Origin of the sequence: Micromonospora sp. NPDC048839 (assembly GCF_040649915.1) — a bacterium.
Lineage (GTDB): Bacteria > Actinomycetota > Actinomycetes > Mycobacteriales > Micromonosporaceae > Micromonospora.
This window is the reverse complement of sequence record NZ_JBEZGL010000014.1, coordinates 115,343-173,013: the sequence shown is the minus strand read 5'-3', so window position 1 is coordinate 173,013 and position 57,671 is coordinate 115,343. Positions and strand designations below refer to the sequence as shown.

Annotated in this window: 53 protein-coding genes (2 of these 53 running past the window's edge); 33 read left to right on the top strand and 20 right to left on the bottom strand. The window is 68.3% G+C overall.

Going from position 1 to position 57,671, the window contains the following annotated elements; translation table 11 throughout:
• Both AB0C25_RS25025 and AB0C25_RS25020 read left to right on the top strand, forming a co-directional pair.
• Positions 1 to 260, top strand: partial view of a hypothetical protein gene (locus tag AB0C25_RS25025; RefSeq protein WP_357376659.1) — the 3' portion only. Its footprint begins 217 nt before the window's first position; 260 of the gene's 477 nt are visible here — the last part of the coding sequence; the start codon falls outside the window, past its left edge; it ends in the stop codon at positions 258 to 260.
• Positions 261 to 551: 291 nt separating this feature from the next.
• Positions 552 to 713, top strand: coding sequence for a hypothetical protein (locus AB0C25_RS25020; RefSeq protein WP_158630759.1), 162 nt, complete (start codon positions 552 to 554; stop codon positions 711 to 713).
• Between the two features lie 119 nt (positions 714 to 832).
• Here the strand turns inward: AB0C25_RS25020 and AB0C25_RS25015 are convergent, their stop codons facing one another.
• Positions 833 to 1,270 (bottom strand): hypothetical protein, encoded by a 438-nt coding sequence (locus AB0C25_RS25015; RefSeq protein ID WP_357376658.1) that lies wholly within the window; start codon positions 1,268 to 1,270, stop codon positions 833 to 835.
• A gap of 311 nt (positions 1,271 to 1,581) precedes the next feature.
• Here AB0C25_RS25015 and mobF point away from each other — a divergent pair, with 311 nt between their 5' ends.
• Positions 1,582 to 6,090 carry a MobF family relaxase gene (mobF, locus tag AB0C25_RS25010; protein ID WP_357376657.1) on the top strand — a complete coding sequence of 1,503 codons (4,509 nt, stop codon included), beginning with the start codon at positions 1,582 to 1,584 and terminating at the stop codon, positions 6,088 to 6,090.
• Between the two features lie 100 nt (positions 6,091 to 6,190).
• On the opposite strand, the gene ligA is transcribed toward mobF, so the two are convergent.
• From ligA to AB0C25_RS24970, 8 genes are all read right to left on the bottom strand, one after another.
• The gene (ligA, locus tag AB0C25_RS25005) at positions 6,191 to 8,296 is read right to left on the bottom strand and encodes an NAD-dependent DNA ligase LigA (protein WP_357376656.1); all 2,106 of its coding nucleotides are present in this window, start codon (positions 8,294 to 8,296) and stop codon (positions 6,191 to 6,193) included.
• A 240-nt stretch (positions 8,297 to 8,536) separates the two neighbouring features.
• Positions 8,537 to 9,577, bottom strand: coding sequence for a hypothetical protein (locus AB0C25_RS25000; protein WP_357376655.1), 1,041 nt, complete (start codon positions 9,575 to 9,577; stop codon positions 8,537 to 8,539).
• Positions 9,578 to 9,677: 100 nt separating this feature from the next.
• Entirely contained in the window at positions 9,678 to 10,298 is a 621-nt protein-coding gene (locus AB0C25_RS24995; protein ID WP_357376654.1) for a hypothetical protein, read from the bottom strand.
• A 261-nt stretch (positions 10,299 to 10,559) separates the two neighbouring features.
• Positions 10,560 to 11,222, bottom strand: coding sequence for a GNAT family N-acetyltransferase (locus AB0C25_RS24990; protein ID WP_357376653.1), 663 nt, complete (start codon positions 11,220 to 11,222; stop codon positions 10,560 to 10,562).
• Positions 11,223 to 11,273: 51 nt separating this feature from the next.
• A complete protein-coding gene (locus tag AB0C25_RS24985; protein WP_357376652.1) occupies positions 11,274 to 11,960 on the bottom strand; it encodes a GPP34 family phosphoprotein in 687 nt (228 codons plus the stop codon).
• 15 nt (positions 11,961 to 11,975) lie between these two features.
• Entirely contained in the window at positions 11,976 to 12,989 is a 1,014-nt protein-coding gene (locus tag AB0C25_RS24980; RefSeq protein WP_357376651.1) for an acetamidase/formamidase family protein, read from the bottom strand.
• Positions 12,986 to 14,392, bottom strand: a complete 1,407-nt coding sequence (locus tag AB0C25_RS24975) for an APC family permease (RefSeq protein ID WP_357376650.1) — start codon at positions 14,390 to 14,392, stop codon at positions 12,986 to 12,988. Before AB0C25_RS24975 ends, AB0C25_RS24980 begins: the two co-directional genes overlap by 4 nt.
• 206 nt (positions 14,393 to 14,598) lie before the next feature.
• Positions 14,599 to 14,946, bottom strand: a complete 348-nt coding sequence (locus AB0C25_RS24970; RefSeq protein ID WP_244236352.1) for a helix-turn-helix domain-containing protein — start codon at positions 14,944 to 14,946, stop codon at positions 14,599 to 14,601.
• Between the two features lie 227 nt (positions 14,947 to 15,173).
• On the opposite strand from AB0C25_RS24970, the gene AB0C25_RS24965 reads away from it, so the two are divergent.
• Genes AB0C25_RS24965 through AB0C25_RS24955 form a run of 3 tightly spaced genes read left to right on the top strand, consistent with a single transcriptional unit; the run spans position 15,174 to position 17,064 of the window.
• Positions 15,174 to 15,944 carry a DUF5919 domain-containing protein gene (locus AB0C25_RS24965; protein ID WP_357376649.1) on the top strand — a complete coding sequence of 257 codons (771 nt, stop codon included), beginning with the start codon at positions 15,174 to 15,176 and terminating at the stop codon, positions 15,942 to 15,944.
• A gap of 3 nt (positions 15,945 to 15,947) precedes the next feature.
• Positions 15,948 to 16,418, top strand: coding sequence for an NUDIX domain-containing protein (locus AB0C25_RS24960; protein WP_357376648.1), 471 nt, complete (start codon positions 15,948 to 15,950; stop codon positions 16,416 to 16,418).
• Positions 16,419 to 16,440: 22 nt separating this feature from the next.
• A complete protein-coding gene (locus AB0C25_RS24955) occupies positions 16,441 to 17,064 on the top strand; it encodes an HD domain-containing protein (RefSeq protein ID WP_124777970.1) in 624 nt (207 codons plus the stop codon).
• Between the two features lie 104 nt (positions 17,065 to 17,168).
• Here AB0C25_RS24955 and AB0C25_RS24950 read toward each other — a convergent pair whose 3' ends face one another.
• Together AB0C25_RS24950 and AB0C25_RS24945 are read right to left on the bottom strand one after the other, a co-directional pair.
• Entirely contained in the window at positions 17,169 to 18,053 is an 885-nt protein-coding gene (locus tag AB0C25_RS24950; protein WP_124777980.1) for a phosphotransferase, read from the bottom strand.
• A 7-nt stretch (positions 18,054 to 18,060) separates the two neighbouring features.
• Complete coding sequence (locus tag AB0C25_RS24945; RefSeq protein ID WP_357376647.1) at positions 18,061 to 19,431, bottom strand: hypothetical protein; 1,371 nt, start codon at positions 19,429 to 19,431, stop codon at positions 18,061 to 18,063.
• A gap of 683 nt (positions 19,432 to 20,114) precedes the next feature.
• Between AB0C25_RS24945 and AB0C25_RS24940 the strand changes: the two genes are divergently transcribed.
• The 17 genes from AB0C25_RS24940 to AB0C25_RS24860 all read left to right on the top strand — a co-directional run bounded on the left by AB0C25_RS24940 (position 20,115) and on the right by AB0C25_RS24860 (position 34,477).
• Entirely contained in the window at positions 20,115 to 20,549 is a 435-nt protein-coding gene (locus AB0C25_RS24940; RefSeq protein ID WP_357376646.1) for an NUDIX domain-containing protein, read from the top strand.
• 37 nt (positions 20,550 to 20,586) lie between these two features.
• Entirely contained in the window at positions 20,587 to 22,491 is a 1,905-nt protein-coding gene (locus tag AB0C25_RS24935; protein ID WP_357376645.1) for a radical SAM protein, read from the top strand.
• Positions 22,467 to 23,090 carry a hypothetical protein gene (locus AB0C25_RS24930; protein ID WP_357376644.1) on the top strand — a complete coding sequence of 208 codons (624 nt, stop codon included), beginning with the start codon at positions 22,467 to 22,469 and terminating at the stop codon, positions 23,088 to 23,090. Before AB0C25_RS24935 ends, AB0C25_RS24930 begins: the two co-directional genes overlap by 25 nt.
• The gene (locus tag AB0C25_RS24925; RefSeq protein ID WP_357376643.1) at positions 23,087 to 23,815 is read left to right on the top strand and encodes a hypothetical protein; all 729 of its coding nucleotides are present in this window, start codon (positions 23,087 to 23,089) and stop codon (positions 23,813 to 23,815) included. The genes AB0C25_RS24930 and AB0C25_RS24925 overlap by 4 nt, the downstream gene beginning before the upstream one ends.
• 9 nt (positions 23,816 to 23,824) lie before the next feature.
• Positions 23,825 to 24,460, top strand: coding sequence for a hypothetical protein (locus AB0C25_RS24920; RefSeq protein WP_357376642.1), 636 nt, complete (start codon positions 23,825 to 23,827; stop codon positions 24,458 to 24,460).
• A gap of 11 nt (positions 24,461 to 24,471) precedes the next feature.
• Positions 24,472 to 25,362, top strand: a complete 891-nt coding sequence (locus AB0C25_RS24915; protein WP_357376641.1) for a protein kinase — start codon at positions 24,472 to 24,474, stop codon at positions 25,360 to 25,362.
• Between the two features lie 110 nt (positions 25,363 to 25,472).
• A complete protein-coding gene (locus AB0C25_RS24910; protein ID WP_167493917.1) occupies positions 25,473 to 25,637 on the top strand; it encodes a hypothetical protein in 165 nt (54 codons plus the stop codon).
• A 101-nt stretch (positions 25,638 to 25,738) separates the two neighbouring features.
• A complete protein-coding gene (locus AB0C25_RS24905) occupies positions 25,739 to 26,662 on the top strand; it encodes an HEXXH motif-containing putative peptide modification protein (protein WP_357376640.1) in 924 nt (307 codons plus the stop codon).
• Positions 26,659 to 28,014: a serine hydrolase domain-containing protein gene (locus tag AB0C25_RS24900; protein ID WP_357376639.1), complete on the top strand. Its 1,356-nt coding sequence runs from the start codon at positions 26,659 to 26,661 to the stop codon at positions 28,012 to 28,014. Before AB0C25_RS24905 ends, AB0C25_RS24900 begins: the two co-directional genes overlap by 4 nt.
• A 191-nt stretch (positions 28,015 to 28,205) precedes the next feature.
• Complete coding sequence (locus AB0C25_RS24895; protein WP_357376638.1) at positions 28,206 to 29,108, top strand: phosphotransferase; 903 nt, start codon at positions 28,206 to 28,208, stop codon at positions 29,106 to 29,108.
• A 523-nt stretch (positions 29,109 to 29,631) separates the two neighbouring features.
• Entirely contained in the window at positions 29,632 to 30,828 is a 1,197-nt protein-coding gene (locus AB0C25_RS24890) for an NUDIX domain-containing protein (RefSeq protein ID WP_357376637.1), read from the top strand.
• A complete protein-coding gene (locus tag AB0C25_RS24885; RefSeq protein WP_357376636.1) occupies positions 30,825 to 31,511 on the top strand; it encodes a hypothetical protein in 687 nt (228 codons plus the stop codon). Before AB0C25_RS24890 ends, AB0C25_RS24885 begins: the two co-directional genes overlap by 4 nt.
• Positions 31,508 to 32,173, top strand: a complete 666-nt coding sequence (locus AB0C25_RS24880; RefSeq protein ID WP_357376635.1) for a nucleotidyltransferase domain-containing protein — start codon at positions 31,508 to 31,510, stop codon at positions 32,171 to 32,173. The genes AB0C25_RS24885 and AB0C25_RS24880 overlap by 4 nt, the downstream gene beginning before the upstream one ends.
• A gap of 182 nt (positions 32,174 to 32,355) precedes the next feature.
• Positions 32,356 to 32,883, top strand: coding sequence for a DUF6244 family protein (locus AB0C25_RS24875; RefSeq protein WP_357376634.1), 528 nt, complete (start codon positions 32,356 to 32,358; stop codon positions 32,881 to 32,883).
• Positions 32,884 to 33,056: 173 nt separating this feature from the next.
• Positions 33,057 to 33,479, top strand: a complete 423-nt coding sequence (locus tag AB0C25_RS24870) for a hypothetical protein (RefSeq protein WP_357376686.1) — start codon at positions 33,057 to 33,059, stop codon at positions 33,477 to 33,479.
• A 13-nt stretch (positions 33,480 to 33,492) separates the two neighbouring features.
• On the top strand, positions 33,493 to 33,942 hold the full coding sequence (locus AB0C25_RS24865) for a SitI3 family protein (protein WP_357376633.1): 450 nt from the start codon (positions 33,493 to 33,495) through the stop codon (positions 33,940 to 33,942).
• A gap of 70 nt (positions 33,943 to 34,012) precedes the next feature.
• Positions 34,013 to 34,477 (top strand): DUF296 domain-containing protein, encoded by a 465-nt coding sequence (locus AB0C25_RS24860; protein WP_357376632.1) that lies wholly within the window; start codon positions 34,013 to 34,015, stop codon positions 34,475 to 34,477.
• A 105-nt stretch (positions 34,478 to 34,582) separates the two neighbouring features.
• On the opposite strand, the gene AB0C25_RS24855 is transcribed toward AB0C25_RS24860, so the two are convergent.
• A complete protein-coding gene (locus AB0C25_RS24855) occupies positions 34,583 to 35,392 on the bottom strand; it encodes a helix-turn-helix transcriptional regulator (protein ID WP_357376631.1) in 810 nt (269 codons plus the stop codon).
• A 277-nt stretch (positions 35,393 to 35,669) separates the two neighbouring features.
• On the opposite strand from AB0C25_RS24855, the gene AB0C25_RS24850 reads away from it, so the two are divergent.
• The 10 genes from AB0C25_RS24850 (at position 35,670) to AB0C25_RS24805 (ending at position 45,324) form a co-directional block, all read left to right on the top strand.
• Positions 35,670 to 36,149, top strand: coding sequence for an NUDIX hydrolase (locus AB0C25_RS24850; RefSeq protein ID WP_357376630.1), 480 nt, complete (start codon positions 35,670 to 35,672; stop codon positions 36,147 to 36,149).
• Between the two features lie 150 nt (positions 36,150 to 36,299).
• Positions 36,300 to 38,288, top strand: a complete 1,989-nt coding sequence (locus AB0C25_RS24845; protein ID WP_357376629.1) for an ABC transporter ATP-binding protein — start codon at positions 36,300 to 36,302, stop codon at positions 38,286 to 38,288.
• Positions 38,289 to 38,299: 11 nt separating this feature from the next.
• Positions 38,300 to 38,884 carry an AAA family ATPase gene (locus AB0C25_RS24840; protein WP_357376628.1) on the top strand — a complete coding sequence of 195 codons (585 nt, stop codon included), beginning with the start codon at positions 38,300 to 38,302 and terminating at the stop codon, positions 38,882 to 38,884.
• A 107-nt stretch (positions 38,885 to 38,991) separates the two neighbouring features.
• Positions 38,992 to 39,783 (top strand): phosphotransferase, encoded by a 792-nt coding sequence (locus tag AB0C25_RS24835; RefSeq protein WP_357376627.1) that lies wholly within the window; start codon positions 38,992 to 38,994, stop codon positions 39,781 to 39,783.
• A gap of 38 nt (positions 39,784 to 39,821) precedes the next feature.
• Positions 39,822 to 41,174 carry an MFS transporter gene (locus tag AB0C25_RS24830; RefSeq protein ID WP_357376626.1) on the top strand — a complete coding sequence of 451 codons (1,353 nt, stop codon included), beginning with the start codon at positions 39,822 to 39,824 and terminating at the stop codon, positions 41,172 to 41,174.
• Entirely contained in the window at positions 41,171 to 41,578 is a 408-nt protein-coding gene (locus tag AB0C25_RS24825) for a hypothetical protein (RefSeq protein ID WP_357376625.1), read from the top strand. The genes AB0C25_RS24830 and AB0C25_RS24825 overlap by 4 nt, the downstream gene beginning before the upstream one ends.
• Before the next feature lie 87 nt (positions 41,579 to 41,665).
• Positions 41,666 to 42,235, top strand: coding sequence for a nucleotidyltransferase family protein (locus AB0C25_RS24820; RefSeq protein WP_357376624.1), 570 nt, complete (start codon positions 41,666 to 41,668; stop codon positions 42,233 to 42,235).
• Positions 42,236 to 42,269: 34 nt separating this feature from the next.
• Positions 42,270 to 43,139, top strand: coding sequence for a carbon-nitrogen hydrolase family protein (locus AB0C25_RS24815; RefSeq protein WP_357376623.1), 870 nt, complete (start codon positions 42,270 to 42,272; stop codon positions 43,137 to 43,139).
• 95 nt (positions 43,140 to 43,234) lie between these two features.
• Positions 43,235 to 44,872 (top strand): GNAT family N-acetyltransferase, encoded by a 1,638-nt coding sequence (locus tag AB0C25_RS24810; RefSeq protein WP_357376622.1) that lies wholly within the window; start codon positions 43,235 to 43,237, stop codon positions 44,870 to 44,872.
• 53 nt (positions 44,873 to 44,925) lie between these two features.
• Entirely contained in the window at positions 44,926 to 45,324 is a 399-nt protein-coding gene (locus AB0C25_RS24805) for a hypothetical protein (RefSeq protein ID WP_357376621.1), read from the top strand.
• Positions 45,325 to 45,384: 60 nt separating this feature from the next.
• On the opposite strand, the gene AB0C25_RS24800 is transcribed toward AB0C25_RS24805, so the two are convergent.
• From AB0C25_RS24800 to AB0C25_RS24765, 8 genes are all read right to left on the bottom strand, one after another.
• Positions 45,385 to 46,155, bottom strand: a complete 771-nt coding sequence (locus AB0C25_RS24800) for a carbon-nitrogen hydrolase family protein (protein WP_357376620.1) — start codon at positions 46,153 to 46,155, stop codon at positions 45,385 to 45,387.
• A gap of 185 nt (positions 46,156 to 46,340) precedes the next feature.
• The gene (locus AB0C25_RS24795; RefSeq protein WP_357376619.1) at positions 46,341 to 47,162 is read right to left on the bottom strand and encodes a sugar phosphate nucleotidyltransferase; all 822 of its coding nucleotides are present in this window, start codon (positions 47,160 to 47,162) and stop codon (positions 46,341 to 46,343) included.
• A gap of 240 nt (positions 47,163 to 47,402) precedes the next feature.
• Positions 47,403 to 50,207 (bottom strand): RNaseH domain-containing protein, encoded by a 2,805-nt coding sequence (locus AB0C25_RS24790; RefSeq protein ID WP_357376618.1) that lies wholly within the window; start codon positions 50,205 to 50,207, stop codon positions 47,403 to 47,405.
• Positions 50,204 to 53,548: a hypothetical protein gene (locus AB0C25_RS24785; protein ID WP_357376617.1), complete on the bottom strand. Its 3,345-nt coding sequence runs from the start codon at positions 53,546 to 53,548 to the stop codon at positions 50,204 to 50,206. Before AB0C25_RS24785 ends, AB0C25_RS24790 begins: the two co-directional genes overlap by 4 nt.
• The gene (locus tag AB0C25_RS24780; RefSeq protein WP_357376616.1) at positions 53,545 to 54,783 is read right to left on the bottom strand and encodes a hypothetical protein; all 1,239 of its coding nucleotides are present in this window, start codon (positions 54,781 to 54,783) and stop codon (positions 53,545 to 53,547) included. The genes AB0C25_RS24785 and AB0C25_RS24780 overlap by 4 nt, the downstream gene beginning before the upstream one ends.
• A 69-nt stretch (positions 54,784 to 54,852) precedes the next feature.
• Positions 54,853 to 56,130: a hypothetical protein gene (locus AB0C25_RS24775; protein WP_357376615.1), complete on the bottom strand. Its 1,278-nt coding sequence runs from the start codon at positions 56,128 to 56,130 to the stop codon at positions 54,853 to 54,855.
• A gap of 281 nt (positions 56,131 to 56,411) precedes the next feature.
• Positions 56,412 to 56,684: a hypothetical protein gene (locus tag AB0C25_RS24770; RefSeq protein ID WP_328654491.1), complete on the bottom strand. Its 273-nt coding sequence runs from the start codon at positions 56,682 to 56,684 to the stop codon at positions 56,412 to 56,414.
• 14 nt (positions 56,685 to 56,698) lie between these two features.
• Positions 56,699 to 57,671 carry the 3' portion of a DnaB-like helicase N-terminal domain-containing protein gene (locus AB0C25_RS24765; RefSeq protein WP_357376614.1) on the bottom strand. 5 nt of this gene lie beyond the right edge of the window, so only the last 973 of its 978 coding nucleotides appear in the window; the start codon falls outside the window, past its right edge; it ends in the stop codon at positions 56,699 to 56,701.

Genomic DNA, 57,671 nt, shown 5'->3' with positions numbered 1-57,671 from the left:
ACCAGCAGTGGCTCACCGCCACCCGAACCTGCACCCACCTGACGGCAGACAACGTCATCGCCATCAAGGAGCTCTACTACGGCTGGTACCAACTCCTCGACGCCCTCAACGCCCGCATACAGGGCCAGCCCGGTCTCGACGATGTCGAAAAGCGCACCGCCGACCTCGCCTACACGCTGGTGACCTACCTCCGCGCCTACCCCACCGCACCGGTCAGGCACCTGCGCCTACGGCTCATCGGACGACGCGCCCGCCCGTAGGAGACGCCGCGCATCGCCGCTCCGCCCTGATCCCGCTTGGGTCTCACCGGTGTCCGTGGTGCGCGCTGGCCAGTCCCCAGTGGTGACCGACCCGGCCGCGTCCGGCAAGCGCCGACCCCAACATCTTGGCCGGCTCGCTGCGCTCCCCGGACCGCTGCGCTCCCAAGATCTCGCGGCCTTCCCGCTTGCCCGCCGCCGGCCGCGGCCGGTCCCTCACCGGCCTGTCAGCGCGGCACCCCGGCCCCACCCGGGCAGCAGCGCACCAACCCGAACCGTCAGGAGGACTCACCCATGAGCACCACCGCCACTCCCACTGCCCCGCAGCACCGCTCCCCCACCACGGCGTCCGTCCGCCGCCGGCTCGTGCTGGTCGGGCAGAAGGACGCCTACGACCCGTACAGCGCCGCCGACGCCGCCGAGTACCGAACCGTCCTGCGCTACGGCGACCGCTGACACGCAACGCGCGGTGGGGCCGGACTGTCGAGTCCGGCCCCACCGCGCCATCACCGTGGCGACATCGCCCGCCCCTGCCGACCGCACCCGCCGCGCCGTGGTGGAGACCGCGCCCGACCTCATGCCGTCGACAATGCCGGCTCCTCCTGCGTGCGCATCTCCATGTGCTCATCGACGAGGGCCGACTGGTCGCCCACGGGAGTCGGTTGGTCGCTGGCGCGGGCGAGGGCGGCGCGCACTCCAGCGACAGGAAGCTCGATCATGGCCGCGATCTCCGTGACCGGCTCACCAAGTTTCCGAAGCCGGGCGACGGCCGCATCGGCTTCCCGGTCCAGCCCTCCTGCCCTGCTCTGCCCGGCGGCGAGGATCCGCTGAGCCCGAAGGGTCGCCTCCTCCCGCACCTGACCCGCGCGTGTCACCCGGTCGAAGTAGACCCGCACCGCCTCCGTCACGTTCGCCTCGTACGCCGCGAGCCGGGCCACCCGCGCCGCCCGAACCTCCGACGCCTTCCGCGCCGCCATCCGATTCACACCCGCACCAGAATTTCGCTTAGCCATGCCGAAACCCTAGCCACATAAACCCATTACCAACAAGACCGAGTCGCAATTTCAAGCCACGTCAATCGAACCACAAACAACCGAAAAGAAAAGCCGGCTAAACCCCCACACAACACCGCCTCCACCAGCGCAAACGTGGATCCGCAGCTTCAAAAGAGAACGCCGACACACCTCTTGCAGATGCTCTTGCCATGGATCGCCTGCGGCGGGTACCGTCCCCTCTCCCCCTGAAATTAACGGTGTAAACAATCGCGCCAACGAAGGCGGGTGGGGGCGAATTCGACGCAAGGGAAGGGGGTGGTCGCCCAGTGATGACGTTGCACAAGCTGTCGGTCGGCGACGGCTACACCTACCTCACCCGGCACGTCGTCGGCGGCGACCGCGACCGGCTTCCCAGGCAGGACGCGACCGACTACTACACCGCCCCCGGCAACCCTCCCGGCCGGTGGGGCGGCCGAGGTCTGGCCCCGCTCGGTCTAGCCGGGCAGGTGTCCGAGGAGCAGATGCGGCACCTGTTTGGCCAGGGGATGCACCCCGATACCGATGCCATCATCGCCCGACATCTCGCTACCCGGGTTCGGCCCGGCATGGACGACGAGGAGGTCGAGCGGCTCACGCAGGAGGCGATCCGTCAGGCCACCCTCGGGCGCCGTTTCCCCGTCTACGCAACTCTGCAGGACTTCGACACCCGTGTCGAGCAACGGCTCGACGTGGTGCGCGCCGAGACGGGCAGGGAGCCGACACAGGCCGAGACGGGCAAGGTACGCGCCGAGGAGGCCCGCCGGGCCCGCGGTGCCGTCGCCGGCTACGACCTCGTCTTCACCCCCGTTAAGAGCCTCGTCCTGCTGTGGGCCCTCGACGAACGCGAGCGGGTCCGCGACACGGTGAAGGCGATCCACGAGCAGGCCCGCGACTCCGCGCTGCAGCTGTTGGAGAAGCATGCGGCGTTCACCCGCAGCGGCGATACCGGGCAGGCGCAGCTGGACACCCGCGGCCTGGTCTACGCCATGTTCGACCACTACGACTCCCGCGACGGCGACCCGAACCTGCACACGCATGTCGCGATCAGCAACAAGATCCAGGGCGCGGATGGCAAGTGGCGCAGCCTCGACGGCGGTCCGTTGCACCGCGTCGCGGTCGCCGCATCCGAGCACTACAACTCCACCGTCGAGACCCTCGCCATCCAACACCTCGGGGTGCAGTTCGCGGTCCGCCCTGACACCATTGGCAAGCGGCATCCGGTCCGTGAGGTAGCCGGTGTTCCGCGCGACGTGATCGGGACGTTCTCATCGCGGCGGTCGCAGATCGAGGCCCGCTACGAGCAGTTGGTCGTCGACTTCCGTCGCGCCCACGGCCGCGACCCGGACAACCAGGCCGCGTTCCGCCTCGCGGGCCAGGCCAACCTCGACACCCGCGGACCCAAACCCGCTCCCCGTTCCCTCGCCGCGCTGCGCGAGGAATGGACGGCCCGACTGCACGCCGAACACGGCCAATCGGCCGCGCGATCCCTTGCCCAGGTAGTCACCGCCACCGGCCCCACCCACAGACACGAGACAGTTTCCACAACGTTATCCACAGAGCAGATCGGGGCCCTCGCCGCTCTGGCCGTGCGGCAGGCGGAGGGATCCCGGTCGACGTGGACCGTGTGGAACCTACGTGCCGAAGCCGACCGGCTGCTGCGCGAACCGCCCACCAGCATCGCCCCTAGCGGGCTGCGCTTCACCGATCCCCACGATCGCACGGAGGTGCTGCATCAGGTCGTCCACCAAGCCGTCACCGCGCTCTGCGTACCCGTGACATTCGAGCCGGACCTGGTCGAGCCGGCCGGGCTTCGCCGCGAGGACGGAACGTCGGTGTTCGTGCAACACGGCGCCGCCCGCTACACCAGCCAGGCGATCCTCGACGCGGAACAACGCCTCCTCGACGCCGCCCGCACCCCCACGGTCCTGGGCTACGCGGCCCCCGCCGTGCAGGCGATGCTTGATGGCTACGAGGCCACCACCGGCACCACGCTCGATGCCGGGCAGCGGGCCATGGTCGTCGCGTTCGCCACCGACGCGCGGCTGATCGCCGTTGGGCTCGGCCCCGCTGGCGCCGGAAAGACCACCACCATGAGCGCGTACCAACACGTCGTCGCCGCCCACGGCCAGCGACTCATCCCCCTGGCCACCTCCGCCGCCGCGTCCGCCGTCCTCAGCGCCGACCTCGGCGTCCCCGCCGAAAACCTGCACAAGTTCGTCCACGAACACACCAACCACCGGCACGCCGACAGCACCTTCCCCACTGGTAAAGACTTCTTCCGGGTACGGCCCGGCGACGTCATCCTCGTCGACGAAGCCGGCCTCGCCGGCACCCACAACCTCGACGCCCTACGCGACATCGCCACACGGCACGGCGCCCTCGTACGCCTGCTCGGAGACCACCGGCAACTCGCCGCCGTCGAGTCCGGCGGCGCACTGCGCCTGCTCGCAACGGAGGCCGGCGCCGTCGAACTCACCGCCCTGCACCGCTTCACCACACCTGCCGAAGCCGACGCCACCCGCCGCCTCCGCGACGGCGACACCACCGCCCTCGACCACTACGAGAGCAGCGGCCGGATACGTGGCGGCTCCTACGAGGCCATGGTCGAACAGGCATACACCGCCTGGCACACCGACATGACCGCAGGCTTGACCACCCTCATGTCATCGTCCACCAGCGCCGGCGTCACCGCCCTGTCCGCCCGCGCCCGCGCCGACCGCGTCACCGCCGGCCAGGTCGAACCCGACGGCGTCAACCTGCACGACGGCAACCGCGCAGGCCGCGGGGACTGGATCGTCACCCGCCTCAACAGCCGCACCATGACCAGCAACCGGGGCAAGGACTGGGTCCGCAACGGCGACGCCTGGACCGTCACCCACCGCCGCCCCGACGGGGCCCTCACCGTCAAACACCAACAGCACGGCGGCACTCTCACCCTCCCCGCCGCCTACGTCGGCGCGCACGTCGAACTGCTCTACGCCACCACGGTCCACCGCGCCCAGGGCGCCACCGTCGACACCTCCCACGCCCTCATCACCGACGACATGGCCCGCGAACAGCTCTACGTCGCCGCCACCCGCGCCCGCCAGCACACCACCCTCTACGCCGTCACCCACCGGATCCTGCCCCTCGACGAGGACGCCCGCCTCGACCGCGCCGGCTACGACCCACACGCCCGCGCCGCCCGAGAAGTCCTCGAAACCGTCCTCGCCACCGAAGGCGCGCAAACCTCCGCCACCGAAGCCATCGCCCACGCCGCCGACCAGGCCCGCAGCCTCGCCACCCTGGTCCCCCGACTGCGCTACGCGACCGAACTCGCCGACAGCCAGCGCCTGCACGCCCTCGTCTCCGACGCCCTTGGCCCAGACGCTGGCGCGGTGCACCGTGACGCCGCCTGGCCTACCGTCGTCCGCGCGCTGCGCACCGCCGAGAGCAACGGCTGGGACCTGCCCCAAGTCCTCGCCAACACCGCCCGCCGCGGCACCCTCGTCGGCGCCGAATCCCCCGCTCAACTTCTCACCTGGCGCATCAAAGACCACCTGGACGGCCGCAGCCCGAGCCCGGCCCTCACCCAACCCAGCGTCGACGACACCGCGAGGTACGCCGCTCTCCTGGGACCGATCCTGCGTACGGCCGAGCCCCTCGACCCCATCGACGCGACCCGCCCACCGCGGCTTCTCGCAAACGAACCCACCGCACACGACGGCGACCACCGACACCTGATCGCCACCGTTCTCGGCGACCGAAGGGCCGACCGGGCTGCCGGCGAGCCCGCCTGGCCCGCCCTCACCGCAGCGATCCGCCGCGCCGAACACGCCGGACACGACGCCCTCACCGCCGTCGCCACGGCCGCCCTCGCCCGGCCCCTGCACGACGCTCGGTCCCTCTCCGAAGTCCTCGCCTGGCGCCTCAACCAGCACCTCGACTCCACCCCACCACCCGTCGAAGTCGGCACCACCGACGGCTGGCGCACCCTCGCCTGGACCCTCAAGGCCGCCGAAACACAGGGCTACCCCGCTGAACAACTCCTCACCGTTGCCCGTCCCGGCAGCGACCTGGACAGCGTCCGCCACCAACTCCACAGCCTCGCCCGCCCCACCCCTGAGGCCGGGCCGGTTCCCTGGCTCGACGCCGCTTCACGTACCGCCGACACCGCCTTGACGGCCTACCTCGAAGACGCCACCCGGCTCATCCAGAAGCGGGTCAACGAGGTCACCGACCGTGCCCTCACCGAGCAACCCGCCTGGCTCGCCGGGCTTAAGGGCGACGTCACCCAGCCGAACGTGCACACGACGTGGAGGACCCACGTGGCGACCGTCGCGGCCTACCGCGACCAGTACCAGATCACCGGCGACGACCCCGACCAACCCATCGGCTCTTACGTTCCCCAGCACCACGCCGGGCACCGGGCATATCTTCACGCCGCCGACGCCGTCCTTGCCGCCCGGCACCCGCACACCACCCCCGCGGACCCCGTCACCGCGAGAATCGCACGCGACATCTACCTCGCTCTACCCGACGAGCAACGGGCCCACATCGCCGCCCGAATCGCCGACGACTTGGGCAAAGACTGGCTCGGCCCCCGCGAAGGCGATCCCGACAGCATCCTCACCACGCCCACGTACGCGACGCATCTCAACGCTCAACTGATCGGCGAGGGCTACCGCAGCTCCGCGGGCACGCCCGAAGCCGTGCCGGCTGCCACCTCGCCTGAGCAGCGCGTCGGCCTACAGCACACCGCGCCTGAGCCACCTCTTGACCAAGTCCAGAGTCAGCCGGACGTTCAGATGTCCTGGTAAGCCGAGCATGGCAGACGTCGAGGTACGCGGGGCGCCCGCGTTCCCGCCTGGTAAGCGGCGTGGACGCCGTACCCGGAGTCCTCGGTCGCGACGGCCGACGTCAGATGCCAGCGAGGCGCTGGGCGAGTTCCTCGGGTGTGACGGTCTCGATGCCCAGCGCCCGGGCCTTGTCGAGCTTGCTGCCGGCCTTCTCTCCAGCGACGACGAGGTGGGTGCGGGCAGAGACGCTTGAGGATGCGCGTCCCCCCGCCCTGGCGATCAGCTCGGTCATCTCGGTTCGGGATAGGTCCGAGAGAGGGCCGGTCATCGCACCGGTTACCACCACGGTCATCCCTGCCAAGGGCAGCTCGCTCTTCGCCTCCTGGGCGGACGCCTCCGCATCGCCCTCAGCATCTGTGGGAGCAGCGGGAACGAAGCCGGGCTGGTCCAGATTCACACCTGCGGCGACGAGCTTGTCGATGACCGGGGCGAGGTCGGCCAGTTCCTCGACGATCACTGGGGCCTTCTCGTTGCCGATGCCGTTGACCTGCTCGAGAGCGACGGCGTCGGCGTCTCGAATGGCCTGCATGGAGCCGAAGTGCGCGGCGATGCGCAGCGACATGGAACGGCCGGTGCCCAGGACGCCAAGGGCGCAGAAGACGCGATTCAGGGGCTTGGTCTTGGCCGTCTCGATCGCGGCCATGAGGTTGTCGGCGCTCTTGGCCCCCATGCGGTCCAGGGTGAGTAGCTGATCGCGGGTGAGGGTGAACAGGTCGGCGAAGTCCTCAATCAGCCCCTTGTCGACGAGTTGCACGATGATTTTCTCGCCGAGGCCGTCGATGTCGAGCGCGTCGCGGGCCACGGCGTACCGGATCGCCTCTTTCTGGCCGCAGGAGCGTCCCCGTGCGCAGCGCCAGCGCTCCTGGCTGCGGTCGATGCCGGAGCCGCAGCGCGGGCAGAGTTCGGGGAAGTCGATGGGCTGCTCGGTGCCGGTACGGAGACCGGCGACCGCGCCTTCGACACGGGGAATGACTTCGCCGGCTCGGTAGACGATGACGTGGTCTCCGAGCATCAGGCCCCGGCGGGTGATGTCGGCCGGGTTGTGCAGCGTGGCGTAGGTGATGGTGGTGCCGGCGACGTCCACGGGGTCGAGGACGGCCCGCGGGGCGATCACACCGGTGCGGCCCACGCTCCACTCCACGGCGCGCAGCACAGTGATCTTCTGGGCGGCCGGGAACTTGAAGGCGGTGGCCCAGTGCGGCGTGCGAGATCCCATCCCGGCCCGGATCTGGTCCGCGGGGCTGTCGGCCTTGATCACGGCACCGTCGAGTTCGATGTCGAGTCCCGCACGCAGGGCGCCGATCTCGCGCACCCGGTTCACAACCTGGTCAAGAGTCACGTAGGTCCGGGTGGCGAGCGGGGTGTCGGCCATCGTCCCCAGCCCGAGATCGGCGAGGCGGGCGATGAGTTCAGTGTGAGTGAGCGCGGCGAGGCCGGGGTCGTCGGTGTGCTCGGGGTGGGTCAGTGCGGCGTAGGCCAGGAAGGTCTGCCCGATTCGGTAGGCCCGGTCCTTGGCGCGCAGCGAGCCCGAGGAGGCGTTGCGGCGGTTGGCAAATGCCGTGGCGCCGTGCGCGATCCGCAGCTCGTTCGCAGCGGCGAACTGTTCCTCGGTCATGAGGACTTCGCCCCGCACCTCGACCGTGACCGGTTCGGTCAGGGTCATGGGCAGGCCGACGATGTCCCCCATCGCGTGGGACACGTCCTCCCCGGTCATCCCGTCGCCGCGGGTGACGAGTTGAACCAACCGGCCCTCGCGGTAGCGGGCTGCCAGGGCCACACCGTCGAGCTTGGGCTCCACCGCCCAGCCTGCCACCGCGACTCCGCCCAGCCGCCGCTCCAGCGAGACGGCCCACGCCGTCAGGTCCTCGTCTGAGAAGACGTTGCCCAGGCTGAGCATCGGAACGGGGTGCGCGACGTCGCCCGTTGTCACGCCCGCCGCGACCTGCTGGGACGGGGAGTCGACCGCGATCTGCCCGGGGTGCGCGTCCTCCCACGCGGTGATACCGCGCAGCAGCCGATCGTAGGTCTCGTCGTCCAAGTCTGATTCGCCGGAGCCGTAGTAGGCATCGGCGGCCTTCCGCGCCTGCGCGACGGCTTCAAGGTAGGCGGCCTCGTCAGCGAGGTCGACAGCGAACGCCGCTGCGGAAGGTGTCGTCATGCCGCCCATTCTGCTGACTGCCCCTGACAGCACGTCGGTAGCGCTGGTGGGATTCATCCCTGGTGTCGCGTGGGCGCAGTTGGGTGGGGTTCTGTCCGCTGATCCGGTAGGCGGGGCGGCTTGTCAGTTCCGGGTCGTGCCGGGGAGAGCCCGAGCGTGCGATAGAACGTGTCGTTCTCGAAGCGTCGGTGCGGGTCGAACGTGCGGAGAGCCCGCCGAACCGGTGGAAGCCATCGGTGTTGTGGGATGTCATGCGGCTGGGGACGGCAGGTCCCAGTTCGATTTGACGCGCGGATGCAGGTGTGGTGATGGCAGCGGCGGTTCGTCATTCGACGCGCCAGGGGGTTCCCACCACCGCTGAGACGAGTGGGTGTGGGTGAGATAGAGGAAGTAGTTCTCGACGTGCCAGCCGGTGGGCGTACGGCGGGCGTGTTCGTAGGCGAGGACCTCGCCGGTGCTGGGGTGCAGGATCAGGAGATCGCGGTCGTTGCGGCCGGTGGCGGTGATGCCGATGCCGATGCGACCGGCACGGTCGATCACCCGCGAGTAGTAGGTGATCGGCGGGGTGTCGCGCAGAACGGCGAGCGTGGTGGCGCGTTCGACGCACCGTGGGCTGTACCAGTTGGCGAGCGAGGCAATTCCCCGCAGTACCGCCTGGGGCTCGGCGGTGTCGCCATAGCGGCGGTGTATCCCGTCGCGCACCGTCCCGCTGTCGGTGAACGCGCTACCCGGCTCGACGAAGGAGATTTCGCCGGGTAACCACCAGTCCTTGGTCACCTCGACATACCCGCGGGGGTAACTGGTGAGAAGCTGCGCGCCCGACCGGTCGTCGGCGCGCCAGCGGATGATGTCCCGCACCATGATTGGGTCGCTGCGCCAGAGGCGAAGGTGGATCACGTCGTACGTGCCCGCCGTGAGATCGCAGCTGCTGGCGGACACCTGGCCGATCAGCTGATGTAGTCGTGTCGCGGGCGGGTGGGGGTACCACAGCCGGGTCGGCCCCGCAATCCGCGTGCTATCGACCGCCTGTTGCAGCTGGGCGGTGGGCGCGTTGCGTGGTGTCGTGCACGGCCCTGCGTCGGGACGGGCTGATCCGGCAGATCGGATGGCACAGCCCGGCAGCGGACTACCGGCCAACAGCAGAACCACGATCTTGACAGCGGTGTGGCCAAGCAGCGTGCGAGGTCGCAGGGCGCCTGCAAACCGGGATACCGGTGTACGGGTGTCGGCCAGCGGCCCCTTGGTCGCACTGACCGGCGGAAGGCGCCTCGTGCGGTCGGCGCCGGTCACCGGTTGCACCGTGCCGGGGCGGTGGCGCAGGCCAGAACCCGCCGGCTGCCGGCTGCAGCGTCGACCGTGCTTCCGTGGTTGACGACCCGGTCGATGCTTGTCATGACCACCTCGCCTGGGTGCAGACGGCGCGATGGTTCGAGCTGGTAGGCGTCCCCGCGGTGTCGGTGATGCGGGCGCGGAGAGGATCGCCGCACGACAGGTACCTGTTGGCGATGGTCGTGGCGGCGGTGAGGCAGCGGTGAGCAACGTCGGGCCACCCGCAATCGCGGTAGAGGCACGCGAGTGCGGTGAGGGTGTTCAGGCTGACTGGCGCGTCGGGGCCGTGCCGGTGCGCGGCGGTGGTGTAGACGTCGGCGAGGTCCCGGATCGCCTGGTCACAACAGCCGACGCAGTGGCGTGCCTGGGCCAGGCCGGCGCGGGCGTACAGGGTCCGCTCGTGGCTGGCGCCGAGGTGCGCGGTGGCGAGGTCGACCAGGTCGCGGTAGGCGGTGACAGCCTGGTCTGCGTGCCCGTTCACGGCGGCCAGGGGTGCCAGGAGCGCCGCCGCGTCGAGTTGCTCGGCAGGTGGGGTGGCGCGGTGGGCGAGCGTGCGGGCGTAGACGGCCCATTGGTAGGCGTCCGTAAGGTCGCCGAGCGTCTGCCGCGCCGCGGCGTGGTCGATCGCCGTACGAGCGGGCGTCTGGCGTGGCCCGCACGCCGGTTCAAGTACCCGGGGCATCGGCGTCCGCGTCGGCATGTCCGTTCAAGCTCCTAGTCATCTTCGATCTTGGGCAAAGGTGGCTGGTGTGGCCGACGGCGACAGTGGGGGCCTATCGCCGTCGGCCACGTCGGTCGCCGCGGCCCTCCCCTTTCCTGGGCGGGCGACCGGCTTGTGCGCCCCGGCGCGGGCTCAGCGCGACTGGCAGGCGATGACACGCACGACCGTGATGCGAAGACGCGGCGTGATGGCTGAGCTGTCGCCTCCGCGTAGGCATCCGGCTCACTGTGGGGCGACGGGCCTTGCGAGCGTCGGGGCGACGGTGGGGTTGGTGGCGTTGAGCCGCCCCGATTCGTGAGCTGGGCGTGGGGCGCGGTGCATCAAGGTCACCGTTGGCCCGTCGGGGAGGGTGAGCGTCAGTCGGGGAAGGTATCTGTGCCGGAGGTACAGGTCCTGGGTGTCGGGAAGGGTATCCGTCCAGGCGGGCAGGTTGATGCGGTCGAGGCGAGCTTCATGGTGGGTGAGCATCGCCGCGCCGAGGCCACCCCGCTGTTCGTCGGGGCGCACGGCAAGGATCGCTAGGTGGTGGTGCGGGCCGGTGGGCCGCTGGGTGATGAGCAGTTGGTCGAGGATGTCGAAGCGCTGCGCGTGGGTGCCGGCGGCGGTGTCGATGCGGCTCTGGTAGTTCGCGGGTGGCGGGATGGGCCGGTAGCGGTGAAATGCGATGGCGGTAGCGCTCAGGTCATCGGTGACCTGGATGTCGCCGTGGAACATGGCGTGCTCTACCCAGATCGCCGCGACGTCGGCCAGGACGCCGCGGCGCGCGGCCGGGTCGGGCACCAGCCACTGGGCGAGTGGGGTGGGGTAAACGGCGTCGGCAACAAGTGCGGCGACCGGATCTTTGTCCGCCCAGCGGGCGGAGCGGATGCGCGGAATGACGTCCATGAGTTCTCCAAGCACGGCGGGCAAATGGATAGCTGCCGGTGGCGTCCGGGGTCAGCGGTATGCGGCGGTGGCGAGATCCCCCACTGCGGCGTCGACCGCCGCGGTGATGTCGCGTACCGGCTGGTAGTGCTGTTCGGCGATGGTGCGTAGCTGTGCGGCGAGCACGGTGGTGTCGTCGGCGAGGTACAGATGGTTGAGCAGCCCGAGGGTCGTGACCAGCCCGGCGAGAGCGGCGGTGTGGTTGTCAGGCTGATTGCGGCCGGTGGCGATGTAGTGCAGCCGGGCGCGAGCGACAACCGGCCACTTGACGTCCAGGAGCAGGTAGCGGTCGGTACGGGTGAGCCCACCGAATCGGCGGCGCTGCTGGTGGCGCAGGATCCCACCGGCGACCAGGCCCGCGCGGGTGCGCTCGTACAGAGCGTCGTGGAACCCCCGCACCCAGCCGCGCAGGGATGGGGCCGGGCGCGCGTATCGGATCGACGAAAGCGCGCTGTCGGCGATCAGGTCGCCGACCGGCTCGTGCAGGCGCAGCCACAACCTCCGCTCTGTGCCCGGCTGGTCGTCACCAACGGCGGGGTCGAACGCCACGCGACCGGCGAGGAACAGGTCGATCAGGACCGCGCCGGCGAGGCCGAGGGCAAGGGCCTGACGGTGGATATGCAGCTGGCCGGTGTCGTCGTCGTGCCCGAGCAGGAACAACTCGTCGCGCAACGGCAGTTGGGGAGGCAGGGCGGTCATCAGGTCATTCCTGCTCTACCGCAGCCCTGCGGCCCGTTGCCGCAGCCGGGCGTGCACGCCGTCGTGGACGGGCTGCGGCTGCGGGAGCAGCGCCTTGTCCACCGTGGCGAGGACCGTGTAGTTGGGGTCGCAGACGTTTCCGATCGGTGCCCTGCCTGCCTGCGAGACCAACTGGTAGGCATCGAGGTCGTCGAGGCCGGTGAGCTGACTCGTCCAGGCGACGAGGTCGCGGTGGGCGATGCGGTAGGCGTCCTCCAACGGCCGGGCGCAGCCGATCGACATGATCTCCCGGTCGGTCTCCAGTCGCGGCCAGGCCGTCGACACCCCTTTGATCACCTCGACGGTCAGGGTGGTAATCGTGGCGATCTCGACGCCGACGCCGCACGCCTCACCCTCACCTTGACGGGCGTGCCCATCGCCGAGGGCCAACATTGCGCCGTGCACGTTCACCCCCAGGTAGAGAGTGGTCCCGGCACGTAGCTCCGGGGTGTCCAGGTTTCCACCGTGAAGGTCGGGAACGATCGTGGAGCGGGCCTCGAACCCGCCGGGAGCGACGCCGATCGTGCCGATCATCGGGTCGAGCGGCAGGTCGATGGAGTGGTCGCTGGCCGTAGCGTGGAAGCGGACCGTGCCGGCCTGCCGGTCGATGTCGTACACCCACACCCGCTCCTGCAGCGGCGGCTGCAGGGTGGCGGTGTGGGACGTACCGGTCAGCGCCCCGAAGTGCGGGAACGTCGAGGAGACGCCCCAGTCGCGGGCAGGGGTGATGGCGGCGAGGTGGATCGCGAGGGTGTCGCCGGGTTCGGCGTCCTCGACGAAGAACGGCCCGGACACCGGGTTCAGGTACGGCATCCGGCACACCTGCGACGGCAGGTCCGCCGGCCCGCGGACGAGGCCGCCGAAGCAGTCCTCGGTGTGCACCTGCAGGATGTCGCCGGAGCGGACGTGGGCCACCGGCATCCGCCCGCCGAAGGTGTAGGCGAGTTCGTCGCGGGCGGGACGGTACGTGATCGTGTCCATGGTGGTCACACCCGTTCCACGTGGCGGGCCTGCGTCTGGGCGGGCGCCAGACCCGACAGGGCGGGCCGGCGGCCGGACAGGTAGAGGCCGGCAAGCACGACCACGCCGAGGGCGAGCCACGCCAGACCGAGGCGCTGCGCGGCGATGTTCGCGTTGACCACCACGTAGGCGAGGATCGCGAACCCGATACCGGGCATGACCAGGTGCGCCCACCAGTTCCCGCTGCGCTGGCGGATGAGGTGGTGCACGACCACGGAGACGTGCAGGACCAGAAAGGCGACCATCGCCCCGAAGTTGATCAGCGACGACAGCAGCGTGATCCCGTCCGCGCGGGTGGCCATGTACAGGCCGAGCACCAGGGACACGGCGCCGGTGAGCAGGGTCGCGTTGATCGGCACGTTCCGGCGGATCGAAACCTTCGCCAAGAAGGCAGGCAGTTGCCGATCGCGGGCCATCGCATACAGCAGGCGTGAGGTGGCGACCTGGGCGACCATCGAGTTCGGCAGGCCCCACGCGATCGCGGTTGCTACCGCGCACAAGGTCGCCAGCCACCCTCCGCCAGCCACCTGCGCGGCGTCGTAGAAGGCGGTGCCGTTCGGATCCCCGTCGCTGAGCAGCGAGGCCGGCTCGGGGACGAGCATCGCGGCCAGCCAGGTCTGCGCGATGAACAGCACGCCGGCCAGGATGAGCACGGCGGCCATGGCCCGGCCGATCTGCCGGGAGCCGCCCTTGGTCTCCTCGGCCAGCATGGAGATGCCGTCGAAGCCGAGGAAGGACAGCACCGCGATCGACACCGCGCCCGCGATCAGGGACCAGGTGAATGTGTCGGAGTTGTAGAAGGCGTCCCAACTGAACCTGCCCCTGCCCGAGGCAAGAGCCCAACCGGCGACAGCGAGGAAGACCGCCAAAACGATCAACTCACCGACCAGCATCACTCGGGTGACCATCGCGGTCATGCGGATGCCGACAGAGTTGACGACCGTGTTGACCGCGACGAACCCGAGCAGCCACAACCAGACCGGCACCGCCGGGACGGTGGCGTGCATCGCCACCGACGCCACCAGGTACAGCAGACCCGGCACGAGAACGTAGTCGAGCAGGATCACCCAGCCGGCCAGGAACCCGACCGGCGCGCTGATACCCCGGCCGGCGTAGTTGTAGACGCTGCCCGACATCGGGAACGCCTTCACCATCTGCGCGTAGGAGAACGCGGTGAACACCAACGCCACCACACCGACCGCGTACGCCAGGGCCACCATCCCGCCGGAGCCGGCGTACACGCTGCCGAAGATCGCCATCGGCGCGATCGGCACCATGTACACCAGCCCGTAGGCGACCAGATCCCGGAACCGCAGTTGGCGGGCCAACTCCTGCCGATAGCCGTAACGCTCAAGCTCGCTCTGTTCGTACACCTAGAAACCTCTCTCAAGCATAAAAATTTGATGAATTCCTCGACCAGAAGGACAAGCGCCGACAGGTCATCGTCGATGTTGTGACCATCGACGATCACGTGCTTCCCGAGTCAGAGCCAGCCCCACGGTGGCCGGTCACCATGAGTCCCTCAGCGGTGAAGGACCGCGGTGCGCCCCAGATCCGCGGCGCCACCGTTCGACGTGCACTACTTCTCGTACGCGAGCCCCATCAGGCCCCGTGGAATGTCGAGTCTTTCGGCGATCCGTTCGAGCACGTCATAGGAGGTGACTCGTTGGCGCCCCTGAATGACCGCTCGAACCTGGTTCTCGGTGGTTCCGGTGGCTGCGGCGATCGCCGCCTGGCTCCACCCCCGCGATTTGAGGAAGCGGAACAGGGAGCCGATGTCACGCTGACGCAGCAGTTCGGCAAGCGACCGACCCCCGAGGTGCCCGTCGATCCACCAGCTCGGATCGGTTTGGCCGTGGGCCCGCCACCCCGGATACCTCGTGGTCTGCGCCCTGACCGCAGCAGTCGTGGTGGTGCTGGTGTTCATGGCCATCGTGGTCAAGGCGTTCTCCCCCGAACGTGCTGTGATGCCAACGCGAGAGCCGCTACGAGTCAGCCTCTGGGACGACATAGGTGCGGCTCTTGCGTCCAACCGCGTCCCACAATCCGATCGCTGATCGTGGGGATCCGGCCACCGCCGGTCAGGGACTTTCGCGGACGTCTCGACGGGGGTATAAACGCCCCTATGCGTCCCTCGTCGGGTCTCGGCCTCTGATGCCGAACGAGCGTCTGCGGGGAGCCGTGTCAGCAAGAGAGCTGACTACTCAGCGTTGCGCGGAGCTGCTCGGGGTCGATCCGAAAACCGTGGAGCGCTGGATCACCCGTGATCGCGTCCCGCACCGCGCTCACCGCGTTGCGGCTGCAGACCTGCTGGGCGTAGACGAGACATATCTGTGGCCGTCGGTGGTGGACGATTTCAGAACGGTGTCCGCAGGGCGTGCCGAGATGGTCGAGTTCTATCCGTCCAGGTCGACGGTGCCGCTGGAGTTGTGGAGGTCGCTGATCCAGCAGGCGCGGGAGTCAGTCGACATCCTCGTCTTCGCCGGGTTGTTTTTGCCCGAGCTCCACGACATCACCCAACTCGGTGAGCGAGCCCGCCAGGGCTGCCGGATTAGGGTCCTGCTGGCCGATCCGAACGGTGCCGCAGTGCGTCGCCGGGGAGACGAAGAGGGCTTCGGGGTTGGGCTCGCCCACCGGGTGCTGCTGAGCCTGCGCTACTACGAGCCCATCCTGGCCATCCCTGGGGTGGAGGTCCGGCTGCACGACACGACGTTGTACGCGTCCATCTTCCGGGTAGACGAAACCATGCTGGTCAACACCCACGTGTATGGATCTACTGCCGCTCACAACCCGGTGCTACACCTACGGCGCGTGCCTGGCGGCCGGGTCGTTGACCACTACCTCACCAGCTTCGACCGGGTCTGGGCCCAGGCTGAGCGCACTACGGACATCAACGCGGTGATCGCCGCGTTCGACGGGAGATGACAAATGCCGCGCCGCGACTTCTTCAACGATCCGAACGCCCCCGAGGCCAACAGTGTGGTGCCGTCGGTGGTCGCGGCGGTGCGCAACGAACGCGGTGAGTTGTTGATGATCCACCGCACGGACAACAACCTGTGGGCTCTACCTGGTGGTGGGCATGACATCGGAGAGTCGATCTCCAACACGGTGGTGCGGGAGGTGCGCGAGGAGACGGGCATCGAGGTGGAGGTGACGGGTCTGGTCGGCACCTACACCAATCCCCACCACGTGATGGCCTACGACGACGGTGAGGTGCGCCAACAGTTCTCGCTGTGCTTTACGGCGAGACCGGTTGGAGGGGTCCTGACGACGTCCAGTGAGTCACGTCAGGTTCGCTGGGTGAATCCCGCCGAGCTTGCACTGTTGGAAATCCACCCCTCGATGCGGCTCCGCATCGACCACGCACTCGATCCTCGGGCCGCGCCGTACATCGGCTGATGCTGAAGGGGCGTTTCTCGATATGAATACGTCCCGACCATCCCGCCGAGCCGGTGAGGCGGCGAGCCGCTGTGCGACTACCGTTCGGGAGGTGTCTGACCTCACAGTCAACGCCGCGGAACTTGCTGCTGAGCTGCTCGACTCCCCACCGTTGGCCCGCCGCTGGGCACACGTCCAGGGTGTGGGCCAGCGGGCTACGGAACTGGCGGTCACGGTGGCGCCGGGCGATCGTGACCTGCTGGTGGCAGCCGCCTGGCTACACGACATCGGCTATGCGCCCGACGTCGTGGACACCGGTCTGCACTCCCTCGACGGTGCGCGATACCTGCGGCGCCACGGCTACCCGCCGCGGCTTGTCGCGCTGGTCGCCCATCACACCTGCGCCCGCATCGAAGCTGCCGAGCGCGGCCTGGCGGAACAGCTCGCGCCCTTTCCGTTCGAAGAAGGACCTCTGATGGACGCCCTCGTCACCGCCGACCTAACGGTCGGACCGCGGGGACAGCGCATCGAGGTCGCCGAGCGCATCGAGGAAATCCTTCAGCGGTACCCACCGCAGAGCCCCGTTCACCGGGCGATCCAGCAGGCAAAGCCGCTTCTCATCGCGCACACCCGCCGAACTCTGGAGCGCCTCGACGTCGGTGTTTGACTCGTTCCATGACTTCTCGGTCAGGGGCAGCCAGGTTGGTTCGGCACGTGGCCTGTATCGCTGGACCGCAGATGCGGGCCGGCCGACCGCTCGATGCTGAACCGTCAGAGAATGTGCCATTTGGCCAGGTCCTGGTCGCTCCGCCTCAGGGCACCAATGCGGTGCAGCACCTCAGCCTCGGCTTCCGTCCCGGGTCGCGCCTTGCGGGCGTTGGTGGCGATCATCTGCAGCTCGCGGAGTTCACACACCGCCTCGAACCCGGGCCACGAGGTGACATCCCAGCCGTATGCGACGCTGAAGTCCGAGAAGGCGGCAGTGCCCGGTGGGGTGAACCGGCGACAGTGCACCGCGACGGTGGCCAGGTCCCACTCCCGGGGACCGACTACGGCGCCGTCCCAGTCGGCAAGCACCGGCGTGCCGTCGAAGCGGCGCAGGGCGTTACGTGTCTGGGGATCAGATTGGATCAGGCTCGCGCCTCGGGGAAAGCTCGTCTCGAGCCAGCGGGTGGCGAGCGGCTCGAGACGCTCCAGCAGCAGGTGGCGATCCCGCGCTGTGAGGATCGTCGACCTGGCCAGTGAACGGCGGATGCTGTCGACCGGCTCCAGCGTCGGCAGGCTCACCGGCGGAGCAGGCAGCGCGTGCAGTCGCCGGAGCAGACCGCCCAATTCCGCCGTGGTGACCGGCGTGTCGTGCGCTGGATCAAGCCGCTGCCAGACGGTCACGGCATGCTCGCCCACCAACAGAGGTTGTGGCAGACGCGAACTGAGGCCAACCGTCGGAAACCCCTGATCAGCCAGCCACCGCACGACGGCCACCACGGCACGCGCGCGCTCCAACCCGAACTCCGCCGGAGCGATCTTGACCACCACGTCACCAACGGCGTACACCGCGTTGGTGTGATGCCGGAGTAGGACAGCGTTAGCGTCGGACATGTCCAGGCGACGACACACCTCGGCGAGCGCCGGACGTGTCCGCGCTTCGACGAACATGGGGCTCCTATGAATCGAGCGCGGCAGTTCCGGCCGCAAGCGTACGGCTGCGCTCACGGCAAACTCGCACATAGTCCACCAGCGCGGCTACCTCGCCGCTGCGGTGTCTCTCCGGAACCGCCGAGATCACGTCGTCGGCCCTCGCGAGGACGATCTCCGTACGCTGCGCCTCTGGCAGCGTCGCGACGGCGTCGAGCGCCGATACTGCGGCTTCAGCGGCTCGCCGATCCTGCACGAGGCACATCGATCGGTCGAGCGCGATGAGCGCCGGATCAATCGGCACCGAAGGCGATGGCCCATAGAGTCGCAGCGCCTCCTCTTGGACCTGGTAGGCCTCGCTCGTGTCGCCCAGCCAGGTGCTCGCTCCGGAGTGGTAGAACAGCATGCGCTTCATCGGGAACTGGAACGCCGTATCGCTGTCGCCATCGCCAACCTGATCGAACATCTGCCGGGCCTGGAGGACTGCCCTTCGCGCCTGATCACCTGCTCCGAGGCGGGCCAGCGCCCGAGCCCGCCCAGCCGCAGCAAGGGCCGCCGAGGATGATGGTGTGGCGGTGACCGCCAGCGCTGCCTCCGTCAGCACGACCGTCTGCTGTGAATCACCGAAGTAATAGGGCAGCATCGCCGATTGCGCTCGGACCAGTACCTGAAGTCGACTGTCGGAGCTGTCGTCTGCCGCGTGGATTGCTGTCCGATACCACAGGCGTGCTTCACCAACGTTCCCAAGTCGCATGAGCGCGTCGGCGCACATCGTCGCCAGCAGGGCCGCCGTGCCGGAAAGCCGCGCCTGAACCGCCGCAGGCTGTCTACGCCGGCACAGAGTCTGCACCTCGACACACTCGGCGGCCAGCCGCGACAGCATCACCCCAGGCGGGGCTGCCGGATAGATCCGCATGTGCTCGCCGGCCGCCTCCTCGATCAGGTCGAGCTGTCGCGGAGCGACGGTTGATGAGGCGAGCGCCTCGTCCAGCCCGGTACGAAGCCGGGTGAGCGCGGTGATTACTTCATCGGACCGGCCTCCTACTGGTCGCCCGTCTGGTGGGAAGTCCGCAGAACCTTCCACCTCTCGGTCGATCGAGGGCCTCGCACCCGTCCCGTCCTGGCCCAAGCCCATCCAGGCTCGGGGAACACCCAGTCCGATCGCGATGCGTTCGAGGACGTCGTAGGCCGTCACCTGGCGCGTGCCCTTGGTGATTTCGGCGGCTCGATTCGGGGACACGCCGACCAACGCGGCGATGGTGCCGTAGGAGACCCCACGGGCATGCAGAAATCGGAACGTGGTGGCGACGTCACGGCGCTCTAGGAACTCGCGGATCGGTCGACCCTCCCAGACACCCGACGTCCACCAGGACGGATCGACCTGGGCGCCCACGATCACCTCCGGGAACAGCTACTACTAAGAATCGATATCTCACTACGTTGTATCGCTCGCGACATGCCGACTCGGGAACTCATCGCGACGAGTGACGCCGTCACAGATGATCCTCCTTGCCGCGACAACCTTCACCCCCCATCGCGACCCCCCACCATGGCGTCGACAGCGCAGGGCGGATCCGGCAGACTAAATAACGTCCATCGATAGGAAGGAGTGGGAGGTGCTAGACACCGCAGTCATCCTCGACCCGCCTCCGCCGCTGTTGGACAGCCGGAAACTCCTCGATGCCGGAAACAGAAGCGGCTCAGTGCTATTCGCCACCGAGTCTCGGCAATATTGTCGCCTGCGGCGGCAATCCCAGCCCGCCTGGCTTAGTGGGGGTACACCGAGAAACCCCATCGAGAGCTGATGCGGTCGCCCAGAGCTTGGGATCTCACTTGCAGCCAATCGCATGAAAGTCGCGAGACGCAGAGCAGGCCCTTGAGCTCGGGCTCCATGCGATAGACCGAAAAGGCGACGCCCTTGCGGGCAAAGACTCCAATCTTCGTAACGCCAGGTGACCGGACCTAGACTCAAGGTCGTTTGCCCGGCGACAGGCGGTCCGTACTGAACACGGTGCAGTTTCTTCGCGTCCTCCGGGCCGGCCTGTACGTGTCTGATTCGAACGAATGAAGAGGGGTTCTCCCATGCCCGAGCGGGTCACCAAGGACAAGGTTCTCTGCTACGTCGTACGTGACGGCAATCTGCTGGTCTTCCGGCACACCGATTACAGCTACGAGGAAGTCGGCATCCAGGTTCCGGCCGGCAGCGTCCGCGCCGGCGAGACGCCGGAGGCAGCGGCGCTGCGCGAGGCCCGCGAGGAGACCGGCCTGAAGGACTTCAAAGTCGTGCGGAAGCTCGGCGAGACCGAGTACGACATCAGCCCCTACCGGTTCGAGCTCCAGCGCCGCCACGTCTTCCACCTGGAACTGACCGAGCCGACGTCGGAACGGTGGATGAGCCAGGAGGACCACGACGGGGAGCAGGAGCCGACGCACTTCGAATGCTTCTGGATTCCGCTGGAGGCCGCCCACATCCTCCAGTCCGGCCAGGGCGCCCTGCTGGGACGTCTGTACGACTGATCTCCGCCCGGTCACGGCCACCCCTGGGAGGCAGCCGATGTACGGCACCACCGATCAGCACGACCCGATGGCCCATCTGTACCGCGGCCTCGACGTCGAAGACGCCGACAGTGCCGTATCGGTGATCTTGAAGCTACGGGGTGAGACCTGCGACATCGACTGCCTGTACTGCTACGAGAAGCGCAAGGAGGCCCCGGGCGGAGCCCGGATCGACGCGAGTCAAGTACGTCGACTCACCGAGCTCTTCTCGGGGCGTCCGCTCGCCGTGGAACTGCATGGCGGCGAGCCGCTGACGGCCGGACGCGACCACGTCGCCGAAGTCCTGCGCGAACTGGCATCCCAGCCCAGCGTCGTGCGGGTATCGATGCAAACCAACGGCGTGCTGCTCAATGAGCAGTGGCTGGATCTGTTTGACGCCCTGTACCCGCGCCTCCAGATCGGCATCTCCCTCGACGGGGACGCAGCGGGCAACGCCTGGCGGGTTGGATACGACGGCCAGCCGGTCTACCCCCGCGTGGCCACCGCCCTGCGGCTACTGGCCGAGCGCGGCCGGAAGGTGGGCGTGATCGCCGCGGTCACGCCGACCGTGCTCGGCCGCGCCGAGGCCGTCCTGGACCACCTCGCCGGCTTCGAAGCGGTCAACGCCGTCAGCTTCGTGCCCTGCTTCGATGCCTCCGTTCAAAGCCCTACCGCTGCCCAAGGGCAGCGCCTAACCGCGAGCCGGCTCCTTCAACGCGCGGCTCTGCGCGGCCCGCAGGGGCCCGGGTGGGCGACCACCCCGGATCAGTACGCCGAGTTCGTACTCGCCGCTACCGTTCGCTGGATCGGCGCTGGCCACTTCGCCCGGCTGAAGCTAGAACCGTCCGTATCCACCATCCGACGGCTGCGCGGGCTGGACACCGGCTTCTGCCACTTCTCCAACCTGAAGTGCGACCATGTCTTCACGCTCTATCCGGACGGAAGGCTCGGCAGTTGTGACGAACTGCCCTGGCCACAGGCCCAGCTCACCCTCTTGGACCAGCCCTCCGGACAGAAAGCGGTCGTCGCGGCTCAGCGGCGGCTGCCGCTGCTGAACCAGGGCAAGGCACTCATGGAGCGGTGCACCACCTGCGCGTACCAGTCAACGTGCGGCGGCGGCTGCGTGGCCACCCGCTGGCGTCAGGACCAGGCTGGCGACCAGGACGCCTACTGCGACTACCGGATGCGGATGATCGACGGCATCGCCGCACTCCTCGCCCAGCCCGCCCACCCGGCAGGGGCCTGGTGCCGCAGGGTCCGCTCGTACCCCCGTACGCCGAACAGCATGCGCAACGTCGCCTCCTTCCTCGCCCACTGGGATTACCCCGAGGCGAACCGCCCACCTGTACGGCTGCGCACCAGCTCGCACGGCAACATCAACACACTCGGCCTGCCCGGCGTGCACGAGGCCGATGACCTCGACCCGGCCCACCCCCAGTGGCGAGAGGCGATCGAGCCCGGCGTCCGCTCCCTGGTCGACGCCGTCACCCAGGACTGGCGCCTGATCACGTACGACAGCTGCCAGGGACATCTCTATCCAGGCCTTGATCTGCCGCACGCCGAGCGCCGGGTCGGCATCCTGCCGCGTGACCGAACCGAGTACGCGCGAGCTGCTGCCGCCCTGTGCCGCGCAATCACCGCGGTGACCACCGACCTACCCGCCCCAGTGCAGGTGGCCATCGGGCGTGCGGAGCTGACGTGCGAGACCACCGGACGCACGAGCCCCGTACTCGACCTGGTGCTGCGCCCGGGCACCAGGCACGGCTGGCCGGCGTACTTCGAAGCCGTTGACGCGGCCACCCGCGCCGTCACCGACGCGCTACGCGGCGAGCGGCCCACTGAGGACGGCTGCCATTGCCCAGTTCCTCACAGCACTGCTTCGACCAACGAGGAGGCGGCATGGGTAGCGTCACGGCCTCGCTGACGATCCATCAGTTGCTGGGGCGGATCGTGTACTTCCACGCCCTGTTCATCGAGCCCGCACTCCTACCCAGCGCCGCGCGCCGGACCGGTCCGGTGTGCTGCAACCATGGCCCGGACTCGGGCCGCAGCACCGTCAGCGAGTTGTTGATGGACTCCGCCTGGGCGGCTCTCGTCGAGGTCGCAGCCACCCTCCCCGCCCACGATCATTCGTGCCCGATGGCCAACGGCGCGTGCTGTGCCACCTGCCGCGTTGTGGTCGCAGCCGCAGCGGTCGGGGCAGGATGGGCGCAGACCGAGCACCGCAGCTACCAGCGGGCTGAGCCTGCCGAAACACTCCTGCGCTCCTGCCGGCTTGCCGCGGCGGCACGGCTGGGGCGGGCCTTCGCCACACAGCACGTCGCTTGGTGCCCGGCGTTGGACCAGTTGACCGTGTGGGAGGCGCTGCCCGGCGCGGAGGAGCTGCCGTTGACCGGCGAGCTGCTGGCCCTATGGGCCAACCCGACGGCCAACCCTCACCACCCCGTGGCCAGTTGGCTCAATCACTGCACCGGCCTGGACGACGTCCGCCGAGTGCTCGAGACGAGGAGGACCGACTCATGATTCACATCGCCGAGACCGTCGCGGTCGGCAGCGTCGAGGGATTCGTCGACACCGAGGAGCGGGACCAGCTCGCAGCCATGATGAACGACTTCCTCAGCGATGAGGCCCGGCTCCGCTTCGGCGCGAGGCGGGCCACCACGATCCACGAGATCCCCGGTCGCTCCAACGAACAGGCCATGGCCGTCTACGAGCCGGCCGGACGGATCGAGGTCCCAAGGATCCCGGACAGAGCCGAGGCACTGCTTCAACAAGCCTTCGACCGCGCCCGCCCCGCTCTGTCCCGCGTCATGCCGTCGATCACCGCTTGCCGGCCGTGGACCTACGTCGAGTACGGCCCCGGCCAGCACATCACCGGCCACCTCGACGGCATCGCCCCCGACCCGCTCGCTTGGCCGCGACAGATCGCCGGCATCAGCGTCGTAATCCGTGAGGCCGAGGCCGGCGGCGCGTTCTACGTCGAAAGCACGTCCAGCGACCGCCTGTGGAACACCCGCCTGGACCACGACGCCCAGGAACAGGGATACGCGGGCGGTATGTGGCTGGCCCACGACGGCGCCGACCACTCCGCTGACTGGTATGCGGCCATGCCCCGAACCCGATGGAGCGTGAGCCCAGCCCCCGGCACCGCCCTGCTCTACGGCTCCCAGCTCACCCACGGCACCAAACCTGTCACCTCCGGCCGCGTCGCGAAGTTCATCAGCTGGCTGATCGCCGAGAAGAACTAGGAGCGAGGCATGCTGCTGGCCCTGGAGGGAATCGCTGGAGCCGGAAAGAGCACGCTACGCGACCGGATCCTGGCCAACGCCGCCTGCGAAGACATCCCCCTCGGGCACATCGGCCAATTCTCCTGGCTGTCGCTGGAAGCGACCCGCTCCATCGTCAGCCTGCGGGCCGGCCGTCCGGCAGCAGACGGCGTGCGAGCGGTGGCCGCGGTCCGCCGCGACCTGGAACTCCATGCCCGCCATAACCTCGCCCCCGCCCTGTCCCTCGGCCCGGTCATCGCCGACCGGCTCACCTTGTCGACCGCCTGCCTGATCGCCCTGCTGCACGACCGTCCTGTCGCCCACTACGTCCAGCAGCTCGCCGAGGTCACGACCGCGCGGGCGGACCTGATCGTCCTGCTCACCACCGAGCCCGAGCTGTGCCATGCCCGGCTGTCCAAGCGGGCCACAACGCGTCGCTTCGGGGAGGACCACCCGACCGCCGCTCGGTATGCCGACCTGTACGAGCAGGCAGTCCATGCGTGGACCGAGGCAACCGGCCTGCCCGTGCTGCACCACCCGTGCGCCACCAAACCCGACCTCGACCGGCTGGCCGCCACCTGCCTGGACCGGCTACGCCACACCACACCGTCTGCGGCGCGAACATGAGGAGGCAGCCCATGCACCTGGACCCGATGCACCCCGCCGCCTGGGTCCTTGACCAGCTTCGTGACGCCGGCTGGCACGTCCACGACCTCCTCTGCTTCACCCGCGCCAGCACCCTGGTGCTCGCCAGCCGCAACGGGACACCTCCGGTGGTCCTCAAGGCCGGCTTCGGCAGCAACCACGTCCTGGCCGAGCTCGACGAGGCCAGCCGCAAGGCCGCCTACGGCTTCTACTGGTACGCGGAGATGACCGAGGCCGAAAGGGCCTTGACCTGTGAGGATTTCCGCCACGAGATCGCCGTAACCCGCGCCGCCCAAGGCACCGCACACGTCGTGCCGCTACTTGAGCAGGGCAGCACCAACCGGTTCGACTGGTACACCATGCCGCACTGCCACGGGGGTAGCTTCCGGGCACACCTCGCCCCCATCCTCGATCGAGACGACATGACGGCCGGGCTGCGTATCCTGGCCGACGTCGCCGAGGGCCTGAGGACCCTGCACGAGCGCGGGATCGTGCACCGCGACGTCTACCAGGAGAACATCCTCATTCACGACGGCCAGGGACTGATCACCGACCTCGGTGCCGCGCGACGCGCCGACACTCCGCGCGGCCCCGCCAGTCGAGGCCCGGAGGTGCACTGGCCCCCCGAGTACGCCACCTCCTACGACCGCGCCACCCCAGCGGCTGACGTCTTCAGCCTCGCGGTCCTGACCTACCGCTACCTGTGCGCCGACATCCCCCGCCACGGCCACTCCCGGCTGCACACCGCACCCCCCGGCCTGCGCCCGATCATCACCGCGGCGCTCGCCCCGGCACCCGAGGACCGGCCCGCCATGAGAGAGCTGCGCGACGCCCTGCGCCAAGCGGCCACCCCCGCCGCCACGCCAGTCCAGCGCAGCAACTGACTCGTCATCAACCGGAAGGAGACGCGGTGCCCACCGCCCGCTCACCGCCGCAGGAACCAGCTCCAGAAGGTGCACGACCCACACCCCCTTTCGGAAGGACGAACCCACTCATGGACAACGACCGGATCAGCGACTTCCTCGCCGCCGTGGACGACCTGCGCGGCGATGACGAGACCGTCCGCAGCACCCGCCACACCTCCAGCGTCTCGGCCGAGGGCTGGCCGACCGCCGAGGCCCCGGCGAGCACCGCGGCAGCCGAGGGCGCCGACGCCTGAACGCCCGCACCTCACCGGCGGGCACGCCGCCGGTGAGTACCTCCTGGGGCCGGACCCTCACGGGGCCGGCCCCAGGCCCAGACAGCCGGAAGGACCACCCCGTGGACGCGCCCGCCATCTCCTTCTCCTCCGCCCCCATTCAGGCTCACCACCGCGACCGAACCCGCCGGATCCGCGCCGTCCTCAAGCCCATCGCCCAACCGACTGCCGGCATGCCCGACTCGCCGGAAACCGCCGCCGTCGACCACTGCCTGGCCCACCATGTGCTCGAAGGCGCTGAGGTTGCCGCTCGTAACCGCGATACCGCCATCTTCAACTGGTACGGTGCCCACCGCGACGCGAACGCCTCCGCGCTGTCGACACCCACCGCCGTCGGTCCGCGCGTCGTCCTTACCCCGGACCTGGACCGCCTGCCCCGTTCAGCGATCTCCGAGACTCCCTACTACGTACTGGGCCCGGACACCACCGCCGCCCCGCCGAACCTGCGGGAACTGGCTGCCGCCGCTTACGCCACCGGCGCCAAGAACGGCTTCGCCGACCTTCTCGCCGGCCACGCAGTCGTCGTCTGCCTGCTGCGCCACAAGCAACTCGGCGACACCCTTGACAGCTGGACCATCACCCGGCTACCCGGCACCATCTTCTGCGACCACATCGGCGAACCCGTCGTTCTGGCGCGCGACCTGATCCACGAGGCGGCCCACAACTGGCTCAACGACGCCCTCAGCGCCACCGCCTGCGAGATCAGCGACCGAGTTCGGTTCTACTCCCCCTGGAAGAAGACGAGCAGGCCCGCCTTCGGCTTCCTACATGCGTGCTTCGCCTTCCCGCTCACCATGATCTACACCGCCCGCGTCCTGCCCGACACCAGCGGCAACCTGAATCGATTTCTGAACGCCTACCTGGAGCAGCAGCGCGGACTCCTCGCCACCACCGCCGCCGACCACGCCCGCGCGCTCAGTCTGATCACCACGCCCGACCTACGCGAACGCCTACGCCTGGTCCACCACGAAGCTCTCGGCCTATGAACTCCGCCAACACTTCGGCTGTTCCTACCGAGGCGGCCCTCTCGGACCGACTGGGCGAGCCCGGCGTCATTCTGCGCGTCAGCCAGTGCGATCAGCCGACGGCGCAGTCGTACACCGGATCCGCCAGTCTCGAACTCGCGGCGCCCATCCGGGAGGACACCGTTTTCAACATCGGCTCCGTCGCCAAACAGATCACCGCGTACCTGTGCATCCGCGCCGCCCGCGACCGTCTCCTGACCCTGGATCGGCCCGTCGGCGACGTCCTGCCCCAATTCCGCGTCCCCGGCGTCACCATCGGCGACCTCATTCAGCACCAGGGCGGCGTCCGGGACGCCGAGTCCCTGTTGTCCCTGGCCGGCTTCCGCGAACTCGACCACTACACCGCGGATGACCTGCTCCAACTCGCCTACCGCCAGCGGCACCGAGCGGTCGAACCGGGCTGCTTCCTGTACAGCAACACCGGCTATCTTCTCCTCGCCGAAGCTCTCAAGCACGCGTACAGCACCGGACTACACGAGATCGCCAATCGGCACATCTTCACTCCACTCGGCATGACGTCTGCCCGTTTCAAGACCGATCCACGCGAGGTGATCCCCGGTGCCGCTGCCAGCTACGGGGCCCTCGCCGGCCGTTGGCAGCACCAGCAGCGCCCGGTCACCATGCCCGGCCCCGGGTCTCTGTGGTGCACCGCCGCAGACTTGGACCGCTGGCTTGCCCACCTCTGGCGCGAATGGCGCCGCTCGGCCGACGACGCGCTTCCATTCGCGCGGCACCTCGGCTATCAGCCCAGCGACCACGCCCCGTTCACGTACGGTGCCGGGCTGTACGCCGATCCTCGCCCCGGCCGTACCGCCGTTTTTCACTACGGCCAGGAACAGGGCTTTTCCGCCGCTGCCCATCTGACCAGCTCAGGACTTCGCGTGATCTGCCTGTCTAACAACGCCGAGATCGCCGGGGACCACATGGCTACCGCTGCACTCGTCGACTTGGCCCACGATCCCAACATTGACGTAAGCGTCCTTCTGTCTCGTGGCGTGGGTAGCCGTCCTGCGCCCGCGCGCCCACACCCTGGACGCGTCGACGCCGAAGAACAGCACACCATCCTCGGGACCTACGCCAGCGACGAGGTGCCCGGCACTTTACGGCTGAGCCGCAGCGCCAGCTCGCTGTACTTGTGGCGCCGAGGGACCCTCGACCGGCTTACCTCCGTCGGGTCCGCCACCTATACAGGGGATGGCTACACGCTTACGCTCCCGACTCCTTTGGCGGAGCGCAGGGAGCCAATACCCGACAACTTCATCCTCGATCTGGTGCGGGCACCCCGACTGCGATACGGACGACGATCAGGATGAGTTGGAACGGCGCACGATGGCCGGCGGACATATGCACGTATTGGCACTCGTTGGCGCGCCTGGCGACCGGTCGTGCGCTCAGCGACCAGCACCTTCAACGCTGCGTCGCTGAGGTCGCCGCAGTCTGGCAGGCGAGCGCTCCGACACCAGCCTTCGCCAACGGATGATTGAGTCGATCGAGGAGACCGCCGATGTCGCACACGCTGCCTGATCTGCCCACCTCAGTAGCCACGGTCGGGCTGACCATCGACACGGTGCTACGGCGCACGGACAAGACCCTGCTGGCGCGAGGCTCGTTCCGCGGCGAACCGGCAGCGGTGAAATTTCTGATCGACCCGGACCCGTTCTGGGCGGCCAAGTGGCGGCACGAGCTGGACGTGTACGAGGTCTTCGGTGACACCACCCCGCCTGTCCGCGTTCCTCGGCTGCTTCATACCGACCGTGACCGGCTGTTGGTCCTGGAATGGGTCGACGCATCGCCCTTCGCGGTCGAACGCTATCCCCAGCGAGAGCTCGATACCCGGGAGGTCGACGCCGTCCTGGACTGCATCACCGCGTTGAATGAGTGGACCTATCCCGCCGTCCGGTTCTCACCCACCTTCGACTACTCCGACCGCGTGGCTCGGTACCAGGCCAAGGGGTACCTCACTGAGGGCCAGCGAGAGGCTCTGGACAGTCTGCTGGCCCGCTGCGACGCGCCGGCACAGCTCAATCACGGCGACCCGCTGGCCAGCAACATCCTCCTCAATGCCAGCCGTTCCGACAGCGATGACGAGGCCGAGACCACGGCGGTGCTAGTCGACTGGGAGTTCACTGGGCTGTTCCTTCCTGGCTTCGACCTTGCGATGCTCCACACCCAGGTCGGCGCAAGTACGCCATTGATCCGCGAGCGTATCGAGGCGATCGTGAATGAGACGGGCATCGAGGCCGCATTCGCGCTCAACCTCGCTGTGGTCCTGACCCGCGAGCTGCGCCTGCACCACGAACTGCCCGAGGACGACCCGGCCCGGACGCGCTGTCTGCCGATCATCGAGGCCGCCTGGACCTCGGCCAGCACCCGCCTACAACGGCTCGCCGCGGCGAGGCCAGCATGATTCACGTAGCCCTGGTCCACCGGGACCTCCACCAAGTGAGCCGTGGCGGCATCTGCACGCTCTACCGCTCCCTGGCCCGGCAACTGGCCGACCTGGGCGCATCGGTAACCATGATCACGCAGGAGTCACCCCACCCATTGCAGGCGAAGGATGTCACCGTCGTCTCGCTTCCCCGCACCGAAGACCTGGTTCAGCACCGCGAGGCCGTCGCCGACACCCTCGATACGGTCAGACCCGACGCCATCGACTGTTCCACCTGGGAGGCGGAGACCCCCTGCGGTACCTCGCCAGACCTCGCGAGGACCGAGCCCCCGTCCTCGTACGCGGCGAGTTCAGCGCCGCCAGCCTCCACGCGGGCGATCTCGCTTGCGACGAACACCAACTCGTCCAGGCCGCCGACCAGGTCATCGCCGTCAGCCGGTACGCGGCCCAAGACCTCGCGACGGAGTACGGCATTCCCTTTAGGGGCTCGTCTCTCCGACACGGTCCAGGCCCCGCAGACATCCCCAGGAGGCGTCCAGCCATGACCCGTCGATCCGCCTCCGCCGGTGCCGTCGTCGTGACCGACGACCTCAGCTCTCCACAGATCCTGCTCCTCGATCAGGTCCGCAAGACCGGTGAACGACAGACCGTCGCCCCGAAAGGCCAGCTGGAGCCGGGCGAGGCGCCACTTCAGGCAGCCAGGAGGGAGGTGGCCGAGGAAGCCGGCCTCACCGACACGCACTACAGCGCGTATCTCGGGCAGGAGGCCTACACGTTCACCGATAACGACGGCATGCCAGCGGCGAAGGTCGTTGACTGGTTCCTCTTCACGACATCCACCACTGTCACGACGCCGGCCCGAGAGGAAGGCTTCGTCCAGGCCCGCTGGCTTGAGGCTTCCGCGGCCCGGCAGGCCGCCAGCCACCCCGAGTTTCAGCAGGTGCTGGATCGTGTCCTTGCCGTCATCACCTGGCGTGCCGCTCATCCCCTGCCGTTCAGCCGAAAGCTCAGTTGCCTGGTCAACCAGGTGGCGGCAGAGGTCGAGGCCGTCATCGCCGGACATCCGGATGCCGGGGTGGGGCTGTGCGGATCGGCCGCACGAGGAGACTTCATCGAGGGCTGGAGCGATGTCGACTTCATCGCTTGGAACCTGCCCCCCACGTCGGCCGCCGCCACGTCGCTCCACGAGATCGTCAGTGAAGCGGCCCGACGCCACGGTTCTCGAGCGTCGCTGCACCTCGCCGACAGCCACGGGGGCGACGCTCGTCGCCTCGGTCCGCTCTACGACATGAAGATGCGGGCGGCGCTGCGTCGCGTAGGGCTCGACACCGCCGTGATCGCAGGTGCCACCGCCCCTACGCCGGCCGCCACCTCAGAACTGACCGATCTCGCTGGTGACGTTGGCGTACTGCACGAGTTCGCCGTCGCCCGTCTGGCCGCCAGCCACCACACAGAATCGGAGCGCGAGGACACCGCACGCCGGGTGTTGTCGGTGCTGTCGAGCGCCGGTCGGCTGCTTGTCGCACATCGAGCGCCAGAGGTCGGCCTGCGGCTTCCCGAGGTGGTCGAGGCGCTGCGCGACTGGCCGGGCACCGAGCTCAGATCGCTCCTAGAAGACTACGACGCCTACCGCCGCGCAGGCGCAGACGACGTAGCACAGGCCGATCGGCTCGCCGTACGGGTGCCCGGTGCGCTCGTGGCCGTGAGGAGCCTGCTCGAAGAATCGGCATCCCTATGATCATTTTCGTCGACGGGATCGATGGCAGCGGGAAGACCACTCTCATCGGACACCTTGTCGCCGCCCTGAACCGCGGTGGCGCGGAAGCAAGGGTTTCCGGCCTACTGTGGCGTTACCTCCCCACGATCGCCGCGCCGGAACAGTTCGACTCCTGGATCGTCAGTACCACTGGTCTGGACGTTGCAGAGGCGCTCATCACGGCAATGATTGATCGTCTCGACGATCTCCGTGCCCTGAGCGTCGCACAAGACCGCGTGCACCTGGTTGATCGCGGGCCGAAGACCGTCTACGCATCCGCCCGCGCCCACGCTTACGAACGACGCACGTCAATCGAACCCCTTCGGGAACGTCTGGCCGCCTCGGTCCGAGCACTCACCGACGTCCAGCCGTGCGTGTCGATCGAACTCGGGGAGGGCGAGGAGGCGCTCCGGACGGCCCTGCCACGCCTCACGTCGTCTCAGACCGTGACGCCCGCTTACCTAGGGTATTTGCAAGCATTCGCCACAGAGATGTATGCCTCTGGCGACTGGCCGGGCCTGCCAACGCAACGACTTGACGTTTCCATGTCGGCCGAATCCAACTGCGTGGCGGTCATCGAGTCACTCTGCCTCCAGACGATCATGAACGGCCGTGCGGACGTAGGGGCAGCAGTGCCCGCACACGGACGGGACCGCAGGGCATGAGCCAACGCGTGCCCGCCAACGTCCCACCGCGACGAGGGCGGCGAGCGGCCGCACTGCTGGCAGCCGTAGTTGAAGCCCGTACGGCCTGGCTCGCTGCCACTGTCGACGTGCTGCACCAGCGGAAATCTGTGGGGGCGGCGTGGCTAGTGGGATCTCTCGGACGAGGCAGCGCTGACCCGTATAGCGACGTCGACCTCGTCGTGGCCGTTGACGACACCACACCCCAGAGCGTGCTCGACGATCCGGTTGCCAGCCTGCATTTGCCCGGCCGGCTGCTGTTCACCAGAGGTAAGCCCCGCAATGCCCCCGCCGGTGGCGGTTACGTGACCGTGTGCGTCGAGCTGGCCGCCTTACCCGTTCTGATCGATTTCTACTTGTGGCCCGTCACCACCGCCGCCATACCCACCGACGGTCGGCTCCGGCTGTATCGCGAATCACCACCACCTCGCACCGGCTTGGCGTTCATGCCGCTGCTGGATCAGCACCGCACCCCGGACTCCACCGGTGCCGACGCGAATCACCCGGCGAGCATCCTGCTCCTGGTGCAGTTGGCCGCGAAGTATCAGGCCCGTGGCGAACCGACAGCGCCATGTCGCCATCACTCGACATTTGGGTTTTCCATCCGGCGTCGAGATCGACACGCTGCGGCAGATCCTCGATGAACGCGTCGACCAAGCCGCCGCCGAGGTCCTGCGCCCCGCGATCAACGCGGCCCATCGCCTCCTCGACCTCGTCGACACCGTTACCGGCGACGGGCTGACACGGGGCGGTGGGCCCCCTAGGAACGCCAGGTAGTTTCAGCTGTCGAGCACTTCTACTGTCATCGATTGGGGATGCCGGCCACGTGTCGCACATCGAGAAGATCACCGGTGAGTTCCGCGCGTTGATGACCGGGGTCGAACGCGCGCAGGGGTTGGCAGCCGCCGCCGACAGTCAGGCGCAGGAGGTGGCGTTGCGGGCCGCGGGCGCCGGCTTCGTCGCCGTGGCGGCGGGTGTGGCGCGGGTGCGTAACGCGATCACGGGCATCCAGGGCGGCCTGGGAAGTCTTGCCGGGTCGATCGGTGATGCGACGAAGGCGACCGCGGCGGTGCCGAACGAGGCCACCCCGCAGGAGACGATCGCAGGGCTGGCGCCTGTGCTGAGCGCCGTGGACGCTGCTCGTGAGGCGGCGGCCGGGGTCATCACCGGAGTCGGGGAGGCGCAGCAGCTCGTCGCCGTGGTCCTGCAGGGTGGGCAGCCCGGCCCGCTGTTGCAGGCCCTGGAGGCCATCAAGCAGGTCCTGGTGCTGGTCGTTCAGCGCACCGGAGGCGCCCGGCAGGCCATCGAAGGGGCGATCGCGCAGGCCCGGCAGTTGGGCTCGTCGGGAAACTGACGGGGGCTGGCGGTCATCCACCGGCCAGCCCCGCCCCTGCTACCACCGGCAGCCCATCCCCGACGACCCCCACCCTTGGCGGAGCTGTCTCCACGGACACTGACGTGTCAAACCCGTGGACCAGGCGTCCCAGCGGCGTCGCCGACCGGTCGCCTACCGGACGTCGAACCCGGATCTCCGCGAACGAGAAGCCACGGGAGCGCCGTGCCCTGGAGTTGGAGAACGAGTGTGCCGACAGGCTCGCCGGCAAGGGGTACCGGGTTCACCAGAACCCCACGAGGCAGGAGGTCGCGGACGCGCGACGCGACACCGGGGATTCTGGGAGGCCGGAAAAGGCGCCCGACTTCCTCATCGAGGGCCATGTCTTCGACTGCTACGCGCCCACTGCTCCCGTCCCGCCCCGCGCCGTCTGGAGCGCAGTGTCCAGGAAAGTCGACACGGAGCAGACCCAACGCGTGATGTTGAACCTCCACGACTGGCGAGGAGACCTCGCCGCCCTGCACAAGCAGTTCCACGACTGGCCCATCACAGGGCTGAAGGAACTGGCAGCGGTAACGCGCGACGGTGCGATCATTCAGATCATCCGGCGAGACTGATGAAGGGGTGCAAATGGCTGTCGAGTACCGGTTGACGCTGGCGGGCGACATTCCACTGGAGCAGGTGGCGGAACTGGCTGCTCCCGGAGCGGTCGAGACGTCCACGGCGTCCGGCGGCAGGATGCTCAGTGCCGACCTGAACGACGAGCACGGGTACGTCATGGACATCACCGGCGGCCGGCACGGCTACTACAGTGCCGAGGATGACGGGGGTTCCCTGTGGCAGTGGGAGCCGGAGGCCTACGTCGACGTCAGCTTCTACATGCGCAAGGACACCCTGGTCGACAAGGGCAAGCCCCACATGCTGGCGACCGTGGCCGCGATCCTCGCCGGCAGAGCTGAAGACGCGGCCCTGACCCTCAACGGCGACGTGCTCATGCTGACACGCGTCGCGGGGACCATCCAGAAGCACAACACCGACGGCTGGTACGACGAAGACTACGACAGGATTCTTCACCTCTGACGGGCGTACATCCTCGGCTGGACCCATCACAGCCACTTCCCCCGACCAACCCGACCGGAAGTGCCTCAGTATGCGCAGCCATGACCTCACGCCCGGACGGATGATCGGCGTCACCTTCGATCATGGCGAGGACTTCTTCACCGCCCTCGCTGACACCTGCCGCGCCAACGGCATCCGGCACGGCTACATCCCCGTCTTCATCGCCGGGTTCAGCACGGTCGAGATCGTCGGCACCTGCCAGCGTCTGGACTACCCCCAAGCCCCGGTCTGGGACCGGGTGCACCTGACCAACGTCGAAGCGCTCGGCGGCGGCACCATCGCCTACGACGACGCCCACGACCGGATCGCGCCGCACATCCACGTCAGCGCCGGGCTCAAGGAGCACAGCGCGACCGGCCACACCAGTCACCTGCTCGCCGCCACGGTCCAGTTCCTCACCGAGATGCTGATCATCGAGGTCGCTGCGCCCGTCATGCGTCGTATCCCCGAGGCGAGCCTCTACGACGTGCCGCTGTTGCGGATCGGCGACAACTGACGCTGGTTATGCTCGAACTTGAAGAGCAGATGAGCGGCTAAGCAGTCGACGACCCACCCGAGCTCTCGTACGGCCGGGTTGATCTGCCCTCCTCCGACTCGGTGCTTACCCGGCACCGCCGACCCCCGACGCATCATCGCGCAGGTAAGCCGTGGCCCGGCTGTCCATCGATAAGGCGGGATGTTTTCGGCGAAGTGCGATCAGTGTTGCCCGCACCTCAGGTTGCTGAGCGGCTTCGGCGAGGTCGAAGGCTTCGGCGGCGTAGGCGTGCGCGACGCGAAACGCACCCAGGTCCAGGGCGAGGGCGCCGAGCAGCCCGGCCAGGTGGACGGCGACGGTGTAGAGCCGGGCGCGTTGTGGTGGGTGCTGCTGCCCGGCCATGAGCTCATCCACACAGGTACGCAACGCCCGCAGGTGCGCCAGGCGGACTGCTGGCGGAAGGCGTTCCTTGTCGGCAATCGCCTGTCGGATCTCGTCTTCGAGGTAGCTGAGTCGGGCATCTTCGTCGTTGCAGGCCTTCAGCGCGGCTCGGCGGGCGTTGATGCTGTTCTCGTCTTCCCAGAGAGCCGATTCGCCTTCTCCGCTGTCGTTGGAATCGGTGCTGGCGATGGGCTTCGGCCGGTGCGGGTTCTTCGCCGACGGGACCGTCGTTGGCTGTGGTTGGTGGTGCTGGACTCGCGTGGTGAGGCGGTCGTATTCCTGGGTGAGGATGCCGCCGGTGTGCAGGGTGGTGTCGCAGCGTGTCCAGAACTCGCGCTCGGGGTGTTGGCGGCCGGTCTCGGTGTTGGCGACGGAGCTGCGGCCGTACTGCACGAGCCGGGCGAGGCCCTGCTGGGTGAGGTTGGCTTGCTTGCGCAGCTGTGCGAGGTGGCGGCCGAGTGCGCGCCGTGCCGTCGTGATCTCGTCGTCGGCCATGGTTTGCCACCCCCTGGCGGTGCCGAGATGCGGTCACGATGCGGGCAGACCGTATCCGCCGCCTCCGACAATTCCTGGGTCGGTTACTGAGGGCTGTCGGGGGTCGGACGGGGTTTGGTCGACAGCCGGGCAGCCTAGCGGCTGCCTTGGCCGCCGGTAGCGGTCACCCGCGGCCGACGATGTCGCCGTCTTGTCGGAGTCGGCAGCGGAATCTGCCGACAATGTCGTGGCACGGCGCGGCGGGCGTGTCGGACGGCTGGCGTCCTACGGTCGACTCATGCCCGCCGAACGCCGTGACGTCACCGCCGATCTACCTCGCAAGCGGATGGCCGCAGGGCTGCTCCTGACCGATCCCGGCGGTCGAGTGCTGCTTGTCGAGCCGGCATACAAGGCCTCGTGGGAGATCCCCGGTGGGTGCGTCGAGGCCGACGAGTCGCCCTACCAGGCGGCGGTCCGGGAGTGCCGTGAGGAACTCGGGCTGACCCTGACGCCCGGCCGGCTGCTGGTCATGGACTGGGTGCCACCGCAGCCTGGCCGCACCGAGGGGGTCATGTTCGTCTTCGACGCGGGCACGCTCACGTCCGAGCAGACGGACCAGATCGTCTTGCCGCCGACCGAGTTGCGCAGCTGGTCCTGGTGCGACCGACCGGAGGCTGACCAACGCCTATCGGCTCTGCTGGCCCGACGCGTCGCCGCAGCCCAGGAAGCACGCGGCCACGGGTTCACCAGGTATCTGGAGAACGGGCTGGTCACCTGAGCCCCGGCCCTACACGGGCCAGCCGCATCCACGATTCGACTCATAGCCCTCTGCTGAAATCCAGCCCACGGGAGGCCGCCTTCAGGCGACCGGCCCGACTCACACATGTGCCACAGCCATCCGTTTGCATGATTTTGAGGAGGTTTGTCCATGACTCAGACGACCACCGAACAGAGCCCCAGTACAGCGGGCCAGCCGGGCACCCCGCGACCGGAGTCGGTCTTGCCGGAGCTACGGGCCACATGGTGGGAGACGGGAGTGCGGGCCCGGGCGGAAGCGGGCGTGTTCACCGTCTTCGCGGAACTCCCCCGGCTCGTCTGGACCGCTCTGGGCGTCAGTTGGCGCGCCGACCGGCTGCGTACGGGCGTGGTGGCGGTAGCGACGGTCGGCGCCGGGGTGATGGCGGCCTTCGGCCTGTTGGCGACGCAGCGGGTGTTGGTGGAGTTGTTCGCCGGCGGGCCGACCGCGGACAAGGTCCGGGCGGCGTTGCCCGCGCTGGCCGTGCTGGCGGTGGCGGTCGCGCTGCGTGCGGGGATGGGCATCGCCACGGGGTACGCGCAGAACGCGTTGACGCCGCAGGTGAGCCGGGAGGTGGAGCGGGGACTGTTCGAGGTGTCCACGCAGGTGCGGCTGGAGGCGTTCGACGCCGACGCGTTCGCCGACGACATGGAACGCGCCTCCCGAGGCACCGAGTCGGCGATCGGCCTGGTGCAGTCCTCGATGAACCTGCTCGCCGGGCTGGCCGGTGTGCTCGCGGTGGCCGTCGCCGTCGTGGTGATCCACCCGCTGTTGCTGGTGGCGTTGTTGGTGGCGACGGTGCCGAACGGGTGGGCCGCGCTGCGGGCGGGGCACCTGCGGTATCAGACGTACACCGCCGGGTCGGTGCGGCGGCGCCGGCTGTGGCTGCTGCAGCGGTTGATGGCCGAGCGGGCATCCGCGCCGGAGCTACGGTCGTACGGGCTGCGCCGGTTCCTGCTCGACCAGTACGACCGGGTCATGCAGGTCGAGACAGACATCCAGCTCGTCCTTGCGCGGCGGGTCACCACCACCACCTCGGCCGGGGCGATGATCGGTGGAGTAGCCACCGCCGCGGTGTACGTCCTGCTCGGCCTGCTGCTCATCGACGGGCAGATCCCCCTCGCCGCCGCGGCGACGTGCGTACTCGCCGTGCAGTCCGCGCAGCGCTCCCTCGCCATCGTCACCTTCCAGGTCGACCGCGTCTACACCGAGGGTCAGCACTTCAACGACTACACCGGGTTCATGACCCGCGCCGCCGCCTACCTACCCCACCAGCAGACGGGCACCGACCCCGCCGGCACCCGACCCGACCGACTGCGCGATCTGACCGTAAGCGGGGTAAGCATGCGCTACCCCGACCGCGACACACCCGCCGTCGACAACGTCACCATGACCATCACCGCCGGACAGACCGTCGCGTTCGTCGGGGAGAACGGCTCGGGCAAGACGACCCTCGCCGCGATGATCGCCACCCTCCGCACCCCCAGCGAAGGCGTCATCGAGTGGAACGGCCGGCCCATGTCGGAGTGCGACATCGACGGGCTGCGGGCGCGGATCGCGGTGGTCACTCAGGAATATCACAAGTGGCCGTTCACCGCGGCCACGAACATCGCCATCGGCAACGTCGACACCGATGCCCAGCAGGACCTCATCGAGGCCGCCGCCGCCCGCGCGGTCGCCCACGACATGATCACCGAACTGCCCCACGGGTACGAGACACTGCTCGACCGGACCTTCGCCCGAGGCCAGGACCTCTCCGGTGGGCAGTGGCAGCGCATCACCGCCGCCCGCGGTTTCCTACGCGACGCCGAACTGCTCATCATGGACGAGCCCTCGTCCGCGCTCGACCCCCGCGCCGAGGACGCCCTGTTCCAGGCCATCCGCGACCGGAAAGGCCGGGCCACCACGATCCTGATCACCCACCGGCTGGCGAACGTCCGCCACGCCGACCGGATCTTCGTCCTGCACCACGGCCGGCTGGTCGAGGCCGGCAGCCACGACGACCTCATCGCCACCGGAGGCCGGTACGCCGAACTGTTCGCCCTCCAGGCCGCCGGCTACGACACCACCCCGAGCGAGGACAGCCCCATCCCGCAACAGCACCTACCCGCCTCGCGATAGGAAGAACCGTCATGGACCACGCGGCGCCCACCGGCACCTCCGAGACGATCCTCATCAGCATCCGCGGCAACTCCAGCGCCGGGAAAAGCACCATCGCCACGGCGTTGCGACGCCGACACGGCCGCGGCTGCGGCTGCGGCTGCGGCTGCGCCATGGTCGGCCAAGACCACCTCCGTCGGATCCTGCTCAGGGAACGCGACAAGCCAGGCGGCCTCGCGCCCGCAGTCATCGCGCAGAACGTTCGTTTCTGCCTCGACCACGGCTACCACGTGATCCTGGAAGGGATCATGCACACCGCCCGGTACCGGAGCATGCTCACCGAGCTGCGCGACGCGCACCGCGGGCGAACGCTCTTCGTCTACCTCGACGTGTCGCTGCCAGAGACCCTCCGCCGCCACGAGACGCGTCCCTTGGCGGCGGAGGTGTCGCCGGAAAACCTGCTCAGCTGGCACACCCCACAAGATGTCCTCGGCTGGCCCGACGAGCTCGTCCTGCCTGAGACCACCACCCTGGAGCAAGCGATCGAGTGCATCGCCACTGCCGCCGGCCTGCCGTTGACCGGCCGCGACAACGACCTGCTCTCGGCAGTCCCATGACCGCACCACCCAGAGCAACCCCAGACCATGTCGACCTCGGGGCGGATGACGTGTTTCCGGCGCTGGTCGCCCGTGCCGCTGCTGCAGGGGTGGGCACCGGTCGGGTTGTGCACCGTACCGACAAGGCCGTCGTCGCCACCGGCCGGCGCGACGGCCGACCGGTGATCGTGAAGCTGTTGACCACCGACGACCCGTACTGGGTAGGCCGGCGCCAGCACGAGCTGCGCATGTACGAGCTGTTCACCGATCAGCCGCCCCCCGTGCGCGTGCCGCGGGTCCTGTACGCCGACGCCTACCTGACCGTCCTGACGCAGCTACCTGGGCAGCGCCTGGACGACCAACGCCACCTCACCCGCGACGTCAGCCCGGCCACCGCACAGCTGGTCCTGAACACCCTCGACACCCTCGCCCACTGGATGCCAGCACCGCCACTGCCGCAACCTGTCGACTACCACGGCCGCATCGACGCCGAACACGCCGCCGGGCTCCTCGACGACGCCGACCAGTACGCCCTGCACACCCTCGTTGACCAGCTCGGCCCGGGCCGGGTCACCGCACACGGCGACCCCCTACCCGCGAACCTGCTCCTCGACCGCGCGCACTGCGCCCTCATCGACTTCGAGCACACCGGCAGCTACCTACCCGGCTACGACCTCGCGCTGCTGCACATCGTCGCCACCGCGGCCAGCCCGACCCTCACTGCCGCGATCGCCGAACGCGTGCACACCGCCGACATCGCCACCTCCTACTCCGTCAACCTGCTCCTGCTGACCTGCCGAGAGATCCGCCTGCACACCGTGCTACCAGCAAACGACTCGACCACGTCCCGGCTCGCCTACCTGCGACAGCTACTCAGCCAAGCACGCCACCACGTTCAGGCGCTGATGCGATGGGCTTGAACCGGACGATCGCCGGCGCGCCGGTCCAGCGAAGCCCTGTGGGCGGCTCACAGGCACCTTCCCCGCTGAGCCGTGACTTCCACCGACTGTGGGGCGCCTACTCGGTCAGCCACCTGGGATCCGCCGTCGGGGCAGGCGCGCTGCCGCTGGTCGCGATCCTGCTGTTGGACTCATCGGCTCTGCAGATCTCCCTGCTCGCGGTGATCTCCGGCCTCGCCTCGGCGGTCATCGTCCTGCCCCTGGGCCCTTGGGTGGAGTTCCGGCGTAAACGGCCTGTGATGATCGGCGCCGACCTGCTGCGCTTCGCGGCCCTGGCCAGCGTCCCCATCGCCGCCGCGCTGGGCGCCCTGACGTACGAGCAGCTGTGCGTCGTCGCCGTCGTACAGACCGCCGGCACCATAGTGTTCAGCGCCGCCAGCGGCGCGCACCTGAAACACCTGGTCACCGTCGATCAGCGCGTCACTGCGAACAGCCGATTCGAGACCTCCCAATGGACGGCGAACAGCCTCGGCTCACCCATCGGCGGTGTCCTCGTTTCCTGGCTCGGCGCTACCGCGTCCATCACCGTCGACGCCGCAAGCTTCCTGATGTCCGCGCTCGGGATCCGCCGCCTCCGCAGCCCCGAGCCGCCGCCACCTGCGCGGCAACCCGAGCCGAGCCGGGGCCGGGAAGCCATCGAAGGATGGCGGCACATCCTTCACCACACGGGCCTGCGAGCCCTGTTCGTCAACGCCATCATCTTCGGCGGCGCCATCACGGCCAGCACGCCCATCATCGCGGTGTTCATGCTCCGCGACCTCCACCTGGCTCCCTGGCAGTACGGCCTGGCCCTCGGACTGCCCTGCCTCGGCGGCATCCTCGGCTCCCTCACCGCCGGCCCCCTCACCACCCGATACGGCCTCCACAGGGTCCTGCTCACCACCGGCGTCGCCCGCACAATCTGGATGGGATTCATCCCCCTCGCCCCGCCCGGCACACCGGGCCTGATCATCATCACCCACGCCGACACACTCCTGCTGTTCATGGCGGGAACGTTCAATCCCACCTTCGCCGCCTACCGCATGAACCACACCAGCGAGCACTGCCTGTCCCGCGTCCTGACCGCCTGGTCCATCACCAGCAAACTCACCCAACCCCTCTTCATCGCAGCCGCCGGCATCCTCGCCGCCGCCACCGGCCCCCGCACCGCCCTCACGGCAACCGCCGCCCTCACCCTCACCAGCGCCGCGATCCTGCCATGGAAGACCACCCCGAACAGCCCGCCCCACACCCCCGCCGCGAACCCGCCCAGCGGACGTCGCCTACTGGCACGTCGTTCCGGTAGCGCGAGCACCGGCCTGTCTACCGCCGTCACGGCCACCGCCACCACACCCAGGGAGAACGCAAAATGAGCGATGACAACCCGCAGCGGCGGGCACCTCGCCGGTACGCCGGCACCACGACTGATTTCGTGCTGGACGGCACCACGGGGCGCCTCACCACGGCCACCTCGTCCGGGCAGCTCACTCACGTCGAGCTGCGCGTCGGCAAACACGGCTCCACCCTGGCCGGCCTAACCGAGGCGCTGTCCACGGCGATCACCACCGGTCTGCAAGCCGGCGCGCCCCCGTCCGAGTTCGTGGCCCCACTACGGCACACCCACTACACCCCTTCCGGCGCCACCACCGACCCGGACGTGCCGCACGCGACCTCGCTGAGCGACTACCTCGCACACCGCCTCCACCAGCAACACATCAGCACCCCGCCGCACCCAGACGCCGCGCAGCTGCCTGGAGACATTCAAACCAGCACGTAGCCACGACTGCCCTCGGCCAGCTGGTTGCCGCACCCCCGCAGCTGACCCGACCTCGATCAACCTGGACCTGCCGGAGGTGAAGAGGGCATGCGCGATGACGAGTTACGCGGTCTGGTTGGCGGGAGCCAGCCGCTGATGCGGGCGCTGCGCACCGTGCGGGACTCGGGCCTACCTGACGCCTGGATCGGCGCCGGTGTCCTCAGGGACCTGGTGTGGGACCAACGCTACGGGCACGGATTCGACTTCTCGCAAGCTCGGGATATCGACGTGGCATTCTTCGACCCCACCGACCTGACCCCCACCAACGACGAGCACGCCACCGAACATCTGACGGCGATCTGGCTCGGACCGCCATGGGAGGCGAAGAACCAGGCCGCCGTGCACACCTGGTACCCCGCCCGATTCGGAGGCGACCCCGTCCCCGCGCTGCGAAGCATCGCCGACGCGGTCGCGACCTGGCCCGAATACGCCACCGCCGTCGCGATCCGTCTCGACGCCGGCGGGCACATCGCTGTCTGCGCACCCCACGGACTCGATGACCTTCTCGACGGCATCTGGCAACGCAACCCGACCCGAGTCAGCCAGGTCGTGTCCGCGCAACGACTAGCGCGGCAACGCCCCGCCCACCGCTGGCCCCGAGTCCGAGTCCTCAGCTGATCACCCGCGATGGACGCCAGGAGGCTCGCCCCAAATGCTCGACGCCCGCCGAATGGACGACTCGTCCACTCTCACGATCGCTGCCGCCCAACCGCCAGTCACCTGCGACGCCACGCTCAACGGCACCGCAATCCGTGCGCTCATGCGCCGCGCACGTCAGCAGGGTGCCTACTTGGTGCAGTTCCCCGAAGGCGCCCTGTCCGGCTACGCCGGGCAGGCCAAGGACCACTTCGCCGGCTGGAACGTCGACTGGACAACGCTACGGCGGGAGCTGAACAAGACGGCCGCGCTCGCGGGTGAGCTCGGCCTGTGGGTGATCTTGGGCAGCAACCACCGACTCAGCGGCGAGCACCGTCCGCACAACAGCCTTTATGTGATCTCCGACCAGGGGCGCGTCATCGACCGCTACGACAAGCGCTACCTCTCCCACACGGAGATCACCCGCTTCTACACCCCCGGCTTCACACCAACCGTCCTCGACCTCGCGGGATTCAGGCTGGGGTTGGCACTCTGCATCGAGATCAACTTCCCGGAGCTGTTCCTCGACTACCTGCACAGGGGCGTGGACTGCGTCCTGTTCTCCACCTTCTCCGAAGACCCAATGTTCGCTGTGATCGCCCAGGGCCACGCCGCCACCATGAGCCAGTGGGTCAGCGTTTCAGTGCCCGCGCAATGCAGCACCGCCATGCCCGCCGGAATTATCGGCCCGCACGGCGGCTGGCTCGCCCGCTGCGCACCCGATGGCACCGCCGACCTGGTCTGCGCAACGCTCGACCGCGACGCCCCAGAGCTGCGCATCGCCGTACACCACGCCCGCCCCTGGCGCGTCACCGCCCGCGATGGCGCCATCTACCGACAGCGGCGCGTGGACGATCCGCGCAGCCACAACCGCACCGAGGGGTGACAGTGGCGCCGAACCAGGCGCCACCCATCGAACAATGTCGTACAGCGACTGTACGGTCACTCTTGGCAGTTTTTTGTGGTGGAGGGAGCTTGCTCATGGTCAAGCGCAGCAGCCGATCTCGGCGCAGGGAACCGATTCGCCGGCCGATTCCAGCAACACGACTGTCCGCCTCGGCGGACAGGGTCACCGACCTGACCGGGCAGCGCCTGGTCGACGGCTGGCCGGTGACCGAGCAGGTGCGAGTGCGGCTGGCCCGCGGCGCGGATATGGCCGCAGTGCGTCGGCTCACCGCGCTGGCCGGTGTCCGTCTCGAGGACGAGGTCGCCGACGACCTGGACGCCGGTGTCGGCGGGGCCGCGTTGCGGGCCGGCTTGGACGGCGGTTCGGACACGTACATGCGATACATGGCCGAGAAGTTCACCGGCCCGCAGGCCATGGATCCGAGGAGGCTGCTGCCGCCGGCGACGCTGGTGCTGGTGGCCGAGCACGACCAGCGCGGCGTTGTCGGAGCGGTGGTCGCGTACCCGCCGGGTGGTGTGCTCAAGCAGCTGGTCGAGCATCAACGGCGGGCAGGGTTGGGCAGTCAGCAGCTGTTTCAGCTGGTCATGGCTGGCGTGATGTGGATGGTGCGGATCAAGGCGATCGCGGTCGACGAAACGATGCGCGGCCGCGGGATCGGCAGTGCGTTGCTGCATCGCTGCCAGCAGATTTACGCGCACTGCGGCTACATGATCACGTATGGGCAGATGGCCGACAGCCCGGAGCTGGAGCGGTTCTACCGCAGCCACGGCTTCGACGTGCTGGAGCGTGACAGCGGGTTCGACCCGTGGGTGGTCCTCGGGGTTCACGCCGAGATCCGCCCCGACCCGGGTGAGCGCACGTTCGTCCGGCATCAGAAGGCAGGCGCGAATCGGCGGCCCGGTCGGGTGCCGGCACCACGACACAGCAGCAGGACGCCATTTGACCCGGGCACCCTGGCCCTGCATGACGATCACCTGCCGGCACTGCTGACGCAGGGCTCTGGGGAGTTGCTCGCCATCCAGTTCCTGCCCCTGCTCTGGGTCAAGATGGCCGAGGGGCAGCGCGCCAACGCGTGCATCGACGCGTGTACGCAGCTGCGGTACGCCTACCAACAGTTCGGGATCGTCGCCGAGATCCTGCCGGTCGGTGTGGTGATCCACGACCCGGACGGCGGTCGTACCCGGTACGCCACTGACGAGCCGAGCTGGTACGACGACACCACCCTGGTCGGGCACACCATCCTGCTACTGCCCGAACACGACAGACTGGTGGATCCGACCATCGAGCAGGTACCAGAGGTCCGGGCACTGCGACAAGGTCCGGTCATCGGGCGGCTTCCTGAGCCGAACCGGCAGGCGCTGCGTGACGGCGATACCAGCTTCGCCGTCCAACGCGCTGACCTGCTCATCGAGTACCAGCCGGTCCGGCCCGAGCATCGGGATCGGCTGCTGAGCGGGCCGCTGCTGGCCCGAAACGACGTCCAGTATCGGCGCGGCGCTGTCAACCTAGCCGCAATGGCCGTACAGGCGTTCCGCGATGCAGGAGCCGCCGATCGCATCCGGCAGACCCCCGCCTTCCCCCGCCTAACGGCGCTGCTCGATGCCATCGGCGACGCTCCGATCGGCGTCGACGAAACCACCAGCGATGTGCTGATTCACCTGCCCGGGGGGCCCGTCCGGCTCGACCAAGTCCCGGTCCCCCGATTGCCGTAGGGGAATGACGGTAGTCCCGACTGCGGAATGCCTTCACCGCTCGGTTGACGGCTATGGGACGCGGATCGGGCATCGTCGCATCGACTATCCGCAGCGGCGCGTGGACGATCCGCGCAGTCACGAGCGCACTGGAAGTGACAGTGGTGCAGAACCTACGCGGCTTGTACCGAGGCCGACCTCAGTTCCCGCTGATGATCGTCGGTTATGGTCGATTCGACCACGCCCACGTTCCCGCCAGCCTGCGGAAACAACTGATGGAACTAGCCGCCAGCGACACTGCCCATTGGGGTCTGCTTTTCGTGCTCGACGCCCGAAGGCGCCGTTGGACCCTCTTCTCCCCCGACGCGGAGTACGCGGCGCTGTTCGCACCCGCCGCCCACACCCTGAACCTCGACGTCGACGTCTTCACGACGAAGTTCCCCTGCTGGAGCAGCGGATGGCGGATCACCTAACTAGGGCACCTGCGTTCGCCCGGGGATCGCCTCAGGCTCCAACCGGCGTCAGCGGCAGCGTCACCCACACGTGGCCTGACCCGGCGGCTTGCGGCGTCCGATGTCGGCGGTCGCCATGCCCGGCGTCATCTCCGCGACCTGCGCGACGACCTCGCCCTGCGGGCTGATGATGTTCGTCGGCCCGTAGCCGATCCGCTCCGCGCCACGCTCACCGGTGACGTCAGCTGACACCAGCCACATGCCGCTCTCCCGGGCCCGGGCGGCGCGGATCGGGGTGTGCCGGTCCTTCCATTGCAGGGCGGAGGCGCGGCGCATCATGTTCTGCGCTGGGACGAGGAGCAGTTGCGCGCCCTGCGCCGCCACCGCCGCGGCCGCAGCAGGTACCCGGGTGTCAGAGCAGATGTTGATGCCGAACCGCACGCCTTTAACCTCGAAGGTTGGGTAGTCCTGACCTGGAGTGAAGAGCGATTCTCCCGGCATGAGGTGGGTTTTACGGTAGACGCCGAGGAGCTCACCGCCGGCCACGACGACCGCTGAGTTGAAGTACTGGCCCGCCCGTCGTTCGATGACACCGAGGACAAGGGTCTGCCCGATCCGGCCCACGCGGCGCAGCAGCGCAGCGAACGACGCGGAGCGCAGATCCATAGCGTGGGCGTCCAGGTGCTGCTCCTGCACGAGATAGCCCTGCAGAAAGCACTCCGGGAACAGCAGCAACTCCACATCCCGCTGATCAGCCTCGCGGCCGAACTCCTCGATGCACTGCACCGCCGCGCCGACATCGCCCAGAATCTCCGGGGTCTGACAGGCCCCCACCCGCATCACCTCGGCCACTCCGAAACCCTAGCGAGGTCCGACGACGTTGCTGCTTGCGCGCTGACAGTGGGGACGGCACCGCCGCTGCGGGACCTCCTGTGAGACTGGCCGGCGTGGAGGGTCACGGCACGCGCAGACGGGCAGCGTTTCCGCCGCCGGGTTAGCCGGTCTGAAGGCGCTTGTACGACCGGGACCGGCCAGGCCTAGGGCATGGTTGCGGCGTTGTTGGCCGCGAGCCAGCCGGCGGGACTGCCGCAGTCATGGTACTCACCGGTGACGGGGTGGATCAGTACGTCGTTGTCGCGGGCGAAGGCGATGACGGCGTCGGTGGCCTGATACTCCCCGTTGGCAGCCGGAATCAGCTCCTGGAAGTAGGCCACCGCGTCAGCGGGTAGCAGGGTACGGCTGATGTTGATGTACGCGGTCGGCTCGTCGTAGTCGTGCGGCTTCTCGAGTAGCTCGTCGAGCAGTTCATGACCCTCGGATGCTCGCGGGTGGAGGATGCCGTAGCGGTGGGCCTCGGCGCCGGGCACCGTGGCGGCGGCGAGCGCAGCCGGCACTCCGGCGGCGACCCGGGCCGCGGCGAGGTCGGCCAGGTCCGATCCGCCGTCGTTGCGTAGCAAAAGGTCGTCGCCGGCCACCAGGAGGAAGTCGTCGCCAGCGATGAAGTCAGCGGCGACGATCGCGGGCAGCGCGGTGCCGTACCGGTCGTCGCGCGGCTGTTCGATGAACGTAAAGTCGGCTTGGCTGTGCAGGTCGACGACGGACGCGTACTTGTCCTGCCAGCCGCGTGCGGTGAAGTAGTCCTTCAGGTCGTGGTCTTCGGTGAAGTAATGACGCACCTGGCGGCCGATCTCGCCGGGGGCGGTGACGATCGCGATCTCACGGGTGCCTGCGGCGACGCAGTCAGCGACCGCGTAGGCGACGACTGGTTGGTTGAGGATCGGCAGCATGCACTTGTTGATCGTTTTGCCGATCGGGAAGAAGCGGCTGCCCATGCCGGCGACAGCGATGACGGCCCTCACGTGCTTACCTTTCGGTTGGGTTACACCGGCCGTCAACGTGTAGCGACAGTGAGCCGGGCGGACCAATGCAGCTTACGCATAGCATTGGGTCAATTCGGGCACCTAGTGGAGGCGCGCACGGGCGCAGGCCGCCGGCGACGGCGGCCTCGATCCCTCTGCGTACGAGAACGACGCCTGTCCGGTGTCGTCTACCGAGACTCAGGCACCGAATGCACACCCCGGACTTGACGCAGGAGCTACTTATCGTCCCGGGCCGTCTTCCTCCTCATCGGACGCTTGTGCTGTGCGGCGATATTGAGGATGGCCCTCGTCCATCTGAATGGCCGCGTGCAGTGCGACTGGGTAGCGGGCGCGGCCGGACCAATACATGGTCTGGTGACAGAGCTGAGCGGTGGCGACCGCGAGTGCCTCATGAGAGACACGGTCATTGAGGGCGATGGGGTAGATCTCGGTAGCGGTCATCGAGTACCACGGTTCGGGCATCTCGCTCTTGCGGCGTTCTTCGCGGTTCTCGGAGATGACGGACCGTTTGGCGTCCCACCTGGTGTACTTCGCGCCGAGCCGGCCCGAGTTGCCACCGTCGTAGTTGCGCGGCACGTTGCACAGGACCCAGACCGGCGTGCCGAAGTCCGTCTCAATCTCGTAGAGAGCGTTGGTCGTCTCGCCTTCTCGTACGGCGTCTTTTGTGCTGAGTACGTGGGTGTAGGCGATCGGTGGGGGCACTCTGTCGTCGGCGATGTTGACGCGGATGATCGCGTCGGGGCGTTCATCGTCTTGCAGGCTGTAGCCCGGCAGCCACCGCTTACTCTTCCCTTCTCCGGGTTGGCTGCCCTGCTTGCTGTTCTGCAACCCATCCCAGATGCGGCGGGCGCTGTCCTCGTCGACGGTGACGACGTACGGCCGGCCATCGAGGTCCTCGGCGAGGTCCTGCAGTGCCTGTTCGACGACGTCGCCGACGTCGTCCCAGCGCTGACGGTACGACTTCTTGCCGCCGTTCTCCTGCGGGTATTCGGTCTCGTGGAACTGGTTCTGGGCTTGGCGGTAGGGCTGCCATGAGGCGACAGTCGAGCTCCAGCCGAGCAATTGCCACACGTCGCCTGGCGTCGGCGGCGGGATCAACGCGGTCGCGGTCACGACCGTTCTGGGAGAGCTCTTCTCACCCTTGCGTTTGTTCTGCTGGCGGATGTGGAAGCCGACGTGGGCGATGCGGTCGGCCCCGTACCCCGCGTGTCGCTTCTCAGGACGCAGGGCGTTGGCGATGCGGTCGTCGATGATGCCGAGCGAGCGGTAGAGGTCGAGCAGCGCCATCTCTGCCGGGTGGTCGGGGTCCTTTGGCTCGATGATGCCGTTGGCGTTCCTGCCTAGCAGGTACTGGCTGGCGATGTCCTTGCTCGCCAGAATCATCTTGCTCTGTGGCTTCGCGTCCGCGTCCTCCAGTTCGGCGGGTTTGAGGCCTGGGATGTCGTCGGTGGTGGGGATGTGGGTTTCGCACCAAGCACCGATCAGGACGTCGCCGCTGGTGTCGAGTGCCGCGGCGGCGGGGTTCAGTGCCTTGGTCCGGCCGTTCGGGCTACCGTGCGCCAGGAAGTTCGCCGCGAGGTGGAAGACGGCGGTGATCGTCCCGCCGAAGAGATCGATCTCTTCGCCGTCGTGCGGGTCGAGGCCCTCGGTCTCGAGGCCGTACGTCTTGGCGAGGGCAGCGATCATCCGCAGCCGGGTTTCGTCGCGGTACCAGAGGCAGACCAGGCGCAGCTTGGTGAAGCCGGCCGCTTTGACTGCGGCGGCGATGGAGGCGGGCTCGGGAAACGCGCTGCCCTTGCCGCGCAGAGCCTTCTTGGACCCGGTGGCTTCGCGTTCTGCCTTGCGGCGGTCCATCTCCGCCTTGGGCACCCTCTCGGGGTCAGTCGGTCGGTGCGGCAGAGCCATGGTGGTGGCGCGCGCGATGAGTGGCTCTGCCCGGCCCTCAAACCGGCCCAGGACGTGCTCGTTGAGGACCCGCAGGTGGTGCATGCCGGTGCCGACGCCGATGGGGAACGGCCGGCTCTTCGGTAGTACGGGCCAGATCTGGGCAGGGCGTTCACGGGAGAAGCTCAGGGTGGGCCTGCGGTCCTTGCCTGCCTCGGCGATGGCTTCGGCGCGCATGCGCTGTTCGGCCTGCGAGCGGGTCGCGATGGCCTGCAGGACGGAGTAGTCCATCTCGAGGCGTCCGAGCGCCTCGAGCGCGTAGCGGCTGATGGTGCGGGCGCCGCCGCCGCCGTGCAGGCCCACTTCGAGGACCGGGCGGTTGTCACCGGGCTGGACCGCCAGCACGGTCCTGCTGTAGATCAGTGAGTCCGAGATCCGGGTCACCCGGGAGGTCACCATGAGTACGGGGGTGGCGATGTTCGGCACCGTTTGCAGCGTGAGGGCGGTACGTGACAGGGCGTACCGGCCGCCCTGGTCATTTTCCCAGGGGTCGTCGAGAGCGATCAACCCGCCGGTGACGTCTGGCCGCAGTGGGATGGCAAGGCCTTCGCGAACCGTCCAGGGGCCGGCCAGCTTCTGCGCCAGGCCCCAGGCGATGGTGCGGAACACCCAGTTCGGGGCGACGGGCTGAGTGCCGGTCTGCGGCCGGACGTGCTCGGCGAGGCAGACCTCGCTCTCCGGAGTGTCGGCGATCTTCTGTGCCAGCTCCGGCGGCCGCCGCAGGTCGATTTCGTGGATCGCTATACCCTGGGCCAGCCCGTAGGTGAGGGTGAACACCCGGCACAGGAGCTTGTCGTCGATCCGCTCCCGTGATGCGAGGAACGGCTGGGGCCCACCAGGCTCGAAGTAGACGTATCCGCCGGTGAGGACGCTGAGCACGGTGGTGGCGATCGAGTACGGGGCCTGGGCTGAGTCGTTGCCGTACCGCTTCTGGCAGGCGCGGTTCAAGTTTTCCCACAGGGTGCGTGTCTCGGCGTCCAGGTTTCTCAGGTACACGCGGTCGTTGCCGACGAGGTCGGGGGTGCAGCGGTACGCGAGCGTGTCGAGATAGCGTCCGGGCTCGCGGTGGTGTCGGGTCACTCGTCCTCTTCTCGGAAAGCGTCCAGCACGGTGGGCTCGTTGGGGTCGATTCCGGCGTACGACAGGAATGCGTTGAGCGCTTCGCCGTACAGGTCGTTCATCTGTTTGCGCACGTCGGGCGGCCACTTCGCGTGAATGCGGCGCAGGATGGTGTCGAGGTCAGCGCTCCAGGTGTCCTCGTGGAACGCGAAGTCGACCATGTGCAGGACGGCTTCGGTACCGCCACGGCGGGCCCGACCGGCGAGCTGGATGAGGTCGACGATCATGCCGGCGACCACTTCCTCCTGCAGGGATTTCTGCATGGAGGCGAACTGGCTCGCCGAGCGCAGCAACAGCCTCAGCCTCTCCCACGCGGCGTCGCGGGCGGCGGCGAGCGCGGCGACGGGATCACTGCTTCCACCGGCGGGGAGGGCGCGCATGCCGGCTGCGTTGATGCTCCCGTACATCTCGGACGGCTCGTTCAACAACGCCAGGGGCCGCACGCACAGGTAGACCGACCGCACCGCGGAGCGGATGCCCTTGACGATGTTGAGGCCACGCGCGATCAGCGACAGCGGCACGACCAGGATGTTGCCCCGGTCCGGGAAGGTCTCGAACTCTTCCTGGGTCAGCCGGACGGCGAGGTTCTCGCGGGGCAGGTCCGGATTGAGGCTGTGCCGGTCCTCGGCGCGCACGGCCACGCACAGTCCGGACCGGTAGTTCCCGGACTGGGCGATGCCGCGGGCGAGCAAGGCGCACTGCTCGTACGAGTTCGCGACGACGAGCACGTGGGCGCGGTCGGGGTCCTCGCGAGCTGCCCGTTCCAGCTCCCGGCGGATGTGCCGGTCGTACAGCTGGTCGCCGAGCTCGATCAGGGCGTCTCGTTTTCGGCTGGTGTGCAGTCCCGAGACTTTGATCGGTTCGCCGAGCAGCGGGTGCCCTTTGCCGTAGTCGACACGCCGTTTCCGGGCGCGGATGGAGCGGGCTTGTGCGTCGGTCATCCACCAGCGGACCGGGGCGTGGACATGTTCGCGGACGGCCTGCGGGAAGAACGCCGTCGCTGACAGCCCCATGACGGGCCGTTGCGTTCCGGCCAGGCTCAGCGAGACGATCCCGCCGAGTTCGGCGGTGAACAGGTGCGGGTCGCCGCCGATGGTCTGGGCGACCAGCTCGGCGCTCTTCTGCCTGTCATCGAGGCCGGTGACCCGGTAGCCGGTCAGGGAGCGGCCGAGCATGCCGATCGGCATCACGGTGGTGATCGCCGAGTGCTGGAGCTGCTCGATGATCTTCTGAGCGGAGCGCAACCCGGACGACCGGAAGCGCTGCGCGTTCTTGCGGACCTCTGCGAGCGCCTCGTCGAGTTCGATCATCACCGCGCGGGTCGCCAGCAGGTTGATGATCTGGGCTCGGCGGTGCCCGTCCTTGATGACGTCGCCCAACAACTCGTGTAGTTCGAGCTTGACCGCGTCAAGCAGGCTCTCGCCTCGTGGTCCTACCAGTGCGCTCAGGCCCCGTTGGACGTCCGCCCACACCGGTTCGAGCGCGCCGCTCGCGCGTCCGTGCCGGTCGGCATGCTGGTAGCGCTCAGGCATCAGCGCGTTGATCCGCTCGACGATCTCGGTGGGTATGCCCGCGTCGCCGATCTCGGAATCGGGCCACAGCAGTCGGGCCAGTGTGCGGTCGCGGCCACGCGCCATATGCCAGCGGCTACTGGTCTGATCGGGAATGCGCTCCTCGGCGCGCTGGTCCTCGGCAGCGTGAAGCTTGAGCGCGTTGCGGCAGATACTGAGCAGCAGGAACTCAGCCATGAGCCGCACGTGGCTGACCGACGGCAGCAGCACGTTCTCGTCGTCGATGGGCAGCCGCTTCGCGTCGGTATCGATCTCCTGAGGGGCCGAGGTCCAATGACGGCGCGAGTGCAGTTTCACGTCGCTGGCGCAGCGTTCGATGGCCCTCGACTGGAACTGATCCACCTCGTCGATGAGCACGGCATGGCTGGTACGCAGCGCGAACTCGGCAGCCGTCAGGGTCCGCACGGGGCGGCCATCGAGATTGACGCCGATCCGCAGGGTGCCCTGCAGGAAATAGAAGTGGTTCATGACGACCACGTTCGCGTCGCACGCCTCGTAGACCGGGGTGAACTTGCTACAGGTCGGGATCCACGGGCAGGCCGAGACTCCGACGCCCTGACGGCCGAGCGAGAGGCAGGGTTCACGTCCGGGCGGGTAGTCGCCGGTGGACTCGGTGAACTCGCGTTGCGCGCATCCGTAGGCGAGCGGGTCGATGTCGCGTTCTCCGCGTAGACCCCAGTCGCCGGGCGATTCGGGGTCTTCGTCGATCAGCGAAGCGTGCTTGACGGCCCGCTCGCGCATGCTGCTCGAGGACATCAGGTGCGCGCACGTCGGTGTGTGGTCCAGGTCCTGTTGTTCTCGGAGATAGGCCAGGTCGCCCTGGATGTTCGAGGTCATCGCCAGGCAGGACTTGATGTCCGGCTGCACGAGCGTGACTCGTAGGTTGCGCAGGGCGAACCAGCTGGCCATGACCCGGACCAGCACGCTCTTGCCGGTGCCGGTGGGAGCGTGGAAGATCTCCAGGCCGACGGCCGACATTGTTAAGACTTCACGGGGCGAGACGACGTCGGTGGTCTGCAGCACGTCGACCAGGCCGGTGAGCGTGGTGTGCAGGAACCGCTTGTCCGGCGGGAAGCGTTCGTCGATCTGGGCGGCCAACGTCAGGAGTTCGTGCGTGGGAATCTGCAGCTCGGGCGTATAGGGGACGGTCGACACGTGCGGCAGCTGGTCGAGGTCGAACGGTTCGGTGAAATGCGGATAGCGCGGGATCCGCACCCGCCCGTGGATCTGACCGCCGTCCTTGACGTAGATCGTGGGGGTACTCCACGTTCCGGGGCCCGCGAAGTCCGGCGGCTTCGGGCGGACGCTTGGGCGCCGGAACCGGGCGGTCTGGCGATCGACGTAGTCCAGCAGGTTCCCGCCAACGCGAGGAAACGCGGCGTCAGCCCTGAACGGGTTGTTCCCGGCGAGCTCAAAGGCCGCGATGGGTGCCTGTTCCTCGTCCGGACCTGGATCGGAAGGGGTGAGGGCGGTGCGGGCGGCGACCGAGAAGGCACGATGCTCGGCCAGGTCGGCCGGGGCGATCGATCCGACCAGCGCAATCCGCTGCTTCTCGTCGTGGGTAAGCCTGCTCCAGCGGTCCCACACCGTGTATTTCCCGGACAGCAGGAACGCGGCGTCGGCGAACCCGGCGGCGTCACGTGCATCACCGGGGATACGGCGCGGGAAATAGTGGGCTGCCAGTGCCAAGGCGGCGTGCACCACACTGGTCTGCACGGTCGGGTCGCTCATGCCCACCTCACCCCCGCTTGCTTGCAGACCAACTCACCGAAGGCCGAGGCGGTCGCCACCTTCATGTCGTACTTCTGGCACACCTCGGACAACAGCGGGACCTGCCCGGCCCGGTAGTCCGGGACCACGAGCCATCCGGCGCCGCCGCGGTCACCCTCCTGCGCATGGATAAGGCTCGCGAGCGTCGTCGCCGACGTGTAGTCCTTGACGTCGACCTTGAAGGACGTCTTGGTGCCAGGGATTGTCACCTTCAGGTCGTAGGCGTCCAGGGCCGGCCAGAGGTCCACCTTCAGCCCGCGTTCGACCAGCCGGTCCCGCAGCGCCAGCTCCGGAATCCCCGGCACCGTGGTGTATCGCCAGATGCCCCGGGTCAGCGCCTTGTGGTTCTCCGCCGGCATCGGCTGGGGAACAACATCGATGTCGGGTAACAGCACCGCTTCGCGGGCGGCGAGACGGTCCGGGCGTGGCTCGGGAAGGAGTTCGGCAGCAGAACCGTCATCGCTCGGACGGAACAGGTAGGAGGCCCCCATATCGGCGTGCGGGGTGTGCCAGCATCGGGCCGACCCCACCAGCGCACCGGCGCTCTTCGCCAACGCCAGCCGCATCGGCCACCGGCAGATAGGACACTCGTACCACCAGCCTTGGTGGATCGAGGCGTACGGGATGTCGGTGTAGAACTCGACCACGGTCGGCGGCAGCCGCAAGTCCGCCAGCTCATCTATCGGCCCGGACGGATATCGGATCAGATCCGCACGCCCGTTCTCGTAGACCGATTGAACGCCCGGTTTGCTCAGCGCCAGATACACAGTCTCCTGCTCCACCTCCTCCCGCAGCTCGCGCACACCCGCGAGCATGTCCGAGCTGCGATCGAGTTTGCGCAGAGTGTGCAGCAGCATCCTCTGCTCGAAGTCCAGATCGAAGGCGTCCTCCGTGACCTGCCCGTCCTGATCCATGACGAGCAATCCCTTGAGATCGACTGGCTCCACCCCCTCGGGCAGTAGCTGCGCAAGGTCACCCGAAAGAGCCTGCCGGAACCAGCCGAACGGCAACGGGCTTCCCGGGCCGCGGGCAGCCAGCACAATCCCGTGGCACTCCATCAAGGTCTCCAGCCGCCGCTCCGGCTTCCACCCGGCAGCAGTGAGAGCCTTCGCGGCATGCAGGGCCGCTTTGGTGACGAGGTACCGAACATGAAGATCACTTAGTGTGCGCGCGTCGTCATCGACAGCATTGGTCACGAGGGCGGATGTTAGACCCACCCCCTGACAAGAGCAGGCCCCGAAAGAGGTCGGGGCCGGTGTCAGAAATCAGACGACGAGGCTTTCGAGTCCGGGGCACTCCACACGCGGAAACCGCTGACGATAGGTGTCCGCGAACTCGACGACGTGACGCCGGCCAAGAGCAGTCAACTGCCACCGGAACTCCACCACGTGCGTTCCACCAGGAGCCAGCACGGGCACTGCCTCGATCAAACCTCTGCTCGGCCGACCACCGGCCGCGTTGCGGTAACCGACGCCAAGAAAGAACAAAGATTTGCCCGCCAGCCGGTCCTCCGGCAGACCCTCGGGCCCGGCCGCCGCCACCCGGACCAATACACCCCATAACCACTCCGACAACAGATGCGGCTCGTGATCCACTTCGACAGCCTCATCCAGACCTGCCCGGGCAGCAGCCCGTCCGCGTCGGGTGATCTTGACGGCAATCCGAACGACCTCACCGGCATCCGGATGATCGATGACGTCCTCGGTCACGATCACCAGGCCCCGGCGAGCGAGGGCGTGCAGGGTCCGGCCAGCGCCCGGGTCATGAACCCCACGTCGGCGCAGCCGCTCCTGGAGACGCGTATGACCCGGCTCTGACGACGCCGCTTTCAGGGCCAGCGGCAGCTGACGCCACTCGGCGGCCGGCGGCACCGGTAACCGCTGCAGCCGACGCATCCACATCTCGGTCTCGGTCATCCGGTCGTCGCGCATGATCTCGCCCAGATACACGCGCTGCCGCTCATTGAGCGATGCCCACGCCTCGGCAGCGGCCCGAGACGGCCCCCTGCGTCCTCCGCTTTCCACCGCCGGCGCAGGATCCTTCGGTCGGGTGCGCATCCACGCGTCCAGAACCATCCGGGTCGGCACCCGATAGATCTTGGCCAGCGGCGGCAAGAGGCGACCGGTCATCACCGGCTCCGCCCAATCCCGGCCGGCCATCGACTCACCGCATTCGAGCGCAGACAGCGCCTCCGCCGACACACGCAGATCCTGACCGGCGTGAGATGCCTTCAACAACTCCGACGTGCGGGCCAGCGTCAGCCCGATCAAGAAGCGCAGATCGGCAAGTGTCTCCTGGCCTGGCACGATGTCGATCAGCTCATCAGGGCGGCAACTCACTGCCTCGGCCAGGCGTTCCACCTCAGCCGGAGTCGCCGCAAGCAGACCTTCCTCAAAGAGGAACACCTTCCGGGCGGACAGCCTTGCGCGTACGGCCGCATCGCGCCGCGCCAAGCCACACGTCAACCGTCGTGCAGCCAGAGCCCCCGGAATCAGCCGACGGGCCGCAGGCACGATCATGCCGGCGTCGACAACCGTCGTCACGCCGCCCACGTCGGTCCGACATCCGCAGACCTAGCCTTCATAGCCATCGCAACCGTCCCCACCAGCGACGATAACCCGTTACGGGCCAAACTGCAGGCGACCTAGGGGACCGCCCTTGACTCACAGTCTCCAAGTATCGAACACATGTTTGATCGTTGCATGGATGTGTCGACTAGTCGAGCGGTGCAGTGGTGGAGACACGCCTAGCCGTCAGTACCGGATTCAGCGCTTGTACCGCTCGCCGACAACCCACAGGCAGCGTGCTGCTAAGCCTCGACGGCTCAGACCCAGAGCGCGCCGTTGTTGAGCCGCTCGTGCCACTGATCGAGCTTGAGGTTCTGCTCCTCGCTGGTGATCTCGACGTAGCCGTCGTGGTCGCCAATCCACCAGCGATCGTCGTGGCGGACGAACATGTGGTGTCGGTCTCGCGGGGAGAGGCGGCTGGCCCGCTGTTGCTCTTCGTGCCGGCGCATCTCGTCGTGGCTCATGGTCCGCGGTACGCGGGGCGGGGCGCCGGCGCTGATGGTGGTCGCGGGTTCGGGGTTGGTGTTCATGGCTGGCACTCCCTTCACAGCTCGATACGAGGGGCGTTGTGGTTTGGGCTGTTCTCGAGAGGCGGTTCCAGCCCGGCAACCGACTCACCAACTTCCACGGAACGGGCGGTAGCGGCGGCCTCGGCTGCGCTGGCGCTGCGGGTGAGCGTGACCGTGACGTGTTCGGAAACCAGGTCATGGCCGATGGTGACGGCGGTCCCGACTGCGACGGCAGTGACCTCCAGTCGGGCGAGGTGGGTGTAGTGGCTCAGGGTCTCTGGAAGCCGATGGTGCGGGGCCCAGAGTGATTGGATCTCCCGTGCGCGTTCGACGTTCCAGGCGAGGATGACCGCGTCGATGGGATCTTGGTCAAAGGCGATCGAGACCGCGAGTTCGTAGGTGAGGCGCCGTTGGTCGGTCGTGAAGACGTCTGAGGTCAGCCAGGCCGCCACGTCGCGGGCTTGTTCGGGGTGCTGTAGAAGGTCGGCGATGATCGCGTCTTCGGGGTGCAGGTCGGCGGCGGCCAAGGCCACAACGGTGGGCAGGGACAGTGCCTGGTCCGGATCGATCGTGCTGGCAGGGGCGAAGATCTCCGCTTGGGCGGTGAGGGCTTGGCCGAGGCGAGCAAGTGCGTCCCGGGCGACCGGATCGGTGGTCTGCGTCGCGGCGGCGAGGTAGGGCTCGGCGAAGTCGATGATGTCGCGGTCGAAGGCCGCTTGGATGACGATCTGGCTGTAGGCCCGAGCACGCTGGTCATCCGGCGCGGCGGCGGCGAGGGCGTTGAGCAGGTTGGTGTCGACGTCGGGCCGGTCGACGATCGCGACGACAGCGGCAACGATCCGTCCGGGGTCCTCACCGGTGGCGGGGGTGTCCAGGATGGCGCTGTAGATGGCCCGGTGGGCGGGGTGGCTGAAGTCGTCGCTGACGAGGTTGTCGGTGATGAGGGGCTGGTTCGGATCGGCGAGGAGGGCACCGAGAACGCCCTGCTCCGCGCGCATGATCAGGTCA

Bases quoted from the DNA above. Each gene is read 5' to 3' on its own strand.
- AB0C25_RS24930 (WP_357376644.1), top strand. From the start codon at position 22,467: ATGGGTAGCGTCACGGCCTCGCTGACGATCCATCAGTTGCTGGGGCGG.
- AB0C25_RS24985 (WP_357376652.1), bottom strand. From the start codon at position 11,960: ATGACCGCCCTGCCTCCCCAACTGCCGTTGCGCGACGAGTTGTTCCTG.
- AB0C25_RS24825 (WP_357376625.1), top strand. From the start codon at position 41,171: ATGAGCGATGACAACCCGCAGCGGCGGGCACCTCGCCGGTACGCCGGC.
- AB0C25_RS24925 (WP_357376643.1), top strand. From the start codon at position 23,087: ATGATTCACATCGCCGAGACCGTCGCGGTCGGCAGCGTCGAGGGATTC.
- AB0C25_RS24955 (WP_124777970.1), top strand. From the start codon at position 16,441: ATGAATACGTCCCGACCATCCCGCCGAGCCGGTGAGGCGGCGAGCCGC.
- AB0C25_RS24965 (WP_357376649.1), top strand. From the start codon at position 15,174: ATGCCGAACGAGCGTCTGCGGGGAGCCGTGTCAGCAAGAGAGCTGACT.
- AB0C25_RS24915 (WP_357376641.1), top strand. From the start codon at position 24,472: ATGCACCTGGACCCGATGCACCCCGCCGCCTGGGTCCTTGACCAGCTT.
- mobF (WP_357376657.1), top strand. From the start codon at position 1,582: ATGACGTTGCACAAGCTGTCGGTCGGCGACGGCTACACCTACCTCACC.
- AB0C25_RS24815 (WP_357376623.1), top strand. From the start codon at position 42,270: ATGCTCGACGCCCGCCGAATGGACGACTCGTCCACTCTCACGATCGCT.
- AB0C25_RS24890 (WP_357376637.1), top strand. From the start codon at position 29,632: ATGACCCGTCGATCCGCCTCCGCCGGTGCCGTCGTCGTGACCGACGAC.
- AB0C25_RS25015 (WP_357376658.1), bottom strand. From the start codon at position 1,270: ATGGCTAAGCGAAATTCTGGTGCGGGTGTGAATCGGATGGCGGCGCGG.
- AB0C25_RS24770 (WP_328654491.1), bottom strand. From the start codon at position 56,684: ATGAACACCAACCCCGAACCCGCGACCACCATCAGCGCCGGCGCCCCG.
- AB0C25_RS24805 (WP_357376621.1), top strand. From the start codon at position 44,926: ATGGGACGCGGATCGGGCATCGTCGCATCGACTATCCGCAGCGGCGCG.
- AB0C25_RS24960 (WP_357376648.1), top strand. From the start codon at position 15,948: ATGCCGCGCCGCGACTTCTTCAACGATCCGAACGCCCCCGAGGCCAAC.
- AB0C25_RS24990 (WP_357376653.1), bottom strand. From the start codon at position 11,222: ATGGACGTCATTCCGCGCATCCGCTCCGCCCGCTGGGCGGACAAAGAT.
- AB0C25_RS24855 (WP_357376631.1), bottom strand. From the start codon at position 35,392: ATGGCCGACGACGAGATCACGACGGCACGGCGCGCACTCGGCCGCCAC.
- AB0C25_RS24850 (WP_357376630.1), top strand. From the start codon at position 35,670: ATGCCCGCCGAACGCCGTGACGTCACCGCCGATCTACCTCGCAAGCGG.
- AB0C25_RS24860 (WP_357376632.1), top strand. From the start codon at position 34,013: ATGCGCAGCCATGACCTCACGCCCGGACGGATGATCGGCGTCACCTTC.
- AB0C25_RS24910 (WP_167493917.1), top strand. From the start codon at position 25,473: ATGGACAACGACCGGATCAGCGACTTCCTCGCCGCCGTGGACGACCTG.
- AB0C25_RS24935 (WP_357376645.1), top strand. From the start codon at position 20,587: ATGTACGGCACCACCGATCAGCACGACCCGATGGCCCATCTGTACCGC.
- AB0C25_RS24840 (WP_357376628.1), top strand. From the start codon at position 38,300: ATGGACCACGCGGCGCCCACCGGCACCTCCGAGACGATCCTCATCAGC.
- AB0C25_RS24785 (WP_357376617.1), bottom strand. From the start codon at position 53,548: ATGAGCGACCCGACCGTGCAGACCAGTGTGGTGCACGCCGCCTTGGCA.
- AB0C25_RS24895 (WP_357376638.1), top strand. From the start codon at position 28,206: ATGTCGCACACGCTGCCTGATCTGCCCACCTCAGTAGCCACGGTCGGG.
- AB0C25_RS24880 (WP_357376635.1), top strand. From the start codon at position 31,508: ATGAGCCAACGCGTGCCCGCCAACGTCCCACCGCGACGAGGGCGGCGA.
- AB0C25_RS24865 (WP_357376633.1), top strand. From the start codon at position 33,493: ATGGCTGTCGAGTACCGGTTGACGCTGGCGGGCGACATTCCACTGGAG.
- AB0C25_RS24995 (WP_357376654.1), bottom strand. From the start codon at position 10,298: ATGCCCCGGGTACTTGAACCGGCGTGCGGGCCACGCCAGACGCCCGCT.
- AB0C25_RS24820 (WP_357376624.1), top strand. From the start codon at position 41,666: ATGCGCGATGACGAGTTACGCGGTCTGGTTGGCGGGAGCCAGCCGCTG.
- AB0C25_RS24885 (WP_357376636.1), top strand. From the start codon at position 30,825: ATGATCATTTTCGTCGACGGGATCGATGGCAGCGGGAAGACCACTCTC.
- AB0C25_RS24950 (WP_124777980.1), bottom strand. From the start codon at position 18,053: ATGTTCGTCGAAGCGCGGACACGTCCGGCGCTCGCCGAGGTGTGTCGT.
- ligA (WP_357376656.1), bottom strand. From the start codon at position 8,296: ATGGGCGGCATGACGACACCTTCCGCAGCGGCGTTCGCTGTCGACCTC.
- AB0C25_RS25020 (WP_158630759.1), top strand. From the start codon at position 552: ATGAGCACCACCGCCACTCCCACTGCCCCGCAGCACCGCTCCCCCACC.
- AB0C25_RS24970 (WP_244236352.1), bottom strand. From the start codon at position 14,946: ATGAACACCAGCACCACCACGACTGCTGCGGTCAGGGCGCAGACCACG.
- AB0C25_RS24810 (WP_357376622.1), top strand. From the start codon at position 43,235: ATGGTCAAGCGCAGCAGCCGATCTCGGCGCAGGGAACCGATTCGCCGG.
- AB0C25_RS24920 (WP_357376642.1), top strand. From the start codon at position 23,825: ATGCTGCTGGCCCTGGAGGGAATCGCTGGAGCCGGAAAGAGCACGCTA.
- AB0C25_RS24940 (WP_357376646.1), top strand. From the start codon at position 20,115: ATGCCCGAGCGGGTCACCAAGGACAAGGTTCTCTGCTACGTCGTACGT.
- AB0C25_RS24845 (WP_357376629.1), top strand. From the start codon at position 36,300: ATGACTCAGACGACCACCGAACAGAGCCCCAGTACAGCGGGCCAGCCG.
- AB0C25_RS24900 (WP_357376639.1), top strand. From the start codon at position 26,659: ATGAACTCCGCCAACACTTCGGCTGTTCCTACCGAGGCGGCCCTCTCG.